Origin of the sequence: Citrobacter sp. Cpo069 (assembly GCF_030332785.1) — a bacterium.
Classification (GTDB): Bacteria; Pseudomonadota; Gammaproteobacteria; order Enterobacterales; family Enterobacteriaceae; genus Citrobacter; species Citrobacter portucalensis.
Genome location: NZ_JAOWHD010000042.1, coordinates 401863 through 459533, shown reverse-complemented (window position 1 = coordinate 459533; position 57671 = coordinate 401863). Strand labels below are relative to the sequence as shown.

Below are 57671 nucleotides of genomic sequence, written 5' to 3'. Positions count from 1 at the left end.
GACGCAGAATACTGGGCGCAGCTTGAAGCCAAAGAAAACGGCGAAGAAGAGCCTGAGGACGATTTCAACCCGCAGGATTTGCCGATTAAACTGGCAATCGTCGGCCGTCCGAACGTAGGTAAGTCCACGCTTACTAACCGTATTCTCGGCGAAGACCGCGTAGTGGTTTACGACATGCCGGGAACCACGCGTGACAGTATTTATATTCCGATGCAGCGCGATGAACGCGAATATGTGCTCATCGATACCGCGGGCGTGCGTAAGCGCGGCAAAATTACCGAAGCGGTAGAAAAATTCTCAGTAATCAAAACGCTGCAGGCAATTGAAGATGCCAACGTTGTGATGCTGGTGATTGACGCGCGTGAAGGGATTTCCGATCAGGACCTGTCGCTGCTGGGCTTTATCCTCAATAGCGGGCGCTCACTTGTTATCGTTGTGAACAAGTGGGATGGCCTGACGCAGGAAGTAAAAGAGCAGGTCAAAGAGACGCTGGACTTCCGTCTGGGCTTTATTGATTTTGCGCGCGTACACTTTATCTCAGCGCTGCACGGTAGCGGCGTGGGTAATCTGTTTGAATCGGTCCGTGAAGCATACGATAGCTCTACACGTCGCGTGAGCACCGCGATGCTGACGCGCATCATGACCATGGCAGTAGAAGATCATCAGCCGCCGCTGGTGCGTGGTCGTCGTGTGAAGCTGAAATATGCCCATGCCGGTGGTTATAACCCGCCAATCGTGGTGATTCACGGCAACCAGGTCAAAGACCTGCCGGATTCCTACAAGCGCTATCTGATGAACTATTTCCGCAAGTCTTTGGATGTAATGGGGACGCCGATCCGTATTCAGTTCAAAGAAGGGGAGAACCCGTTTGCGAACAAACGTAATACATTGACGCCGACTCAGATGCGTAAGCGTAAGCGTTTGATTAAGCACATCAAAAAAAGCAAGTAACTGTTGCTGATGCAGAAAAAAACCCGCGCTTGTCGCGGGTTTTTTTCGTCTGCCCATTGCTGATCTCCCCCTGTGTAAAGTCAATCACTATTCGTTTTTTGCCAAGTTTAAATCTAAGAAAGTAGACATTTGTCGAGTTTTCATCTTAAAGTCCGGGGGCTGGTACTAGACAAAACTAGCCTTAGGTTATCAAATGGTTAAATAACTTTTCGCCGCATGTAAAAAATCGGTCAGATACGTAACTGGCTGGCGTACATCGCGGTGTTTACACGCACGACGACATAACTTTCGGGAGAATTATGCAATCCTCTGTTAATCAAAAAGAAAGCCGAACTTTCTTCGGTCATCCTTACCCGCTCGGCTCGCTGTTCTTCACAGAGATGTGGGAGCGCTTCTCGTTTTACGGCATTCGCCCGTTACTGATCCTGTTTATGGCTGCTACCGTTTATGACGGCGGCATGGGGCTGGCGCGTGAAAATGCCTCGGCGATTGTGGGTATCTTTGCCGGTACGATGTATCTCGCCGCGCTGCCAGGTGGCTGGCTGGCGGATAACTGGCTCGGCCAACAGAAAGCGGTGTGGTACGGTTCCATTTTGATTGCGCTCGGTCACTTGTCGATCGCGCTCTCGGCCATTATGGGGAACAACCTGTTCTTTATCGGCCTGATGTTTATCGTGCTCGGTTCCGGTCTGTTTAAAACCTGTATCTCAGTGATGGTTGGCACGCTGTATAAAAAAGGCGATGCGCGTCGCGACGGCGGTTTCTCGCTGTTCTATATGGGCATCAATATGGGGTCGTTTATCGCGCCGCTGATCTCCGGCTGGCTGATTAAATCCCACGGTTGGCACTGGGGCTTTGGCATCGGTGGTATCGGGATGCTGGTGGCGTTGATCATCTTCCGCGTGTTTGCCGTTCCATCGATGAAACGTTATGACAGCGAAGTGGGTCTGGACTCAACCTGGAACAGCCCGGTAGTGAAACGTAACGGTGTGGGCGCGTGGCTGCTGGCGCTGGCCGTCGGCGTAGCTGTTATCGTTACGCTGATTGCGCAGGGCGTGATTGTGATAAATCCGGTCGCGGTTGCCAGTATGCTGGTGTATGTGATTGCCGCCTCCGTCGCGCTTTATTTTATCTACCTGTTTGTCTTTGCTGGTCTGAACCGCAAAGAGCGCGCCAGACTGCTGGTCTGCTTTATCCTGCTGGTTTCCGCCGCGTTCTTCTGGTCTGCGTTTGAGCAGAAGCCAACCTCGTTCAACCTGTTCGCTAACGACTACACTAACCGTATGATCGGCGATTTTGAAATCCCGGCGGTCTGGTTCCAGTCGATAAACGCACTGTTTATCATTCTGTTGGCACCGGTATTCAGTTGGGCGTGGCCTAAACTGGCGAGCATGAATGTTCGCCCGAGCAGCATCACCAAGTTCGTTATCGGTATTCTCTGTGCCGCTGCAGGCTTTGGTCTGATGATGCTGGCAGCGCAAAACGTTCTCAGTAACGGTGGCGCAGGCGTCTCCCCATTCTGGCTGGTGGGCAGTATCCTGATGCTGACGCTTGGTGAGTTGTGCCTGAGCCCGATCGGTCTGGCGACCATGACGCTGCTGGCTCCGGAAAGAATGCGCGGGCAGATGATGGGCCTGTGGTTCTGCGCCAGTGCGCTGGGTAACCTGGCCGCAGGTCTGATTGGTGGTCATGTGAAGGCCGACCAACTGGATATGCTGCCGGATCTCTTCGCTCGTTGCTCGATTGCATTGCTTATCTGCGCCGCGGTACTGATCGTCCTCATTGTGCCGATCCGTCGCATGCTGGAGAATACGCAAACTAAACCGGCTACTAGCGCCTGATAACACCTCGATTGTGCCGGGGCAGACGTGATGTCCCGGCCAATTCATTTACGAGGTGAGAACATGCTGTTAGGGTTTGCTGGGCTTGGCGCAGTCGTTGAAACGGCATACTTGCCCGCATTGCGTAAACTTTACGGTGATTCCCTGTGCTGTGTGGGATTTGACGTGCAACCCGCAAAACAGCCCGCTGGTGTGACACGCTGTGCATCGCTCGCTGAACTTCTTGCAACACCGCTTGATACCCTGTTTATCACCACCGCTTCTCTGCATCATCTCGATGTGCTTGAACAGGCGCTGGCCGCTCCCATCGCACGAATCGTGGTTGAAAAACCGATTGTTGCCACGCTTTCCCAAATTGAAAAACTGAAAACGCTGCTGGAGCAACCCGACGCTGCCGACCGTGTGCTGGCGCTCGACCACTGGATGGCGCGTAATGGCGCAATGCAGCTGGCATTGGGAAAACTCGGTGCGCAGTGGCAGGGCGATAACCCACAACAGGCACTTGTCTCTCACTTTTCAGACGTTGTTAAAATCGACGGTTTTTTGCAGGAGCCGAGCGGATATAACGCTACAGGAGAGCCGATCGCGCTCAACTTTGCCACTGGTGAGCCAGATACGCGTGAGCTTCGCCACCCGGACGGTGTGATTCTGGACATTGGCACACACGTACTGGCCATGCTGCGTGAAACAGTGCGTTACCTGGGCGGTAATGACAGCATGACCCTGCAGGTGAAGAGCGCTAAAGACCGTCTGGGACGTAACATCATCCAGGGTGACCTGACCACGGCTGAAGGAGAGGCGCATCTGCAAGGACTGATTAGCGGTGTACCGTTGGATATCTGGCTGAATAAATACGCGGGGCCTGCTGGCGGACAAAAAGGTCTGCGCCTTTATCTGCGTGATGGGCGTATCATCAGCTACGACCGACGGGGTGCCGACGATGTGCTCGAATTGATTGACGGTGATGTTGTGCAACGCTGGTGTCTGCCTGGTACGATTTATGCCCATTGTCTGGCGGAACATATTCTGGGGACGCAAAGTCTGTTTGAACGCAGCCCGCAGGAGGTGAGCCGCACGACGCAGCGCAGGCTGGAGGAGGTAGAACGATTACTGATCCTACAGCAACAGTTGCGTGGTTCACACTAAGCGTATCATGGTAAAATTAGCGCAGAATTGAACGCCATTTAAAGGAGTCACCATGTCGATGACCTGCCCGGATTGTCATGCAGAACTGGAACCACAAAACGGTGTGGCACACTGTGAAAACTGTAAAAAAGATATTCCGTTAGAAGCGCGCTGCCCGGAGTGCCATCAGCCACTCCAGGTGTTAAAAGCCTGCGGTGCGGTGGACTACTTCTGTCAGAATGGCCATGGTCTGATCTCGAAGAAACGTGTGGAATTTGTGCCGGTTTAATCTGGCTTTTTCTTACGCGTTTTCTTTGCCGTCGTTACGCCTTTCACTTCGCTCTCTACCCAGCCGTCTGACAGGCGGGTAGTGAGCACATCACCGGTTTTTACCTGTTTGGTCTGCTTCAGCACTTTGCCGTCGGTCGCGGTAGTGACGCTATAGCCGCGAGCGAGCGTCGAGAGAGGACTCACCGCTTCAAGGTGCGTCACCACATTACCGAAGCGTTCTCGCTGTGCGCTTAAACGCGCGCGGATATTCTCTGCCAGACGGTACTCCAGTTGCTGAATACGGGTTTGCGCCCGATAAATTCGCGGCTGTGGGTTTTGCTGGCTCAGGCGTTGACTTACGCGCTGTTGGCGCTGATTGGCCTGCTTAATCTTATTCTCAAGAGCGAAATTCATCCGCTGACGCAGCCGCTCCAGCACGGTCTGCTGACGGGCCAGACGCAGTTGCGGATGTTGCTGTTGCAAACGGTGATGAAGCTGGGTAAAGCGACGAGTACGGTTGGCGATGTAGTAGTCCATCGCCATCTCCAGACGCTGCTGGCCATGCTGAATTTGACGCAGCAGTTCCAGTTGATTGCGGCTGACAATTTCCGCAGCTGCTGATGGCGTAGGCGCCCGTAAATCTGCAATAAAATCGGCAATAGTGACATCTGTTTCGTGGCCGACGGCGCTAACCACAGGAATGTGGCTGGCAAAGATTGCCCGTGCAACGCGTTCGTCGTTAAAACTCCACAAATCTTCCAGAGAACCGCCGCCGCGCCCGACGATAAGCACATCGCACTCGCCCCGCGCGTTCGCCAGCTCAATGGCGCGAACGATCTGTCCTGGTGCATCGTCGCCCTGGACCGCGGTCGGGTAGATAATAACGGGCAGGGATGGGTCACGACGCTTCAGCACGTGGAGAATGTCGTGCAGCGCAGCCCCGGTTTTCGAGGTAATGACCCCAACGCAGTGAGCCGGAGAGGGTAGTGATTTTTTGAACTGCTGATCGAATAGCCCTTCAGCCTGCAGTTTGGCTTTGAGTTGCTCATATTTTTGCTGCAACAAGCCTTCGCCAGCTGGCTGCATGCTCTCAACAATTATCTGGTAGTCGCCACGCGGTTCGTACAACGTAATGTTAGCGCGTACCAGGACCTGCTGACCGTGCTGTGGGCGGAACGTTACCCGTCGATTGCTGTTGCGAAACATCGCGCAGCGTACCTGGGCGGTGTCATCTTTGAGCGTGAAATACCAGTGACCGGAGGACGGCTGAGTGAAATTCGAGATTTCACCGCTGATCCAAACTTGTCCCATTTCCTGCTCAAGCAGCAAACGAACCGTCTGATTTAGGCGGCTTACGGTAAAAATTGAGGTGGTCTGAGAGGATAACATGTGAGCGGGATCAAATTCTAAATCAGCAAGTTATTCAGTCGAAAGTAACATGCTCACAGAGGAGCGCAAGGTTTTTTTGCAAAAAAGTGTGGATGCAATCGGTTACGCTCTGTATAATGCCGCGGCAATATTTAATAACCTCCCAGGTGAGATATTGCCCATGCTACGTATCGCAAAAGAAGCCCTGACGTTTGACGACGTCCTCCTCGTTCCCGCTCATTCTACCGTTCTGCCGAATACTGCTGACCTCAGCACCCAGTTGACGAAAACCATTCGCCTGAACATTCCTATGCTCTCCGCAGCAATGGACACCGTGACGGAAGCGCGCCTGGCAATTGCCCTGGCCCAGGAAGGCGGCATCGGTTTTATCCACAAAAACATGTCCATCGAGCGCCAGGCTGAAGAAGTTCGCCGCGTGAAGAAACACGAATCTGGCGTGGTAACTGACCCACAGACCGTACTACCAACCACTACTCTGCGCGAAGTGAAAGAACTGACCGAGCGTAACGGCTTTGCTGGCTACCCGGTAGTGACTGAAGATAACGAACTGGTCGGCATCATCACCGGCCGTGACGTGCGTTTTGTGACTGACCTGAACCAGCCGGTTAGCGTATATATGACGCCAAAAGAGCGTCTGGTGACCGTTCGTGAAGGCGAAGCGCGCGATGTCGTTTTTGCCAAAATGCACGAAAAACGCGTTGAGAAAGCGCTGGTTGTTGATGACAGCTTCCACCTGCTCGGCATGATCACCGTAAAAGATTTCCAGAAAGCAGAACGTAAACCTAACGCCTGTAAAGACGAGCATGGTCGTCTGCGCGTTGGTGCAGCGGTAGGTGCTGGCGCAGGTAACGAAGAGCGTGTAGACGCGCTGGTTGCCGCTGGCGTAGACGTTCTGCTGATTGACTCCTCTCACGGCCACTCTGAAGGCGTTCTGCAGCGTATCCGTGAAACTCGCGCTAAATATCCTGACCTGCAGATCATCGGCGGTAACGTTGCTACGGGCGCAGGTGCTCGCGCGCTTGCTGAAGCTGGCTGCAGCGCAGTTAAAGTGGGTATCGGCCCTGGCTCCATCTGTACTACCCGTATCGTGACCGGCGTCGGTGTTCCGCAGATCACTGCCGTTTCTGATGCCGTTGAAGCGCTGGAAGGCACCGGTATTCCGGTTATCGCCGACGGCGGTATTCGTTTCTCCGGCGACATCGCTAAAGCGATTGCTGCTGGTGCTGCCGCAGTGATGGTTGGCTCCATGCTGGCGGGTACTGAAGAATCCCCGGGCGAAATCGAACTGTACCAGGGCCGTTCTTACAAATCTTACCGCGGTATGGGTTCTCTGGGCGCGATGTCCAAAGGGTCTTCTGACCGTTACTTCCAGAGCGATAACGCTGCTGACAAACTGGTCCCGGAAGGTATCGAAGGTCGCGTTGCCTATAAAGGTCGCCTGAAAGAGATCATTCACCAGCAGATGGGCGGCCTGCGCTCCTGTATGGGTCTGACCGGCTGTGGTACTATCGACGCGCTGCGAACGAAAGCAGAGTTTGTACGCATCAGCGGTGCGGGTATTCAGGAAAGTCACGTTCACGATGTGACCATCACCAAAGAGTCCCCTAACTACCGCATGGGCTCCTGATAAGTTTCCGCGCCCGGCTATATGCCGGGCGAATTTGTTTCACTTGCCTCGGAATTAGCGTCAATGACAGACAATATTCATAAACATCGCATTCTCATCCTCGATTTCGGCTCGCAGTACACTCAGTTGGTTGCACGTCGCGTACGTGAACTGGGCGTCTACTGTGAACTGTGGGCATGGGATGTTACGGAAGCACAAATTCGCGAATTCAACCCAAGCGGTATCATTCTTTCCGGTGGTCCGGAAAGTACCACCGAAGAAAACAGCCCGCGTGCGCCGGAATACGTTTTCAATGCGGGCGTGCCGGTGTTCGGCGTGTGCTACGGCATGCAGACCATGGCAATGCAGCTCGGTGGTCATGTTGAAGGTTCTAACGAACGCGAATTCGGCTATGCGCAGGTTGAAGTTCAGACCGACAGCGCGCTTGTCCGCGGTATTGAAGACTCCCTGACCGCAGACGGCAAACCGCTGCTGGACGTGTGGATGAGCCACGGCGACAAAGTGACCGCCATTCCGGAAGGTTTCGTGACCGTTGCCAGCACCGACAGCTGCCCGTTCGCTATCATGGCGCACGAAGAAAAACGCTTCTACGGCGTGCAGTTCCACCCGGAAGTTACCCATACCCGTCAGGGCATGCGCATGCTGGAGCGTTTTGTGCGCGACATCTGCCAGTGTGAAGCGCTGTGGACGCCGGCAAAAATTATCGATGACGCCGTTGCCCGCATTCGTGAGCAGGTTGGCAATGATAAAGTTATCCTCGGTCTGTCCGGCGGCGTTGACTCTTCCGTGACCGCGATGCTGCTGCACCGTGCAATCGGCAAAAACCTGACCTGCGTGTTTGTCGACAACGGTCTGCTGCGTCTCAACGAAGCTCAGCAGGTGATGGATATGTTCGGCGACCACTTTGGCCTGAACATCGTTCACGTGGAAGGCGAAAAGCGTTTCCTGGACGCGCTGAAAGGCGAGAACGACCCAGAAGCTAAACGTAAAATCATTGGCCGCGTATTCGTGGAAGTATTCGATGAAGAAGCGCTGAAGCTGGAAGACGTTAAGTGGCTGGCGCAGGGCACCATCTACCCGGACGTGATCGAATCCGCGGCATCTGCCACCGGCAAAGCGCACGTTATCAAATCTCACCACAACGTGGGCGGTTTGCCGAAAGAGATGAAGATGGGTCTGGTTGAGCCGCTGCGTGAGCTGTTCAAAGACGAAGTGCGTAAGATTGGTCTGGAGCTGGGCCTGCCGTACGACATGCTGTACCGTCACCCGTTCCCGGGACCGGGTCTGGGCGTGCGTGTGCTTGGCGAAGTGAAGAAAGAGTACTGCGACCTGCTGCGTCGCGCGGATGCTATCTTCATTGAAGAGCTGCACAAAGCTGACCTGTACAACAAGGTAAGCCAGGCGTTCACCGTGTTCCTGCCGGTTCGTTCCGTTGGTGTGATGGGCGATGGCCGCAAATACGACTGGGTTGTTTCCCTGCGTGCGGTCGAAACCATCGACTTTATGACCGCGCACTGGGCACACCTGCCGTATGACTTCTTAGGCCGCGTCTCTAACCGCATTATCAACGAAGTGAACGGTATTTCCCGCGTGGTGTATGACATCAGCGGTAAGCCGCCAGCTACGATTGAGTGGGAATAATATCCCTTTCCGTTAGCGGTTTTTGAACCGGTAATATGCAGAAAACCCTCTGTTTACAGAGGGTTTTTTATTGCACGCATTTCAGCAAATACTTCAGGCGCATGTTCTGCAGGAAAGTACGCTAATCGACCAGTTGCAGCTGAGACTGTTGCTGAGGTGCGACATGCTGAATACGCACATCCATCTGTGGATAGGGTAGGTCGATGTGGTTGGCGTCCAGCGCCTCTTTAATGTTTTCCAGCAGATCGTAATAGGTGTTCCAGTATTCGATATTGGGAACCCATACGCGCACGTAAAAATTCAACGCTGAAGCGCCCAGTTCGCCCAGACGAACGGTTACCCCACGTTGCTTATCGATGCGGCTGTCCTGCTCGATAATGTGATTAATAACTTGCTTAACCTCTGCAATCCGACTCTGATAACCCACACCAATCACCAGATCGATACGACGAAAAGGGTGACGGGAATAGTTAATGATGTTGTCAGCGATGATCTTACCGTTTGGAATCACCACTTCTTTGCTGTCCGCGGTTAGCAGGGTGGTGGAGAAGATGTGCACCTTTTCTACTGTTCCGGTGACTGCACCAATCTGCACTACTTCTCCGGCGCGAAAAGGCCGCAGGGAAACCAACAGCACGCCAGCGGCAAAGTTGGAAAGCGAGCTTTGTAACGCGAGGCCAATGGCCAGTCCGGCGGCACCGATGACGGCAATAATGGAGGATGTTTCAATACCGATGCGACCTAATGCGGCGACGACGGAAAAGGCGAGGGTAATGTAACGTACCAGCGCGGTGAAGAACTGAATGATCGTTCTGTCGACTTTACGTTTAAGCAGTAACTTTTCCAGCCCACGAGAGAGCAGACGAGCGATAAATTTACCGATAAACAATAAGATCACGGCGGCAACGATATTCCAGCCGAATTGAATGACAGCATCGCTGTGCCCGGCGATCCACTCAAGGCCGCTTCTTATTTTCGGGAATAATAAAAAACCACTCATAGTATTACCCTGTAGTATTTAAAAATGATAACAATTCAAATAACTATTTAATTTTCATGCGAAATATAAATGCTTGCGTCAGTGATATTTGCTGGTGATATTAATTAGCATTTATTTGAGCACTGTTTGTCTTTTTATGTCCGCTAAACCGGAACGTAAAAATCAGCGCGAATGGTGCGGTGAAGTGGGATGAAAAGATTGTGCATTTGTGCGAAAAATACGGCCGATTATCTGATAATTAAGCGGGAGAGGGGGGATATGTGTAAAGTTTCGTCACTCAAATCCCTTACCGGATGGTTAAATGTCAGGCGATTAGCCATCCGGTAAGGAATCTTAATGCTGGGGGTATCACAGGCGCGAGCGATCAATGTTCGTCGGTTTGTGCAGGAGCTGTCTGTTGCGGCTGAGTGGTCTGCTGAGATTCTTTTTTGTCCTGGTGGTGATGCCACGCACCAATGGCGGAGTAGACGAAGCGTCCGAAGAAGAAGAGAAAGCTGATAAGCAGTACGATCCGGATCATGCGACTGTTAAATCGGTGTCGTTTGCGTAGGCTGGTAACCTGGCTCACAAAAGGTTCCTTGTAGTGTACCCAACTGAGGGCGATACTCACATTAAGGCACACTGAGAGGGAATGGTCAATTCTTCCTTATGTAAAATTGCTTCAGTTGTTTTATCTTCTTATGTTATGGAAATTAATATTATTATTTGCATGAATAATGTATTAACGATAAAAAATAATGAAAAGAGTAATAATTGATGAATGAGGGGCATGTTTTTTGATATGTATCAAGCATCACACTTTGCTGACAACTAAAATCGATGAATCATTGTGATGTATTTTACTTTATCGTTTTAAGGTCAGGTGGGATGCCTGTCTGAATACCCCCTACAGGATGTGTGGGATTCTACTGAGCATCTATGAAACTCAATAAAAATTATATTGGTATCAGAGATAGATGGTGGGCATTACCTCTCATCTTACCTTCTTTGTTGTTGCCTATATTGAGCACTGCCACCACCTATGCCCATATTAGTACGGGGACCGTAATTCTTTTCTACCTGCCGTTAGCGCTGATGATTAGCCTGATGCTTTTTTTTGGCTGGGCGGCATTGCCAGGTATTATCATTTCCATTATCTGGTACAAATATCCGCAGGTCGGGTTATTTGAAACACTTTCAATAATTTCGCACTTTATAGTTACAATCGTGCTTAGCTGGGGAGGATATAAAGTATTTTCTCCTCGACGAAACAACGTTTCCCACGGCGATTCTCACCTGATGTTTCAGCGTATGTTCTGGCAGGTCTTCTGCCCGGCAACGCTGTTTCTGATACTCTTCCAGTTTGCTGCATTTGTGGGTGTTTATGAAAGCAAATCCGGCATGGTGGGCGTTATGCCCTTCAATACAGGCACATTGATCAACTATCAGTCCATACTCGCGGGGAATCTTGTAGGTGTGCCGCTGTGTTATTTCATCATTCGAACAATTCGCAACCCCTTGCATCTGAGAGGCTATTTTTCTCAGTTAAAGCAGCAGTTTGATACCAAAGTGACTAAAACAGAGTTTGCGGTCTGGTTGATTATATTGACTGTGCTAATGGCAATGTTGTGTATGCCGCTTAATGAACAAAGCTCAATATTTAGCACGAATTATACCTTATCACTGTTACTTCCCGTCATGTTGTGGGGGGCAATGCGTTACGGTTATAGATTTATTTCGGTGATATGGGCGGTCGTACTTATTACCGCAATTCATTATTATCAGCGCTATATGCCATGGTATTCGGGTTACGATACGCAGCTTGCCATTACCTCATCAAGTTATCTGGTTTTTTCCTTCATCGTGAATTTCATTGCTGTCCTGGCAACGCGTCAACGTTTTGTTACCCGGCGCAACCATCGCCTGGCCTTCTTTGACCCTATGGTGCATATTCCGAATTTGCGCGCTTTGAACCGGGATTTGAAAAACGCGCCATGGTCAGTGCTTTGCTTTTTGGGTGTTCCGGGCATGGAGCTGCTGGTGAAAAATTACGGCATTATGCTGCGTATCCAGTACAAGCAAAAACTGGCTCAGTGGATAACACCGTTGCTTGAACAGGATGAGCATGTCTATCAATTGTCAGGTAATGATTTAATCCTGCGTTTTAACACTGAGCTACACCAGGAACGCATTGAAGCACTGGACAGGCATATCAAGCAGTTTCGTTTTGTCTGGGACGGAATGCCTTTGCAACCGCAGGTTGGGATCAGCTTTTGCTATGTCCGTTCTCCTGTTAACCATATCTATTTGTTGCTGGGAGAGTTAAGTACCATTGCCGAATTATCGCTGGCAACCAATTCACCAGAGAATTTGCAGCGGCGTGGTGTGATGCACCTGCAACGCGACCTGAAAGATAAAGTTGCGATGATGAACCGTATTCAGCAGGCGCTGGAGAACAATCGCTTTTTCCTGAAGGCGCAGCCGATTTTTGGCGTGCGTGGCGACGTTTATCACGAAATCCTGCTGCGGCTTGAGGGGGATGACGGTGAAACTATCGCCCCTGATAGCTTCTTGCCGGTAGCCCATGAGTTTGGTTTGTCCTCCCGTATCGATCTGTGGGTGATTGAAAATACGTTGAAATTTATGGCGCAGAATCGGGAAAAAATGCCCGCCCACCGGTTTGCTATCAACTTATCACCCACCTCAGTATGTCGCGCGCGACTTCCTAATGACATCAATCAGTTACTGAATAAGTACAAGGTTGAAGCATGGCAACTTATCTTTGAAGTGACGGAAAGCAATGCCTTGACCAATGCGGAACAGGCACAGGCAACGTTGCTGCAGCTGCAATCACTGGGCTGTCAGATTGCGATTGATGATTTTGGTACTGGGTATGCCAGCTATGCGCGGCTGAAAAATGTGAATGCCGATATCCTGAAAATTGACGGTAGCTTTATTCGCAATATTGTTTCGAACAGCCTCGACTACCAAATCGTGGCCTCTATTTGCCATCTTGCGCGGATGAAAAGAATGCTGGTGGTTGCGGAGTACGTCGAAAGCGAAGAAATACGCAGTGCGGTGATTTCGCTGGGGATTGATTACATGCAGGGGTATCTGATTGGTGAGCCACTGCCGTTGAATGAAACGCTGGAAAAGCAGGTGCCAGATGAACTGACACCTGCTGAGATCTTATGCGGCGATATCGGGTGAGCTCTCTTCTTCAATTTTGAGTCGCCAGCCTGTTACGGCTTCCCAGTATTGCTGCTCTTTCTCCAGATCGAGCAGCACCAGCGCATTTTGGCTAAACCAGTCATGCGGGAAGCGTAAGGTCCAGTGGCTGTCGTCGGTTATCAGGGTCAAAGTCGGCGGTGTGGTGGTCGCCTGACGCTGATTATTCAACAGCACGCCCAGGCGCAGCAGCTGAATTAACGGCAGAAACTGTTTCTTCTTAAACAGCGTAAAGCGGGGCAAGTCGTCGAGCTTAATCGCTTTGCGATGATAACGAACTAATGTTGCCATCATCAGCTGTTGTTCCTGATTGAAACCAGGAAGATCGCTGTTTTGTAAGATATACGCAGAGTGGCGATGCAAACCGCTGTGGTTAATGTTCAGCCCAACCTCATGCAGCATTGCTGCCCAACGCAGTAACGCTTCCAGTTGGGGATTGGCCAGCTTTGGCTGCTGCGTATGCCACTGGTCGTACATTTGCATCGTCGTTTCTAGTACGCGCCGGGCCTGTTCGCTGTCAATGTTGTACTGGTTCGCCAGGCTGCTGGCGGTACGGCTGCGAACGTCCTGGTGGCGAAAACGGCCTTCCATCTCGTACAACACGCCTTCACGTAACGCACCATCAGAAAGGCGAAGTTCGCGAATAGCTAACGCGTCAAAAACGCCGCACAGAATCGCGAGTCCGGGTACAAACACTGCTTTTCTTTCTTCTGACAACCCCGGCAAGCTGAGCGCATCAAATGACGCGTGCTTCAACACTTCAGATGTCAGCTTGTCCAGACGTTCGGGGGTGATAAAACCGTCTTTTTCACCCATCTCCAGCAGCACTTCATGGGCTGCTTTAATGGTGCCCGATGCGCCCAGCGCAACGTTCCAGCCCTGAATGCGAAACTGCCAGGTTAAGGTTTCGAGCTTTTGCGCAGCCGCCATGCGGGCACGCTGGAAGTTTTCGCGGTTAATTACACCGCGCGGGAAATACATCTGGGCAAAGCTGACGCAACCCATACGGCGGCTTTCGACCAGTTTAGGCTCGAAATCTTCTCCGATCACCAGTTCTGTTGAGCCGCCGCCGATATCGATAACCAGCTTGCGACCTTTTTCCGGCTGCGTATGTTCAACGCCCATAAAGATCAATCGGGCTTCTTCGTTGCCGGAAATAATCTCAATTGGGTAGGGGATGACTTTTTCCGCTCGCTTGAGAAAATCAGTCGCATTCAGTGCCTGACGCAAAGTATGGGTTCCCACGATACATACGCTTGATGGAGGAAACCCCTGCAAACGTTCGGCGAACAGTGATAAACAGCTTAGCCCGCGCTCCATGGCCTCTTCGCTCAGCTTGTTATCTTCGCCGAGGCCATCCGCCAGATGTACGCGTTGTTTCAGTCGCCCAATAATTTGCATTGCGCCATCAACCACGCGGGCAATGACCATATGGAAACTGTTTGAACCAAGGTCGACCGCAGCAAATTCTTGCGGTCGTGGAGTCTTGTCGTGTATTGGCATATCTTTAGTCAGGTTGCTCGAGTGATTTGATGTAATCGTAAATCGCCAATTGTGACTGAACCTTACGGCGGTTTCCGCGCGGTACGTAGCGATTACTCAGTTCTTTATCAATAAAGCGGGCTTTCACCGTGTCGCTGAACAGGATATCGATAATATCCAGCACGCGTTGCTTAAGGCGCGGGTCAAGAAGTGGTGTGGCAACTTCGATACGATAGTCGATGTTTCTTGTCATCCAGTCAGCGGAGGAGAGATACACCTGCTTGTCACCCCCGTTCTCGAAGATATAGACCCGGTCATGTTCAAGATAGCGATCAACGATGCTGATAACGCGAATATTGTCGCTGATACCTTCCAGATTCGGAATCAAAGAACACATACCACGAATCAACAAATTGACCGGCACACCTGAGCTTGAGGCCGCATAGAGGCGGTCAACCAGACCTTTATCGACCAGGTTATTCAGTTTTAGCGTAATGCCGGAAGGCAGTCCTTGCTGCGCGTTGGCGATCTCTTTGTCGATCATCGCGTACAGCAGACGACGTGAGTTCTGCGGGGAAACCAGCAGATAATCGAACGTCACCGGGCGATACGGGTTCTCGATGAAGTTAAACACCCGACGCACTTCGTTGGTAATGCGCGAATCGGCAGTTAGCAACGAGTAGTCGGTATACAGGCGTGCCGTTTTTTCGTTGAAGTTCCCCGTCCCGATATGCGCATAGCGCACGACTTCATCACCTTCTTTACGCGAGATAAGGAACAGTTTGGCGTGAATTTTCAGGCCTGGCGCGGAGAAGATGACGTGAACGCCTGCTTCGGTAAGACGCTTGGCCCAATGGATGTTGGCTTCTTCATCGAAGCGGGCCTGCAATTCCACCACCACGGTGACTTTCTTACCGTTGTGCGCGGCATGGATCATTGAATCTATGATGCGTGAATCTTTTGCCACACGGTAGATGTTGATCTTTATAGCCAGCACGCTCGGGTCGAAAGAGGCCTGGCGCAGCAGTTCAAGAACGTGCTCAAAGGTGTGATAGGGGTAATACAGCAGCACGTCGCGTTCACGAACGGCGTCAAAGCCGTTACGAAACTTCTCGTTGTCGAACCAGATATGGCGCAGACGCGGCAGCGGTTTGTTCACCAGGTTAGCTTTACCAACGTTGGGGAAGTTAATAAAGTCTTTGAAGTTATGGTAACGCCCGCCGGGAACAATCGAGTCGTAGCGAGAAATCGTCAGTTTTTCACGCAGTACCTCGACCAGCGCGTTGGGCATGTCACGCTGATAGACAAAACGTACAGGTTCTGCGGTCAGACGCTGTTTCAGGCTGGATGACATCAGCTCCATCAGGCTCGATTCCATCTCGTGCACCAAATCGTATTCGGCGTCACGGGTCATTTTCATCGAATAGGCGTTCAGTGCGTCGTAATCAAAGAACCCTTTGAAAATGTCGTCAAGGCAGTAACGTAATATGTTGTCCAGCAGGATCATCGGTTTGCGACGGCGTGGGGTTTCCGGCGGCAGATTCACAAAACGAGGAACCTTGTCGGAAGGAATTTCCAGCAGCGCGTAGCGGATCGTATCGCCACGGATTATTTCTACCGCCAGATAGGTGTAGTCATCTTTCAAAAACTGGACTAAATCCGTCTCGCGGTTAATCAGGATCGGCGTGATGTGCTGGCGAAGATATTGCTTGAAGTAATGACGCAACCAGCTTTGCTGATTGACCGACAACTGGCGTTCGTTGATTAAGAAAATCTGATTGCGCGCCATTTCCAACAGCAACTCGTTGTACAGGCCGTCAAATTCCTGATCGGCTTTTAATACGCGGGCCTGGATTTTGCCTAACAAATGGCGGGAGTGAGAGTTTGAACCCTGTTCTTCGCTAATAATGATTCGGCGCTTCAGTTCGGCAAAACGAACCTTATAAAACTCGTCGAGGTTATTGGAATAGATGCCTAAGAAACGCATCCGTTCGATCAACGGGTTTGACTTATCAGCAGCTTCCTGGAGTACACGTTCGTTGAACGCTAACCAGCTGAGTTCTTTCTCGATGTATAGCTTTTCCTGACCCATTACCACTTTTACTCCGTTTCATTCACGGGACACTACCGATTTATTATGGCGAGCATTGCTCTCAGATGTCCAACTGTGCCAGAAAAATATGACAATAAACCGTCTGATAGCAAAGAGAAAGGGGGAGCGTAGATGAATACCGGTGGTATTAACCGGAAAAGGTAGTTATGCCTGTAAGCCGGATGGTGACATTCGGCTTACAGGTTGGTTTTTTTATTATTCGTCGGCGGCGTAGCCTTGTGGAGGCAAACGAACGCCATCCAGCCATGCAGCGTTATCACGCATCTTCAGGCGACCGTCGATAAACCAGCTTACCACCAGCGGGTAAATGGTATGTTCCTGAGCCTGAACCCGTGCCGTGACGTCATCTTCGCTGTCGCCTTCAAATACTGGGACTTTGGCCTGGAGAATGACCGGTCCGCCGTCCAACTCATCCGTCACGAAATGGACTGAGGTACCATGTTCTTCATCGCCGTTTTCCAGTACCTGGCGGTGCGTATGCAGGCCGGGATACTTCGGCAATAAAGACGGGTGGATATTCAGCAATCGTTCAGCATAGTGAGCGACAAACGCCGGGCTGAGGATACGCATATAACCGGCCAGCACCACGACATCGGGTGCATAGGCGTCAATCTCTTGTATCAGTTGGCGGTCGAATGCTTCGCGACTGGCAAACTGGGCGGCTTCCAGCGAGTGTGCCGGAATATTCGCTTCGCGTGCGCGCTCAAGGCCGAACGCATCGGCCTTGTTACTGAATACTGCACGTATGGTGCCATTGATTTTTTTCTGTTCGCAGGCGTCGATTATCGCCTGCAAATTACTTCCGTTGCCGGAAATGAGCACCACGATGTTTTTCATTCAATGACCACACGCTGTTCGGAATCAGAAGCTTTGATGATACCGATTTTCCATGCGTTTTCACCTTTCTCATTGAGCAAAGCAAGGGCTTTGTCCACTTCCGGAGCTGGCAGGGCGATAACCATACCTACACCGCAGTTAAAGGTGCGATACATCTCATGCTGGCTGACGTTACCCGCCGTTTGCAGCCAGTTGAAGACGGCTGGCCACTGCCATGAAGATTCGTCGATCACTGCCTGCGTGTTGTCTGGCAGAACGCGTGGAATATTTTCCCAGAAGCCGCCGCCGGTCAGGTGGGCAATGGCGTGCACATCAACCTTCTCGATCAGTTCCAGAATGGATTTCACGTAAATGCGGGTAGGGGCCAGTAAGTGATCGGCCAGCGGCTTGCCTTCAAGCTCGGTGGTTTCTGGGTCACAACCGCTGACTTCTACAATTTTACGCACCAGAGAGTAGCCGTTGGAGTGCGGGCCGCTGGAGCCGAGCGCAATCAGTACGTCACCGTCAGCCACTTTTGAACCGTCGATAATCTCTGATTTTTCGACGACGCCAACGCAGAAACCTGCCACGTCGTAATCTTCGCCGTGGTACATCCCCGGCATTTCAGCTGTTTCCCCACCGACCAGCGCACAGCCAGACTGCAGGCAGCCTTCGGCAATCCCGTTAATGACGCTGGCTGCGGTGTCCACATCCAGTTTGCCGGTTGCATAGTAGTCGAGGAAGAACAGCGGCTCAGCGCCCTGAACCACGAGGTCGTTGACGCACATTGCGACGAGGTCAATGCCGATAGTGTCGTGGCGTTTCAGATCCATCGCCAGACGCAGTTTTGTACCAACGCCATCAGTGCCGGAAACCAGTACCGGTTCACGATATTTTTGCGGCAATGCGCACAGCGCGCCGAAGCCACCCAGACCACCCATAACTTCCGGACGACGAGTTTTCTTTACTACGCCTTTGATTCGATCAACCAGAGCATTACCTGCATCAATATCAACACCGGCATCTTTGTAGCTAAGAGAGGTTTTATCGGTCACTGCCTGCTTCCCCACATGTTTACTTGCAGTAAAAGTTAAATTCGGCGCAATTCTAACAGGGAAAGCAAACGTTTGCGAGCCTGCTCTGCATCAAGTTTTATCTGCTGGTTTTTTCAGCATTTTACAATCATTTATCTATTTGTTTGAGCTGCGCCACGAAAATAAAACCGGGTACAGTCTTGTGCTTGAATCCTGTTAGCCGAATGCACAGTATCGTACTGAAACCGGTTTCTGTTTTCTGTTGCGGACCTCATCAACAGCGTTTTGCGCAGAGTCATCACGATAGGGGAAGGGTATGTCAGGATTTAAAGCAGATTTCATGTGGGGTGGTGCTGTCGCTGCTCATCAACTGGAAGGTGGCTGGCAGGAGGGCGGAAAAGGCGTCAGCGTTGCTGATGTCATGGCCGCGGGAGCGCATGGGGTGGCGCGTGAAATTACCGACGGTGTGATTGCCGGTAAAAATTACCCTAACCATGAGGCCATCGATTTTTATCATCGCTATAAAGACGACATAAAGCTGTTTGCCGAAATGGGGTTTAAATGTTTTCGCACCTCTATTGCCTGGACACGTATTTTCCCCTTAGGCGATGAAGAACAACCCAATGAAGCTGGCCTACAGTTCTATGATGACCTGTTTGACGAATGCCTGAAATACGGCATTGAGCCGGTGATTACGCTGTCGCATTTTGAGATGCCTTACCATCTGGTGACGGAGTACGGCGGCTGGCGCAACCGCAAGCTTATCGATTTCTTTGTCCGTTTTGCCAGGGTGGTATTCACTCGTTACCAGCACAAAGTGAAGTACTGGATGACGTTTAATGAGATTAACAACCAGGCAAATTATCACGAAGATTTCGCGCCCTTTACTAACTCAGGTCTGAAATACCAGCCCGGCGAGGACCGCGAGCCGGTCATGTACCAGGCGGCGCACTATGAGCTGGTGGCAAGCGCGCTGGCGGTAAAGGTTGCGCGTGAGATTAACCCGGAATTACAGATAGGGTGCATGATTGCCATGTGTCCTATCTATCCGCTGACCTGCGCGCCAGACGATATGATGATGGCGATGAATGCCATGCACCGGCGTTACTGGTTTACTGACGTCCATGTGCGCGGCAAATACCCGCGGCATCTTCTCAACTACTTTGCCCGTCGTGGCTTTGAACTGGATATCACCGAGGAAGACCGTCAGGCGCTGACCGAGGGCTGCGTTGATTACATCGGCTTTAGCTATTATATGTCTTTCGCGACCCAGGCAACGGCGGACAACCCACAACTGGATTACGATGAGTCGAAAAGCCTGGTTTCCAACCCGTACGTGCAGAAATCTGACTGGGGCTGGCAGATTGATCCGGTTGGCCTGCGTTATTCACTGAACTGGTTCTGGGATCATTATCAGCTGCCACTATTTATTGTGGAGAATGGATTTGGCGCCATTGATGTGCGCGAGGACGATGGTACAGTTAACGACCAGTACCGTATCGACTACCTTGCCGCCCACATACGTGAGATGAAAAAAGCGGTGGTGGAAGATGGCGTGGATCTGATGGGATATACCCCGTGGGGCTGCATTGATTTAGTCTCTGCCGGGACAGGGGAGATGAAAAAACGCTACGGGTTTATCTATGTCGATAAAAATAATGACGGTAGCGGGACATTAACGCGCTCACCTAAAAAATCTTTTTCGTGGTATCAAAAAGTCATCCAGACCAATGCTGAATATCTTTGAAATTCATAGCATTGACAGCAAGCCCCACCATCAGTGCGGGGCTTGTTTTATACTCATCATTCAGACGCAAATGACTTTGGTTGATCCATATCAAGCGTATGCAGTGTTGCGCCAGAGAGGAAAAGCGGTATAATCCGGCGATTTTTTTTGTGGTTGCCATTCGTCTGAGGAAAGGAGAAGAGTATGAAGATCGTGGAAGTCAAACACCCACTCGTCAAACACAAGCTGGGACTGATGCGTGAAAACGACATCAGCACTAAACGCTTTCGTGAACTCGCCTCGGAAGTTGGCAGTCTGCTGACTTATGAAGCAACCGCTGGTCTGGAAACCGAAAAGGTGACCATTGAAGGCTGGAACGGTCCAGTTGAAGTTGACCAAATCAAAGGCAAAAAAATCACCGTTGTGCCTATCCTGCGTGCGGGCCTGGGCATGATGGAAGGCGTTCTGGAAAACGTTCCGAGCGCGCGTATCAGCGTTGTTGGTATGTACCGTAACGAAGAGACGCTGGAGCCGGTTCCGTATTTCCAGAAGCTGGTTTCTAACATCGATGAGCGTATGGCGCTGATCGTTGACCCAATGCTGGCAACCGGCGGCTCTGTTATCGCCACTATCGATCTGCTGAAAAATGCAGGCTGCACCAGCATTAAAGTGCTGGTCCTGGTTGCGGCACCGGAAGGTATCGCGGCACTGGAAAAAGCGCACCCGGATGTGGAGCTGTACACCGCCTCCATCGATCAGGGACTGAACGAGCACGGATACATTATTCCGGGGCTCGGCGATGCCGGCGATAAGATTTTTGGTACTAAGTAAACGAATAAGTGAAAAGAAGCCGACTTTAAGAGTCGGCTTTTTTTTGAATAAAACAACCCAATGGCTAATAACAAACAACACTCAGAGGAAAACACTATGACGCGCCGTGCTATCGGGGTGAGTGAAAGACCGCCGCTTTTACAGACAATCCCGCTTAGTTTGCAGCACCTGTTCGCCATGTTTGGCGCAACGGTACTGGTGCCAGTCCTGTTCCACATCAACCCGGCTACCGTTCTGCTGTTTAACGGCATTGGTACGTTGCTGTATCTCTTTATTTGTAAGGGTAAAATTCCCGCATATCTGGGTTCCAGCTTTGCCTTTATTTCCCCGGTACTGCTGCTGCTGCCGTTAGGGTATGAAGTGGCGCTGGGCGGTTTCATTATGTGTGGCGTCCTGTTCTGCCTGGTTTCTTTCATTGTTAAGAAGGCAGGAACCGGCTGGCTGGATGTCATGTTCCCGCCTGCGGCGATGGGCGCAATCGTTGCCGTCATCGGTCTGGAGCTGGCTGGCGTTGCTGCGGGTATGGCGGGGTTACTGCCTGCTGAGGGGCAATTACCGGATTCAAAAACCATCATCATTTCTATGGTGACGCTGGCGGTAACGGTCTTTGGTTCCGTATTGTTCCGCGGTTTTATGGCGATTATCCCGATTCTGATCGGGGTGCTGGCCGGTTATGCGCTTTCCTTCGTGATGGGCGTTGTGGACACTACGCCGATTGCGCAGGCCCACTGGTTCGCGCTGCCGACGTTCTACACGCCGCGTTTTGAATGGGTTGCCATTCTGACCATCCTGCCAGCGGCGCTGGTGGTCATCGCCGAACACGTCGGGCATCTGGTGGTGACGGCGAATATCGTGAAAAAAGATTTGATTCGCGATCCTGGCCTGCATCGTTCTATGTTTGCCAACGGTCTGTCTACGGTAATCTCTGGTTTCTTCGGCTCTACGCCGAACACCACGTACGGCGAAAACATCGGCGTAATGGCGATCACCCGCGTTTACAGTACCTGGGTTATCGGCGGTGCGGCAATTTTCGCCATTCTGCTCTCCTGCGTGGGTAAACTGGCGGCGGCGATCCAAATCATTCCACTGCCGGTGATGGGCGGCGTATCGCTGCTGCTGTACGGTGTGATTGGCGCTTCTGGTATTCGCGTACTGATCGAGTCGAAGGTTGACTATAACAAGGCGCAGAACCTGATCCTGACCTCGGTTATTTTGATCATCGGCGTAAGTGGCGCGAAAGTTCACATCGGTGCCGCAGAGCTGAAAGGCATGGCACTGGCGACCATCGTTGGTGTCTGTCTGAGCCTGATTTTCAAAGTTATCAGCCTGCTGCGTCCGGAAGAAGTCGTGCTTGACGCGAAAGATGCAGACAGTCCGCAACAGTAAATCTCTGACCGGGCGGCAGCGCTGCCCGGTTCTATCGCGACGTATTTCTGTGTTAAACTCAACGCGATTTTATGAAATCCTGGGTTGAGGTATCTCTGAACACACCGGCACAGCTCTCTTTGCCACTTTATCTTCCTGACGACGAAACTTTCGCAAGTTTCTGGCCGGGGGATAACTCCTCTTTACTGGCTGCACTGCAAAACGTGCTGCGTCAGGAACATAGCGGGTATATTTATCTCTGGTCGCGTGAAGGCGCTGGCCGTAGTCATTTGCTGCATGCAGCCTGTGCGGAACTGTCCGCGCGCGGCGATGCGGTAGGCTACGTGCCGCTCGACAAACGCACCTGGTTCGTCCCCGAGGTGCTCGACGGGATGGAGCATTTATCGCTGGTTTGCATTGATAACATCGAATGTGTGGCCGGTGATTCGCTGTGGGAAATGGCGATCTTTGATCTCTACAACCGTATCCTGGAGTCGGGGAAAACGCGTTTGCTGATCACCGGCGATCGTCCGCCAAGACAGCTGAATCTGGGGTTGCCGGATCTCGCCTCACGCCTGGACTGGGGGCAAATCTACAAGCTACAACCGCTTTCCGATGAAGATAAGCTGCAGGCGTTGCAATTACGCGCCAGACTTCGTGGATTTGAACTGCCGGAAGATGTGGGACGTTTTCTGCTGAAGCGTCTGGATCGTGAAATGCGAACGCTGTTTATGACGTTGGATCAGTTAGATCATGCGTCGATCACCGCCCAGCGTAAGCTGACCATTCCGTTCGTAAAAGAAATTCTGAAGCTGTAAGCGCCGCAGCCGAGAAGACTGCGGCAGGTTGCAGGTTAACCGACGATTTCCAGTACCTGCTCAGGCGGGCGTCCAATTCGAGCCTGACCTTTGGCAACCACAATCGGGCGCTCCATCAGTTTCGGGTTTTCCACCATTGCCTGAATCAGCGCATCTTCACTCAGATTTTTGTCCGCCAGGTTAAGCGATTTATAGAGATCCTCTTTCTGGCGCATCAGTTCACGCGCGCTGGACATACCGAGCATTTGCAGCAGTTCGCGCAGGGTTGCTGCGTCAGCCGGCGTTTCCAGATACAACACCACTTCCGGGTCCACGCCGTTGGACTTCAGTAATTCCAGCGTTTCACGGCTCTTGGAGCAGCGTGGGTTATGGTAGATTTTAATCGCGTCTGACATGACTTCTCCTTGCATAACAATACTGCCGGATGGCGGCCAAAAGACCTTATCCGGCCTACATATTGCGTCTGACGTAGGCCGGATAAGACGCGACAGCGTCGCCATCCGGCAAGGGTTCGATAATTACATTTTCGTGTACGGTTTAAAGCGTTCTTGCAGCTGGCGTAGCTGGTCAATACGGGCATCGTATCTGGCCTGCTGCTGGCTACCCAGTTTCACCTGAGAGCTTGCGCTGCTGAGCATCGAAATAGCCTGATCCAGACGTCCCGCGAGGGCATACCCCTCCGCGCGCGCCGCCAGCTCCTGATCGCGGTTGCTCAGGTTGGCTTCTGTTTGCGCTAACAGATCCCAGCCGTTAGGGTCATCTTTATGGTTAAACGTATAGCGATTCAGGATGGTCGCCGCCTCTTTGGCTTGTCCACCCTGTAAATAGGCATTCGCCAGGTTGAGCTGCAGAACCGGGTTAGTGCGCAGGTCGCGGGCGTTTTTCAGGCGGTTAATGGCATCACTGGTTTTCTTCTGGCCGAGATCGATATCTGTTGCCAGGTCGAGATACCAGGTATTGTTAGGATCCGCCGCCAGCAGCGGTTGCAGCGCTTTACGCGCCTCGTCGTATTTACTGGCTTCCATCGCCTGCAATGCCCGGCCATACTGGGCCGCACGTTGCTCACGTACGTTGCCTTTCGACCAGCTACTCAGCAGGTCATCGGTCAACTGGTTACGACCAGAGTTGTACATGCCTAAGGTTCGTGCCTTAGCCAGATAAAAATCTTCTGACGACTGGACGACCACCGGGCGCATCTGGTTGGCGCGGTTACGGGCATCAGACAGACGGCTTTCCGGCAGGGGGTGAGTCAGCAAAATTTCCGGCGGACGCGAAGAGTAACGAGCCTGGTCGAGCAGTTTTTCCAGGAACGTTGGCATGGCCTGGGGATCGAATCCCGAGCGTTGCAGCACCTGAATACCGATGCGGTCTGCTTCCTGTTCGTTTTGCTGCGTAAAGCTGATCATTCCCTGACGTGTACCCGCCAGCGTACCGGTCAGCGCCGCCATACCCGCCTGCGGGCTGGCCATTGCTAATAAAATTGAACCTAATGCGCCAACCCACGTTAGCGGTGCGCTGCGTTTCTGATCTTCCATGGCACGCGCCAGGTGACGCTGTGTAACGTGGGAAATTTCGTGCGCCATAACCGATGCCAGCTGGCTTTCGTTGTCGGAATAGCGGAATAGTGCGGAGTGCAGGACAACGTTGCCGCCAAAGAAAGCAAAGGCGTTGATTTCATCGTTGTTAATCAAAAAGAAGGTGAAGGGCGTTTTTACCGAGTCGGCGTGCGAGACCAGACGCATCCCCAGCGCATTAATGTATTGGGTGAGCAATGGATCGTTAATTAATGGCGCACTGCCGCGCAGTTGGCGTACGTAATAATCGCCCATCTGCATTTCCTGTCCTATGGAAAGCGTACTGCCTGCCGACGTTCCCATATCAGGCAGGGTGTCCGCAGTATCAGCAAATGCGGGCGCAACCTGACCGATAGTCAGTGCGGCAATGAGGGTAGCAACCAGGTTTTTTTTCAACTGCCTGAACATAACCTCTGTCCTGTATTCTTTTTTGAGATAGCCATTTGACCGATGCTGTGAAGTATCGTTCACACTCCGCAAGCTTACGGAGTGTAACTGCGAAACCTGACGATGAACACCCAGGAAAAATGTCTTTTCACTTTGCGTAATCAGCCATAAAAAGCGAAGTCTTTTTTGTGACATTTCGATACAATTCGGGATCGCAATCCCGCTATTGGGTTCATGGAAGGGTTTTATGCTCGAAATGTTGATGCAATGGTATCGTCGCCGCTTTAGCGACCCCGAAGCCATCGCCCTGCTGATTATTCTTGTTGCCGGTTTTGGCATCCTGTTTTTCTTTAGCGGTCTTTTGGCGCCGCTGCTGGTCGCCATTGTGCTGGCGTACCTGCTTGAATGGCCGACAGTGCGGCTGGAACATATTGGGTGTTCACGGCGTTGGGCGACATCGATTGTGCTGGTGGTATTTGTCGGTATTTTACTGCTGATGGCCTTTGTGGTGATGCCCGTTGCGTGGCAGCAGGGAATTTACCTGATCCGCGACATGCCCGGCATGCTCAATAAATTGTCTGATTTTGCCGCCACCTTGCCACGACGTTACCCGGCGCTGATGGATGCGGGCATCATTGATGCGATGGCGGAAAATATGCGCTCGCGAATGCTCACCATGGGCGATTCGGTGGTGAAATATTCGCTGGCCTCACTGGTCGGTTTGCTGACGCTGGCGGTTTACCTGGTTCTCGTCCCATTGATGGTGTTCTTTCTGATCAAAGATAAAGGACAGATGCTGAACGCCGTGCGCCGGGTGCTGCCGCGTAACCGCGGGCTGGCGGGGCAGGTATGGAAAGAGATGAATCAGCAAATCACCAACTATATCCGCGGGAAGGTGCTGGAAATGGTGGTGGTCGGCGTAGCAACCTGGCTCGGCTTCCTGCTGTTTGGTCTCAACTATTCGCTGCTGCTGGCGGTGCTGGTCGGGTTCTCTGTGCTGATCCCGTATATCGGCGCTTTTGTGGTGACGATTCCGGTGGTTGGCGTGGCGCTGTTCCAGTTCGGGCTTGGCACCGAGTTCTGGAGCTGTTTTGCTGTGTACCTGATAATCCAGGCACTGGACGGCAATTTGCTGGTTCCCGTGTTGTTCTCCGAGGCGGTCAATCTGCATCCACTGGTGATTATTCTCTCCGTGGTGATTTTCGGCGGTCTGTGGGGATTCTGGGGCGTATTCTTTGCGATTCCTCTGGCGACGTTAATCAAAGCGGTAATGCATGCCTGGCCGGATGGTCAGGTCGTTGACGAACCCTAATCTGCAAGATCCGGCGATATCATGTCGCCGGATCTGAACTTGTCTGACCTCTATCCACACTTTCTGAATAATCTCTTCTGCTGTCGTTTTTCTCCGCGTTTGTCTTTAACTTGACCATCGTGATGTCTTTTAGTCACACAAGGATTAAGGCCAACAGGAGAACAAAATGGGTCACAGCACACACACGCAGCAAAAGGTGGGATGGGGCGGTTATCTCGCTTTTTTTATTACGATTATTCTTTTTTCCGGCATGTTTGCGAAAAGTACCGAATGGTGGCGGGTCTTTGACTTCACCGTCCTCAACGGTGCGTTTGGGCAGATTAATGCTGCGGGCGACACGGCAGTCTCTTTTCGTGGCACTGGGGGGATGGGGGCAAAAGACGGCTTCTTATTCGCGCTTGAACTGGCGCCTTCCGTCATTCTTTCGCTCGGGATTATTTCCGTCACCGAAGGGTTGGGTGGGTTGCGCGCGGCACAACAGCTGATGACGCCGGTCCTGCGTCCGTTACTGGGCATTCCGGGTATTTGTTCGCTGGCGTTGATTGCGAATTTGCAAAATACCGATGCCGCGGCAGGGATGACCAAAGAAATGGCGGAAGAGGGCATTATCACAGAGCAGGAACGCGCTATTTTTGCCTGCTGGCAAACCAGCGGCAGCGCGTGCATTACCAACTATTTTTCTTCTGGCGCAGCGCTGTTTACGATGGTGACCGTTCCGGTGATTACGCCGCTGGCTGTGATCCTTGTCTTCAAATTTGTGGGCGCGAACCTGTTGCGTGTATGGATCGCGCAGCTGGAAAATCGCCGTATGCAGCAGGAGGCGTGAGATGACAACACAGGTACGTAAAAACGTCATGGATATGTTTATCGATGGCGCACGGCGCGGGTTTACCATTGCAACAACCAGTCTGTTGCCTAACGTGGTGATGGCGTTTGTGATTATTCAGGCGCTGAAGGTGACAGGGCTGCTCGAGGTTGTAGGGCGGGTATGCGAGCCGGTAATGGCGCTGTGGGGGCTACCGGGGGAATCTGCCACTGTGCTGCTGGCAGCGGTGATGAGTATGGGAGGCGGTGTCGGCGTGTGCGCCAGCCTGGTTGTCGCCGGCACGCTTTCGGGACATGATGCCACGGTGTTGTTACCGGCTATCTACCTGATGGGAAATCCGGTGCAAAATGTGGGCCGTTGTCTGGGGACCGCGGGGGTTCATCCTCGTTATTATCCGCTAATTATTGCGGTATGCGTCATTAATGCGCTGCTCTCTATTTGGGTTATGCAGGTTATTGCCTGACAAGGAAGGTTATGAACTGTTCAATTCTTGATTTGACGTTGTTCCAGCAGGGACACGTGTATGCGCCGGAAGATTTAGGGCGACAGGATATACTGGTCTCCGGCAGCAAAATTGTTGCCATCGCCCCGTCAATTTCTCCTGAAGACTTTCCCGGTTGCGAGTGTATCAATCTTGACGGCGCGATTGTATGCCCAGGATTTATCGATCAACACGTCCATCTTATTGGCGGCGGTGGGGAAGCGGGGCCGCATACCCGCACGCCGGAAGTGCGCTTGTCACGGCTGGTTGAAGCTGGCGTCACGTCGGTGGTGGGTTTGCTGGGGACCGATGGCATTACCCGTCACCCGGAATCGCTGCTGGCAAAAACCCGCGCGCTGGAGTTTGAAGGCATCAGCGCATGGATGCTGACCGGGGCGTATTCTCTGCCTTCCCCGACTATCACCGGCAGTATCGATCGCGATGTGGCGCTGATTGATAAAGTTATTGGTGTGAAATGTGCGGTTTCGGACCATCGTTCTTCAGCCCCGGATACCTCGGCGCTGGCAAATATGGCGGCGCAGTCGCGCGTCGGCGGGTTGTTGGGGCGCAAACCAGGGATCAGCGTTTTCCATATGGGCGACAGCCCGCGCATGCTGGAACCGTTGTACCAGATCCTCGACTGCTGCGATGTGCCGATTACTAAACTGTTGCCGACACACGTTAACCGTGCGGAACCGTTGTTCCAGGCGGCGCTGGAGTATGCCCGTAAAGGCGGTTATATCGACATTACCAGCAGCATTGATGAGCCCGTCGACCCGGCCACGGCTATCGCCACGGCGCTGCGCCAGAACGTGCCGCTGTCGCGCATTACCCTTAGTTCGGATGGCAACGGCAGCCAGCCGGAATTTGATGAGCTTGGCAATCTCACCGGCATCGGTGTCGCGGGGTTTGAATCACTGGCTGAGACGGTGCGCCAGTTGGTGAAGGTTCATGCCATACCGCTGGAACAGGCGCTGTGTCCGCTGACGCGTACGGTCGCAGAATTTTTGGCACTGGAGCATAAAGGGCGTCTGGCGGTGGGATGCGATGCGGACATTCTGGTGCTCAACGACGCGCTGGAAGTTCATCACCTGTGGGCGAAGGGAAAAGCCGTAGTCAGGGAGCAGAAAGCGTGTGTGAAAGGGACGTTTGAGTAACCGGGCGGTCATCTGCCGGATGTCGACGCTAACGCGTCTTATCCGGCCTACGTGCGTGCATTTGTAGGCCGGATAAGGCGTTCACGCCGCCACCCGGCATTTCACGGTCAGGCGTTCTCTTTCAGCCAATTCATTACCACGTCGTGGTGGTTGCTGGTTTTGAAGTCATCAAACACATGCTCAATTTTCCCTTCGGCATCAATCAGGAAGCTGATGCGGTGGATGCCATCGTAGGTTTTGCCCATAAATGACTTCTCACCCCAGACACCGAACTGCTCGCAAACCTGATGATCTTCATCGGACAGGAGCGTGAAATTCAGGACTTCTTTCTCCGCGAATCGGGAAAGCTTCTCTGGTTTGTCGGTGCTGATCCCCAGCACTTCAACACCCGCTTTTTTTAACTCATCCATGTTATCGCGCAGGCCGCAGGCCTGTACGGTACAGCCGGGTGTCATGGCTTTCGGGTAAAAATAAACCAGAACACGCTGTCCCTGGAAGTCGGTTAAATTTACTTGTTCTCCGTCTTGATCCGGCAAGCTAAATTTCGGTGCGATATCACCGGCTTTCAGTGGGTTCATTACTTAACTCCATCCTGTTCATCATGCTGTGAGTAATTGACGACGTTAATACTGCCTTGCGCATTGAGTTCTGTACAGAGTGCTTTAAACGCATCTTCAATATTTGCCGAATCATGTGACGCAGGACTATGTGCGGTAATTTGAATAAACAACTGCGCCGCCTTTCCATTCTCAGCCGGTTGCGTGCGTGAAACCAGTTCCGCAATATTCATTTGGTGGCTGTCAAACAGAGCGGTGAAGCGTTCAATCAAATGGGGAGAATCAGGGACATCGACCTGCACCCATACCGTAGCAGGCATTGCCGGACGGGGGCGCGCGGTCGTGCGCTTCATCACAATGAGTAAATCCAGCTCTGCGCCTTTTAATGGCAGGGTTGATTCAATCAGGGTGATGGCATTCCAGGTGCCCGACAGCAACATGATAAACGTGAACTCATCACCCAGCATGGCCAGTCGGCTGTCTTCGATATTACAGCCGCAACTGCTGACATGACGCGTGATGGTGTTCACAATTCCTGGGCGATCGGCACCCAGCGCAGTAATGACCAGATAGTGTTGCGATGACGATGTCAAACCTGTTCTTCCTTTGAGCGGTGAGGTAATCATAAGGAAAGCATAAAAAAAACATGCATACAACAATCAGAACGGCTCTGGTCGCTTGCTTTTATTGTCGTACCAAACGTACCATTGAGACACTTGTTTGCACAGAGGATGGCCCATGTTCACGGGAAGTATTGTCGCGCTTGTTACGCCGATGGATGAGAAAGGTAAAGTCTGCCGGTCGAGCCTGAAAAAACTGATTGATTATCATGTCGCCAGCGGCACCTCGGCGATCGTTTCTGTTGGCACCACCGGTGAGTCCGCCACCCTGAGTCATGATGAACATGGCGATGTGGTGATGATGACGCTGGAACTGGCTGACGGGCGTATTCCGGTGATTGCCGGAACCGGCGCCAATGCGACCGCGGAAGCCATTAGTCTGACGCAGCGTTTCAACGACAGCGGTGTTGTCGGCTGCCTGACGGTGACGCCTTACTACAACCGCCCAACCCAGGAAGGTTTGTTCCAGCATTTCAAAGCCATCGCTGAGCATACTGACCTGCCGCAAATTCTGTATAATGTGCCGTCCCGTACTGGCTGCGATATGCTGCCGGAAACCGTTGGTCGTCTGGCGAAAGTTAAAAATATTATCGCTATTAAAGAGGCCACGGGGAACTTAAGTCGCGTTCACCAGATCAAAGAGCTGGTTTCGGACGACTTTATTCTGCTCAGCGGTGATGACGCGACCGGACTGGATTTTATGCAGCTCGGTGGTCATGGCGTGATTTCCGTAACGTCTAACGTTGCGGCACGTGATATGGCTGAAATGTGCAAACTGGCGGCAGCCGGGCAATTTGCCGAGGCGCGGGTGATTAACCAGCGTCTGATGCCGTTACACAACAAACTATTTGTCGAACCCAATCCTATCCCCGTGAAATGGGCGTGTAAGGAGTTGGGACTTGTGGCGACCGATACGCTACGTCTGCCGATGACGCCAATTACGGACAATGCTCGTGAAATCGTCAAAGCGGCGCTTAAGCATGCCGGTTTGCTGTAAAGTTTAGGGAGATTTGATGGCTTACTCAGTACAAAAGTCGCGCCTGGCCAAGGTTGCGGGTGTTTCGCTTGTTATGTTGCTCGCGGCCTGTAGCTCTGACTCGCGCTATAAGCGCCAGGTGAGCGGTGATGAATCCTATCTGGAGGCCGCACCGCTTGCTGAGCTTCATGCTCCAGCTGGGATGATTTTGCCGGTTATGTCGGGCGACTATAATATCCCGGTAACCAACGGCAGTGGTGCCGTGGGTAAAGCGCTGGATATTCGTCCACCGGCTCAGCCGTTAGCATTAGTCACCGGTGCTCGCACACAGATCGCGGGTGATACGTCGACATTACTGGTGGAAAACGGTCGTGGCAACACACTGTGGCCGCAGGTCGTTAGCGTCATTCAGTCTAAAAACTACACGATCACCAAACGTGATGATGCCAGCCAGACGTTGACCACCGACTGGGTTGACTGGAACCGTCTGGATGAAGACGAGCAGTACCGTGGACGTTATCAAATCTCGGTTAAACCGCAGGGCTATCAGCAAGCGGTAACGGTGAAACTGGTTAACCTCGAGCAGGCGGGTAAACCCGTAGCCGATGCGGCATCAATGCAGCGCTACAGCGCTGAGATGATGAACGTTATCTCTGCTGGTCTGGATAAAAACGCCACCGACGCCGCGAATGCCGCGCAGAACCGCTCTGCAGCCACCATGGATGTTCAGAGCGCCGCCGATGACACAGGTTTACCAATGCTGGTGGTACGTGGGCCGTTCAACGTGGTGTGGCAGCGTCTGCCGGCAGCGCTTGAGAAAGTGGGGATGAAGGTAACCGACAGCACCCGTTCTCAGGGCAGCATCGCGGTGACCTACAAACCACTGTCCGATAGCAACTGGCAGGAGTTGGGCGCAAGCGATCCGGGTCTGGTATCCGGCGACTATAAACTGCAGGTCGGTGATTTAGACAACCGCAGCAGCTTGCAGTTTATCGATCCGAAGGGGCATACCCTGACGCAAAGCCAGAACGACGCGCTGGTCGCCGTCTTCCAGGCAGCGTTCAGTAAGTAAAAATAAAGGGCTGGATAACTCCAGCCCTTTTTTTCTGATATGATACGCAAACGTGTGCGTCGGCAGAAAAACGCAATATTTATCGTTAATTCACACCCAGGAGTAATAAAGATGCAAAAGCAAGCTGAGTTGTATCGTGGTAAAGCGAAGACCGTATACAGCACGGAAAACCCGGACCTGTTGGTGCTCGAATTCCGCAATGATACGTCAGCAGGGGATGGCGCGCGCATTGAACAGTTTGACCGTAAAGGCATGGTGAACAACAAATTCAACCATTTCATTATGACTAAACTGCAAGAAGCGGGTATTCCTACCCAGATGGAGCGACTGCTTTCTGATACCGAATGTCTGGTGAAAAAACTGGAGATGGTACCGGTTGAATGTGTGGTACGTAACCGCGCGGCAGGCTCTCTGGTTAAGCGTTTAGGCGTTGAGGAAGGTATTGAGCTGAATCCGCCGCTGTTTGATCTGTTCCTGAAAAACGATGCTATGCACGATCCAATGATTAACGATTCCTATTGCGAAACTTTTGGTTGGGTGAGCAAAGAGAATCTGGCACGTATGAAAGAGCTGACCTACAAAGCTAACGACGTGCTGAAAAAGATGTTTGATGATGCTGGTCTGATTCTGGTCGACTTCAAACTTGAGTTTGGTTTGTATAAAGGTGAAGTGGTTCTGGGTGATGAATTCTCACCGGACGGTAGCCGCCTGTGGGACAAAGAAACGCTGGATAAAATGGACAAAGATCGCTTCCGCCAGAGTCTGGGCGGCCTGATCGAAGCCTATGAAGCCGTCGCGCATCGCCTGGGTGTGAAGTTAGACTAATCTTCCCCTGAGCCGGCGATCGCTCTCCGGCTCATTAACCCCACCTGATTTGATTACTATTTCTTATGGTAATCCTGTTCCGAACCGCCTACGATCATCATCATAATGAATAAAAAGTTGAGGTGATTATGCGCTGGCAAGGGCGTCGTGAAAGTGACAACGTGGAAGACAGACGAAACAGCTCTGGCGGCCCCTCTATGGGTGGGCCTGGTTTTCGTCTGCCCAGTGGTAAAGGCGGCATCATCCTGCTGATTGTAGTGCTGGTGGCGGGTTATTATGGCGTGGATCTCACCGGGCTAATGACTGGCCAGCCGGTCTCCCAACAGCAATCATCACGCTCCATCAGCCCAAACGATGATGAAGCGGCAAAATTTACCTCGGTGATTCTGGCTACAACAGAAGATACCTGGGGACAGCAGTTTGAAAAAATGGGCCGCACCTACCAACAGCCGAAGCTGGTGATGTACCGGGGCGCGACGCGTACCGGCTGCGGCGCGGGTCAGTCCGTGATGGGACCGTTTTATTGCCCGGCAGATGGTACGGTTTACATCGACCTTTCATTCTATGACGACATGAAAAACAAGCTGGGCGCCGATGGTGATTTTGCTCAGGGCTATGTTATCGCCCATGAAGTGGGTCACCACGTGCAGAAACTGCTGGGCATTGAACCTAAAGTTCGTCAGATGCAGCAGAATGCCTCACAGGCAGAAGTGAACCGTCTTTCCGTTCGAATGGAACTGCAGGCAGACTGCTTTGCCGGTGTCTGGGGCCACAGCATGCAGCAGCAGGGCGTACTGGAGTCTGGTGACCTGGAAGAGGCACTGAATGCCGCACAGGCTATTGGTGACGATCGTCTGCAACAGCAGGGACAAGGACGCGTCGTGCCGGACAGCTTTACTCACGGAACCTCTGAACAGCGTTTTACCTGGTTCAAACGCGGCTTTGACAGCGGCGATCCGGGGCAATGTAATACTTTTGGTAAAGGTATTTAAGATACTGAGGCAGGGATGTCCGATAACACGGCGCTGAGCGCGTTAACCGAACAAATGACCCACGAAGGGATCCGTCGTCTGCTGATTATCAGCGGCGAGGATAACTGGTGTCAGGAACAGGCATTAGCGCTACGTAGCACGTTACCCGGCGACTGGCTGTGGGTAGGGGAGCAAGCCCCTACCGAGCCGTGCTGTACGCCGCAGGCGCTAAAAACATTATTAGGGCGCGAGTTTCGTCATGCGGTTTTTGACGCCAGGCAAGGTTTTGACGCTGCGGCGTTTGCCGCCTTAAGCGGCACACTGCTTGCTGGCAGTTGGCTGGTTTTGCTGACCCCACCCTGGCATTCCTGGCACACGCATCCGGACGCGGATTCACTACGCTGGAGCGATTGTGCTGAACCTATCCCTACACCGCACTTTATTGAACACGTCAAACGGGTGATTTCCCGCGATAGACAGGCTCTGCACTGGCAGCAGCATCAGCCGGTTTCCTGTCCGCACTTTCCTGCTCGCGCTGCCTGGCACGCGGCAACCGGCGAACCCCAGCCAGAACAGGCGATGGTATTAAATCAATTACTGGCTATGCCTCCCGGTGTGGTTGCGGTGACGGCCGCACGGGGTCGGGGCAAGTCCGCTCTGGCAGGGCAACTCATAGCGCGGATTAATGGCACTGCGATTGTGACAGCGCCTGCCAAAGCGGCAACCGATGTGCTGGCGCAATTTGCCGGAGAGCGTTACCGTTTTATGGCCCCGGATGCGCTGTTAAGCAGTTCTGCAATCGCAGACTGGCTGATTGTGGATGAAGCCGCCGCGATCCCCGCGCCGCTGCTGCATCAACTGGTGGCGTGTTTTCCTCGTACGCTGTTAACCACTACAGTACAAGGCTACGAGGGAACGGGTCGAGGCTTCTTGCTGAAATTCTGTGCCCGCTTCCCCAATCTTCAACGCTATGAGTTGCAGCAACCGGTACGCTGGGCGCAGGGATGTCCGCTGGAGCAAATCGTCAGCGATGTGCTGGTGTTTGATGATGAAACGTTCACGCATGCCCCATTGGGGGAGCTTCACTTCTCGGCATTTGAGCAACAGTCCTGGCATGTTAATCCGGCGCTGCCGTTAGCGGTATACCAGCTGCTTTCTGGAGCGCATTATCGCACCTCGCCATTGGACCTGCGGCGGATGATGGACGCGCCTGGTCAGCATTTTCTTCAGGCATCAACCGCTGACTCAGTGGCGGGGGCTGTCTGGTTGGTCGATGAAGGGGGACTATCCGCGGAATTAAGCCAGGCCGTCTGGGCCGGGTATCGTCGACCGAGAGGGAATCTGGTTGCGCAGTCGCTGGCGGCGCACGGTGGTGACCCGTTGGCGGCGACGCTTGTCGGGCGACGGGTCAGTCGAATTGCGGTTCATCCTGCTCGCCAGCGAGAAGGTATCGGACAGCAGTTGATTATGCAGGCCCTGCGTTATTCCATGCAGTGTGATTATCTGTCCGTCAGCTTTGGTTATACGGCTGAACTATGGCGTTTCTGGCAACGCTGCGGTTTTGTGCTGGTGCGAATGGGAAATCATCGGGAAGCCAGCAGCGGCTGTTATACCGCCATGGCGTTACTTCCCATTAGCGAAGCGGGGAAACGCCTTGCCGAGCGGGAGCACCAGCATTTGCGCCGTGATGCGGAAATCCTTGCGCGATGGAACGGTGAGAGCATTCCGCTGGTCCCGCTGAAAGAGACTACGCTTAATGAGGATGACTGGGCTGAGCTGGCTGGGTTTGCCTTCGCGCATCGGCCATTATTGACGTCGCTAGGCTGTCTGAGTCGTCTGCTTGAGCACAGTGAGTTACCTCTTCCGGCCTTGCGCGGACGCATCCAGGCTAAACGTAGCGACGCCGAATTGTGCCAACAGCTCAAGATTTCTGGTCGTAAAGCGTTGCTGGTCATTCAGCGCGCCGAAGCGGCACAGGCATTAAATCAGCTGGATGCAGAGCGTGAACAGCGGCTACATAATCGCATTATGCAATGGCAATTTTTTCACTAACTTCTTCAATTTCCTGGCATGGTCATTGCGGTTAAGCGGCGTAGAATGATTCTCATCAGTTAAGGAGATCGCCATGAAACATGACCATTTTGTTGTTCAAAGTCCCGATAAACCCGCTCAACAGCTACTGCTGCTGTTTCATGGCGTCGGCGATAACCCGGTTGCCATGGGCGAAATCGGCTCCTGGTTTGCGCCGCTGTTTCCGGATGCGCTAATCGTTAGCATTGGTGGAGCAGAGCCTTACGGAACGACGTCCGGACGTCAGTGGTTTTCGGTGCAGGGCGTAACAGAAGAGAATCGTCAGGAACGTGTTGACGCCATTATGCCGGTGTTTATCGAAACCGTGCGCTACTGGCAGAAGCAAAGCGGCGTTTCGCCGCAGGCAACCGCGCTGATTGGTTTTTCTCAGGGTTCAATTATGTCACTTGAGAGCATCAAAGCTGAGCCGGGGCTGGCATCGCGGGTCATCGCCTTCAATGGCCGCTATGCCACCTTGCCAGAGGCTGCAACCACCGCGACGACGGTGCATTTGATTCACGGTGGCGAAGACCGGGTAATTGAGTTATCTCATGCCGTTGCCGCGCAGGAAGCGTTAATTCGCGCCGGTGGGGATGTGACGCTGGATATCGTCGAAAATCTGGGGCACGCCATTGATGAACGCAGCATGCAGTTTGCGCTCGATCATCTGCGTTTTACCGTACCGAAGCACTACTTTGATGAAGCGCTGAGCGGCGGTAAGCCTCACGATGATGATGTGATTGCCATGATCTGATTGATCACCGTAGGCCGGATAAAACGCGAAGCGTTGCCATCCGGCACGTAATGCCCGGTGGCGCTAACGCTTACCGGGCCTACGGGAATTATCTGCCTACTAATTATTTCTTCGGTTGGTCCTTATTCGGCCAATCGTCGTCGTCATCCCATTTATCGTTAAAGTCACGATGCGGGGGAAGCTCCGGCTTGTTGGCAAGAAATTTCTTGTGATCGACGCGCTTGAGATCTTTAATCACGTTCAGCAGCACGCCTACCAGAAACACCAACACCAGAATCCACCAATATTTTGCCAGCCAGTCCATGCTCATTTCCTCTTACAGGAACACTCATCAGGCGACGAGTTGCTCCATGATACGTTGATACATACGGGCAAGCAGCTGCAGGTCGGCGGCATTAACACATTCATTAATTTTATGAATAGTGGCGTTGACCGGCCCAAGTTCTACTACCTGCGCCCCCATGCGGGCAATAAAACGCCCGTCGGACGTCCCGCCTGTAGTCAGTAACTGCGGTTTAATCTCATTATAGTGCTCAATGGCGTTCACCACTGCATCCACCAGTTTACCGCGTTCGGTCAGGAACGGCTGACCGGAAAGCCACCAGTCGACGGTATAACGCAGCTGATGTTTCTCCAGCAGCGCGTGAACCCGTGCTTTAATCATCTCATCGGTCAGCTCAGTGCTGAAACGGAAGTTGAACTGGATAAACAGTTCTCCAGGGATAACGTTGTTGCTTCCGGTTCCAGCCTGAATATTGGCAATCTGCATGCTGGTCGCCGGGAAGAATTCGTTACCCTGATCCCACTCGATCGCCACCAGTTCGTTGAGCATGGGGGCCGCGCGGTGTACCGGGTTATCGGCCAGATGCGGATAGGCTACGTGGCCCTGCACGCCGTGAATGGTCAGGTTGCAGGTCAGTGAACCACGACGTCCATTTTTCACCACGTCGCCAACGATTTCCGTGCTGGATGGCTCACCCACCAGGCAATAATCCAGTCGTTCATTACGCGCCATCAGCGCTTCAACCACCTTCACGGTGCCGTTTTTGGCGCTGGCTTCTTCGTCAGACGTTATCAAAAAGGCCAGACGACCCTGATGGTTTGGATGCTGGGCGACAAAACGTTCTGCGGCCACGACCATCGCCGCCAGTGAACCCTTCATATCGGCAGCGCCACGCCCGAACAACATGCCATCGCGAATGGTCGGTTCGAACGGTGGATTGATCCAGCGATCGACATCGCCGGCAGGCACTACGTCGGTGTGACCGGCAAATGCCAGGGTCTCACCTTTACCGCGCCATGCCCAAAAATTCTGTGTGTCACCAAAGTCCATTCGCTCAACGGTAAAACCTACCGCACGCAGGCGTTCAATCATTAACGCCTGGCACCCGGCATCATCCGGGCTCAGGGAAGGACGGCGAATAAGCTGCTGTGTCAGCTCAATGACCGGGCACGACATAGACTACACCTCATTAAAAAACAGAGTATAACTGGATTCACTGAAACCAAGCAGCATAGGCTTACCCGGCGCGCAGAGCAATGGGCGTTTGATAATTGCTGGCATTTCAATCATCAACGCGGCGGCGGAAGCCGCATCGGTGATTTGACTGCGCGTGGATTCATCGAGTTTACGCCAGGTGGTTCCACGCGTATTGAGCAGCGCCTCCCAACCTAATTCGCTGATAAAGGACTGTAATAGCGTGTTGTCCAGACCGTCGACGCGATAATCATGAAAGCGGTAGTCAATACCTTGAGCCTCCAACCAGCGTCTGGCTTTTTTAATCGTGTCGCAATTCTTAATGCCGTAAAGGGTGATCATTTGAATCCTTATTGACGTAACTTGAATATTTATTCTTTTATTCTGTGGCAATGAATAATACATATTGTCATTCAATCGTTATAGAAAAATATAACATTGTTGAACAACAGTGAATAATGATTCCTGAAAGCTCCAAAAAATACCGTATAACTAAAAATCAGAATCTGCCTGTTTGCATCAGACTGTTTTTCCATCAGAATTGCAAAAGTAGTAGATGATGTATGAATATTTCAAAATATTGCAGTAAGTCACATAAAATTTATGGGTATAGCGCATAGTGATCACATAAACCCCAAACACTGGAGGAATCAATCGCAACCATCGGTTAAATTGCCTTCTTTTAATGATGATGATTTCGTAGAATGCCCATAATAATAAGAGAGGTTGTTATGATTGAACGTGAACTGGGGAACTGGAAAGACTTTATCGAAGTGATGCTTCGTAAATAATTTTCTGGAAGAAATTCATATCCTGTAAAGGATAAAAAAAGGCGACTCAACGTAAGTCGCCTTTTTTGTGTCCGATTATTCTGGGCGTGGCTTCAATGGGAAGCGTCTGCGCACCAGCACAAAGAACAGGGGAACGAAGTAAATCGCCAGAATAGTGGCTGAAATCATCCCGCCCATTACGCCTGTCCCCACCGCATGTTGACCGCCAGAACCAGCGCCACTGCTGATGGTCATCGGCAGCACCCCGAAGATAAACGCCAGTGACGTCATCAGAATTGGGCGTAAACGTTGGCGACAAGCATGGAGCGTGGCGTCGAGCAGATCGTGTCCTTTCTCGTTCATCTCATTGGCGAATTCAACAATCAATATTGCGTTCTTCGCCGATAGCCCGATCACGGTAAGTAACCCGACCTGGAAATAAACATCGTTTTCCAGGCCGCGCATCCAGGTCGCCAGTAGCGCGCCAATAACCCCCAATGGCACGACCAGCATGACGGAGAAGGGTACCGACCAGCTTTCGTACAGTGCCGCCAGACACAGGAACACGACCAGCAAAGAAATGGCGTACAGGGCAGGGGCCTGAGAGCCCGATAGCCGTTCCTGATAAGACATCGCAGTCCATTCGAGGCCAAACCCTGTCGGTAACTGGCGCACCAGCGATTCCATCACGTCCATTGCCGTACCGGTACTGACGCCCGGCGCAGCTTCGCCGACAATCTCGACCGCGGAGTAGCCGTTATAGCGTTCCAGACGTGGAGAACCCGTTTCCCAGCGTGAAGTCGCAAAGGCCGAAAAAGGCACCATGCCACCGCTGTTGTTGCGGACGTACCACAAGTTAATGTCGTCCGGGAGCATGCGATATTTTGCTGCCGCCTGCACGTAAACCTTCTTCACGCGGCCCCGGTCCATAAAGTCATTGACGTAGCTGGAACCCCAGGCCGTTTGCAATGTGTCGTTGATGTCGTCGATGGAAACGCCCAGCGCCTGGGCTTTGCGCTGATCGATATCAATTTGCAACTGCGGGCTGTCGTCCAGACCGTTATGACGAACGCGGGTCAGGGACGTGTCTTTCCCGGCCAGCTCAATGAGTTTGTCGCGCGCGGCCATTAACGCATCATGGCCCGCACCGGCGTGATCCTGCAGCTCCATATCGAAACCGGCAGAGCTTCCGAGGCCGCTGATAGCCGGAGGGCTGCTGGCGAAGACGCGGGCTTCTTTAATCTTATTAAAGGCTTTGGTCGCACGTTCGATGATGGCGAAAGAGGTTCCGGTAGTGGTGTCGCGCTCATCCCAGTCTTTTAAGCGGACAAACATACGCGCCACGTTTTGACCGTTCCCGCCAGGGCCAGAACCGACCGTGGAAAAGACTGACATAATGTTGTCTTTCTCATGGGTGAAGTAATACTTCTCCACTTCCTCAACCACTTTCAATGTTTGCTGCTGTGTGGAGCCGCTGGGCAGCTGTACCGAGGTGGTAAACATGCCGCGGTCTTCCAGCGGCAGGAAGGAGGTTGGCAGGCGCAGGAACAGGAAAACCATTCCACCGAGCAGCAGGCCGTAGATCAGTATCCAGCGCAGGCTGCGGTGCAGAATTCTGGCAACGCCTTTTTCGTAGCGCTCGGCGTTGCGATTAAACATCCGGTTAAACCAGCCGAAGAAACCGGTTTGTCCGTGATGCTCGCCCTTATGCAGTGGTTTGAGCAGGGTGGCGCACAGAGCGGGGGTCAGGATCATCGCCACCAGAACAGACAGCACCATGGCGGAGACGATAGTAATCGAGAACTGGCGGTAAATGGCCCCGGTAGTGCCGCCGAAGAAGGCCATCGGGATAAACACCGCTGACAGCACCATGGCGATACCGACCAGCGCACCCTGGATTTGCCCCATCGATTTCCGTGTCGCTTCCCGCGGTGAGAGTCCTTCCTCACTCATAATACGCTCGACGTTTTCCACCACCACAATGGCGTCATCGACCAGCAGACCGATCGCCAGCACCATCGCAAACATCGTCAAGGTGTTTACGCTATAGCCAAAGGCGTAAAGCACGGAGAAGGTACCCATCAGGACGACGGGAACGGCGATGGTGGGAATCAGCGTGGCGCGGAAGTTTTGCAGGAACAGGTACATCACGAGGAATACCAGTGCAATAGCTTCCAGCAGGGTTTTTACCACGTCGATGATTGAGGCTTTGACAAAGGAGGTGGTTTCATAAGCCACCTTATATTCCAGCCCATGCGGAAAATATTGTGACAGCTCGTTCAGACGGTTAATGACCAGCGTTGCTGTCGCCATTTCATTGGCGCCTGAAGCCAGCTTCACGCCCAGGCCGGAGGCAGGATTTCCATTAAAGCGGCTGAGGTAATCATACTTTTCAGCGCCCATTTCGACCGTTGCCACATCGCCCAGTTTAACTTCTGAACCATCCTGGTTGACGCGTAGCGTAATGGCGCGGAATTCATCCGGAGTCTGCAGTAGCGACTGGGCGTTGATCGTCGCGTTCAGCGCCTGCTTGTCCACCGAAGGCGTGCCGCCAAGTTGTCCGACGGCAATCTGTGCATTCTGTGACTCGATAGCGTCGGTCACATCTTTAGCGGTCATCTGGAAACTGTTCAGTTTGGCCGGGTCAAGCCAGATACGCATGGAGTACTGTGAGCCGTAAGCGTCAATATCCCCCACGCCGTTAATACGGCTGAGCGGATCCTGAATGTTACTGGCGACATAGTCGGCGATGTCCTGCTTATCCATTGAGCCATCGGTGGAGACAAAGGCGATAGTCAGAATATTGGTGTCCCCGGTCTTACGCACCGTGACCCCCTGATCCTGTACCGCCTGCGGCAGTTTACGCATTGCCGATTGCAGCTGGTTTTGCACCTGCTGGACGGCCTCGTCAGGATCGGTTCCGGCAACGAAGCTCAACGTAACCGTAGCCTGACCTGTCCCGCTGCTCTGCGATGACATGTACATCAGGTTATCGAGACCGGTCATGTTCTGCTCGATAACCTGGGTGACGGTGTTTTCCAGAGTCTGAGCCGAAGCGCCAGGATAGTTGGCGGTGACCCGCACGTTTGGCGGTGCCAGATCGGGATATTGCTCAACGGGCAGTGAAAAAATAGCCAGGGCTCCTGTCAGGCACAACAGGATAGCTAACACCCAGGCAAAAATGGGGCGATCGATGAAAAAATTCGCCATTAAAAGAGGACCTCGTGTTTCTGCGTATCGTTATGGGTATGGCTTGCTTCACTTTAGCGGCAAGGTACGGGTCAAACGTGGAGAAAAAAAGAAGATAATGTAAATTATCATGCCCGTTTACAGCATACCTTTCGTGCCAACGCCGTCAGGCCTGGATCCAGACCCGACGGCGCTTTGCGGTTCTTTACGTTAGCTCACTGTCTGATTCAGCCGAACGGAAACTGATGCTCACCAACGTTCCCCCTCCGGAAGGTTGAGAGAAGGTCAACGTGCCGCTCAGTCTTTCCGCCCGCTCACGCATAATATTGAGTCCATAGTGCCCTGCAGGCTCATGCGGCTCGCCAATGCCGATGCCGTTATCGCGGATATAAACCGTGTGGTTGCCGTCCGGAGCCGTTACGCAGCTGACGGCAATTTCGCTCGCACTGGCATGCTTAATGGCGTTCAGCACCGCTTCGCGGATGATCTGCAACAGGTGCACCTGCATTTGCGCATCCAACGCCAGCGTGGGTAACCGACAGTCGAGTGTGAGTTTAGCTGAGGTTTGATTTTGCAGCGTTTCCAGCATTTCATGCAGGGCGGAGGGTAAGTCTGCCTGCTGTAAGGTCAGACGGAAGGTGGTGAGCAGTTCGCGTAGCTGACGGTAGGCATCGTTCAGCGCCTGGGAGAAATCCGCCATAATGCTTTGCGCCGGGGCGTTATCCTCCGGGATTGAACGTTTAAGCAACGTGAGCTGAATGCGTAAATAAGAGAGCACCTGCGCCAGCGAGTCGTGCAGCTCGCGTGCAATCGTCGCTCGCTCCTCCATTAACAACAGCTGCTGAAAATGTTTTTGCGCCTGGTTGAAGTACAACCCGCGTCCCAGCATCGAGGAGACGCTGTTGAGCAGCGGAGTAGAAGCATTGACGTTTGGACTTTGCCAGTGCAGTTCGCCGTAGACGGTTTCCTGCATGGTGACAGGCAGGATCTGCATCGGTAGCTCGAGGCTTTTAGTCCCTTCGCTAATCCGCCAGTTATCACCGACGGTGAGTTCAAGGAAATACGCGGCGTCATGTTCGCGGACGATCTGTAAAATATGGCGGAAGCAGTGCACGTCAATCTGGCTGGTATTTAACGCCTGGGAGCACTGATACAACACCTCCAGACGGCGATTGGCTTCGTGCAGATCGTGAGTTTTCTCGGCCACAGACGCTTCCAGCGAACGATACAGCTTGTGTAATTCACTCGACATCTGGCTAAACGTTTTGCCCAGCAATCCCAGTTCATTAGGCAAACCGGTATCCAGCGGTGGGATATCAAATTGACCGTGTTCAATTTGCTGACTGGCCATCACCAGTTTATTCAGCGGACGCACCACCTGCTGGCGAATGCGCCGCAGGGTAAAGAAGACGAGGGTGAATATGCCGATCCCGCCCGCCAGCGAGATGCCAAATACCAGCATTACTTTACGCTCGGCATAATGCTGCAACGCCAGCACGAAGAGATCGATCTGATCGACGTAGTTGTTGATGTTGGCCTGGTACCATTTTAAATCGCCGTCGATCAGGCGGGCGTTCATTTCCAGCCAGTTAGCATGCAGACGTCCATAGCGGCTTTTTACCGCTTGTGGCACATACCACGCGTTCAGATTCTGTAATGCTGGCGAGTTTAGCGCCTGCTGGAAAAGCTGGCGGTGGGCGTTAAGCTGCGGGCTCTGGCTTTGTAGATCGTAACCCAGACGGTAGCTTTGCATGCGCAATGAGCCTGCAACGTTGATGGCTTCCGCATCTCGCAAGCTGCTGGTCAGCGTGAGCAGCGCAATACCCGTTGAGAGAATCGACAGCATCACTATGTAGAAAAAAGCTTTAGCCAGACTGGCCGAGACCGGACGCTTTACCGTCACTTGTGCATCCTCACACAATACACGTCGCGCCTGAAAACAGCGTGAACGATGCGGTGTATTTGATAAATGTTAATAAAACGCCATGAAACTGGATGGTAACTGAAACACAATTTCATATGCGATGAAATAAATTGATCTGCCACAGGTTCTGGATAAATAGTTGTGCTTCCTGGGCAAATGAACATTGCCGCTTCCTTCCGTGTCGGTTAATAACACTCTTATAAAGAATAAGGTTTTTGCAACCAAAAAAGAAGGAAGCCATGAATCGTTTTATTATGGTCAATAGCCAGCAGTGCCTGGGATGCCATGCCTGTGAGGTCGCCTGCGTCATGGCTCACAATGGCGAACAGCATGTCCTGAGCCAACGGCATTTTCAGCCCCGAATTACCGTCATTAAGCATCAGCAGCAGCGCAGCGCGGTGACCTGCCACCACTGCGAAGATGCACCCTGCGCCAGAAGTTGCCCAAACGGGGCAATTAGCCATGATAACGACAGCGTTCAGGTGAACCCGCAAAAGTGTATTGGCTGTAAATCGTGCGTTGTAGCCTGTCCTTTCGGCACGATGCAGATCGTACTCACTCCCGTCGCCAAAGGGAAGGTGAAAGCTACCGCGCACAAATGCGATCTGTGTCAGGGGCGTGAACAGGGACCCGCCTGCGTAGAGAACTGTCCGGCGCAGGCGTTACAGCTGGTGACGGAAAATTCGCTTACCGGTCTGTCAAAAGCGCGCAGGCTGCGTACCGCAAGTCTGGAAAGCCAGCCATGGCATGCCAGCACTACCGATTTTGTTCCACATGTCATCACTAAACGTGAGCAAATGCAGGCGACGCCTGCGCGCGGGGAGCCGGATAAACTGGCGATTGAGGCCCGGAAAACCAGCTTTGAAGAGATCTATCTGCCGTTTCGTACGGCGCAGGCGGAGCGCGAGGCCTCTCGCTGCCTGAAATGCGGCGACCACAGTATTTGCGAATGGACCTGTCCACTGCATAACCACATTCCGCAGTGGATTGAACTGGTCAAAGCCGGGAATATCGACGCGGCGGTTGAGCTTTCTCACCAGACCAACTGCCTGCCGGAGGTGACCGGACGCGTATGCCCGCAGGATCGACTCTGCGAAGGGGCATGCACGGTGCGTAGCGAGCATGGCGCAGTCACCATCGGTAATATTGAGCGTTACATCTCCGATCGGGCGCTGAGTAAAGGATGGCGACCGGACTTAAGCCATGTGCAGAAAGTGGACAAGCGTGTTGCCATCATCGGTGCGGGTCCTGCGGGTCTGGCCTGTGCGGATGTGCTGGCGCGCAGCGGTATCAGCGCCACCGTCTACGATCGCCATCCCGAAATTGGCGGTTTGCTGACGTTTGGTATTCCGGCCTTCAAGCTGGACAAATCGCTGCTGGCGCGCCGCCGTGAAATCTTCAGCGCCATGGGTATTCATTTTGAACTTAACTGTGAAGTGGGTAAGGATGTCGCGCTTGAAAAGCTGCTGGAGGATTACGATGCCGTGTTCGTGGGCGTAGGAACCTATCGTTCCATGAAGGCGGACCTGCCAAATGAAGACGCGCCAGGCGTGTATGATGCGCTGCCGTTCCTGATTGCCAACACCAAGCAGGTGATGGGGCTGGAGGAACTGCCTGAAGAACCGTTTATCGACACCGCCGGACTAAACGTGGTTGTGCTGGGCGGAGGCGATACGGCAATGGACTGTGTGCGAACCGCCCTGCGTCATGGCGCAAGCCAGGTGACCTGCGCCTATCGTCGTGATGAAGCCAACATGCCCGGCTCGAAAAAAGAGGTGAAGAACGCCCGGGAAGAGGGGGCAAATTTCGAGTTTAATGTTCAGCCGGTTGAGCTGGTGTTGCATGCCGATGGGCGAGTCAGCGGTGTGCGTTTCTTACGTACTCAACTTGGCGAACCTGATGCGCAGGGCCGTCGCCGCCCGGTTCCCATTGCCGGGAGTGAGTTTGTGATGCCCGCAGATGCGGTGATTATGGCGTTTGGTTTTCACCCACACGGCATGCCGTGGCTGGAGTCGCATGGCGTTAAGGTCGATAACTGGGGGCGCATTGCCGCCGATGTTGAAAGTGCATACCGTTATCAAACCAGTAACCCGAAAATCTTTGCCGGTGGTGACGCGGTACGCGGTGCAGACCTGGTGGTTACGGCTATGGCGGAAGGGCGGCACGCCGCCCAGGGGATCGTCGACTGGCTGGGCGTAAAATCAGTCAAATCTCATTAATCGGCGAGTAGGCCGGATAAAACGCGTTAGCGTTGCCATCCGGCGATGTGCCGCATGAATGCCTGATGGCGCTTTGCTTATCAGGCCTACATTGTTCCAAGACAAACCCGGTTTCACGGCGTAGTATTATTTCTCACTTCTTGCTGTGGAGCCGGTATGTCGCAAAAAATTACCCTCATCAAAGATAAAGTCCTTTCCGATAACTACTTCGTCCTGCGCAATATCACTTATGACCTGACCCGTAAGAATGGAGAGGTGATCCGTCACAAACGTGAGGTTTACGATCGTGGCAACGGTGCCACAATCCTGCTGTATAACCCGGAGAAGAAAACGGTGGTGCTCATCCGCCAGTTTCGCGTTGCGACATGGGTCAACGGTAACGAAGACGGTCAACTGATTGAAACCTGCGCCGGGCTGCTGGATAACGACGAACCGGAAGCATGTATTCGAAAAGAGGCGATTGAAGAGACCGGCTTTGAAGTGGGTGAAGTACGTAAACTGTTTGAGCTATACATGTCGCCGGGCGGTGTGACGGAAATAATCCACTTCTTCATCGCGCAATACCGTGACAGTCAGCGGACAAACGCGGGTGGCGGCGTGGAAGATGAAGATATTGAAGTTCTGGAACTGCCGTTCACACAGGCGCTGGAAATGATCAAAACGGGTGAGATCCGTGACGGTAAAACGGTGCTATTGCTGAACTATTTGCAGTCATCGCATCTCATGGACTAATGCGCGGGATTTATATTTCTTTACAAATTTACGGCCAATCCGACGATTCTTATTGAGCCACATCAGTCGCGCAAGGAAGATACCGCTTAGGCTGTGTGTTTTGACTTCGGGGTTGTACCGTCCATGCGCTATCGCGTTATTCTCCTTTTCCTGCTCGGGTTGCTACCCGCCCGATTGCTGTGGGCTGCGCCCGCGCAACAGGCATTTTCTGACTGGCAGGTAACGTGTAATAACCAAAATTTTTGCGTGGCGCGTAATACCGGAGAGCACCACGGCCTGGTCATGACCTTGAGCCGCAGCGCCGGGGCACATACCGACGCCGTGTTGCGTATTGAGCTGGGCGGGCTGGAATCGTCCAGCGTCAAAGAGAGCGATATTGCGCCGCGTCTGCTGTTGGATGGTGCGCCACTCTCGCTGAGCGGCGAGCACTGGCGCATAACTCCCTGGCAGCTGACGACCGATGATCCCGCCACCATCAGCGCATTTTTACAAACCGTACAGGACGCGAAGGCACTTACCCTGCAAAAAGGTGCGCAAAACCTTTCGCTGGTCGGGCTAAAAGCCGCATTGTTGTTTATCGACGCCCAGCAAAAACGGGTGGGGAGCGAAACCGCATGGATTGAAAAAGGTGACGAGCCTCCGCTCAGCGTACCTCCGGCCCCCGCGCTGAAAGGTGTAGCGGTCATTAATCCAACGCCAACGCCTCTCTCACAGCAGGAGCGCGGTGAACTGCTGGACTATGGTAACTGGCGGATCAACGGTATTCGTTGCTCTATCGATCCGCTGCGTCGCGAGATGCGCGTCACGGCCCTAACAGATGATAAAGCGCTGCTGATGATTGGCTGTGAGGCCGGGGCGTATAACACCATCGATCTGGCGTGGGTGGTTTCACGTACGACTCCGTTGACTTCACGCGCGGTACGGTTAAGCCTGCCGTTTAAAACGGATGCAGAAAGTCGCGATATGGAGCTGACCAACGCTACGTTTGACGAGAAGTCGCGGGAGCTGGTCACCCTCGCTAAAGGACGAGGGTTGGCAGATTGCGGTATCCAGACCCGCTGGCGCTACGACGGTCAACGTTTTCGCCTGGTGCGCTATGCCCAGGAGCCAAGCTGCGATAACTGGCATGGGCCAGATGCCTGGCCCACACTGTGGATCACGCGTTAAGCACCTTGTGCGCTTTGTCGACGATGTTATCTACCGTAAAGCCGAAGAACGGGAACAGTTTGTCCGCTGGAGCCGACTCTCCATAACCCGTCATCCCAACAATTGCCCCTTTCAGCCCGACATATTTGTACCAGTAGTCAGCAATTCCTGCTTCTACCGCCACGCGAGCGCTGACGTTTGCTGGCAGGACCGATTCCCGGTACGCCTCATCCTGGGCGTCAAAGATATCGGTTGAGGGCAGAGAAACCACTCGCACGTTACGACCTTCGCCGGTCAGTTTTTCCGCTGCCAGCAGCGTGATTTCCATTTCTGAACCGGTAGCAATCAAAATAACATCCGGCTTACCGCCGCCATCCTTCAGCACATAGCCGCCGCGGGCAATTTGCTGCACCTGCTCTGGCGTGCGCTCAACCTGTGCCAGATTCTGCCGCGAGAGGATCAGCGCCGTTGGCCCGTCATGACGTTCGACTGCCAGCTTCCAGCCTACTGCCGCCTCCACCTGATCGCACGGTCGCCAGGTACTGAAATTAGGCGTCAGGCGCAGGCTGGCGAGCTGTTCAACGGCCTGGTGCGTAGGACCATCTTCCCCTAGACCAATTGAGTCGTGGGTATAAACCATGATTTGTCGGGCCTTCATCAGCGCCGCCATACGCGCGGCATTTCGGGCATATTCGACAAACATCAGGAACGTGGCGGTGTACGGTACGAAGCCCCCGTGATGGGCGATACCGTTGGCAATCGCGGTCATGCCAAATTCCCGCACGCCGTAGTGGATGTAGTTTCCTGCATGATCCTCTTTAAGAGAGGAGGAGCCTTTCCAGATGGTCAGGTTGCTGGGGGCCAAATCCGCCGATCCGCCAAGCAGCTCTGGCAGTATAGGCCCGTAGGCGTTAAGGGTATTTTGCGAGGCCTTACGGGTGGCGATTTTGGCCGGATTGGCCTGCAGCTCGGTAATATATTTCTGGGTTGTTGCCTCCCACTCTTTCGGCAGCCCACCGCTCATCCGGCGAGAAAACTCTGCCGCCAGTTCCGGGTAGGCTTGTTGGTAAGCTGCGAATTTCTCCTTCCAGCCCTGTTGCGCTTTTTCGCCTTTCTCGCGTGCGTCCCACGCCCGGTAAATCTCTTTGGGGATCTCAAAAGCAGGATGATGCCACCCCAGCTTCTGCCGGGTCAGTGCCACCTCTTCTTCGCCCAGCGCAGCGCCGTGCGCTTCCTCTTTCCCTGCTTTATTTGGTGAGCCAAAACCAATCACCGTGCGGCAGATAATCAGCGATGGTTTATCGGTAACAGCCTGCGCTTCCTGAATGGCTTTTTTCACCGCCTCTGGGTCATGACCGTCAATGTCGTGTACCACATGCCAGTGATAAGCCTCAAAGCGTTTTGCAGTATCGTCGGTAAACCAGCCGTCGGTTTCACCATCAATCGAGATGCCGTTGTGATCGTAGAAGCCAATGAGTTTGCCAAGCCCCAGCGTGCCCGCCAGCGAACAAGCCTCGTGTGAAATACCCTCCATCAGACAGCCGTCGCCCATAAAGACCCAGGTAAAGTGGTTAACAATCTCATGGTCCGGCTGGTTAAACTGCGCTGCCAGCGTACGCTCGGCAATGGCCATGCCGACGGCGTTGGCTAAACCCTGACCCAGCGGTCCTGTCGTGGTTTCCACGCCCGGCGTGTAGCCAATTTCCGGGTGCCCTGGCGTCTTCGAATGGAGCTGACGGAAGTTCTTTAATTCTTCGATCGGCAGGTCGTAACCGGAAAGATGCAACAGGCTGTAAAGCAGCATTGAGGCGTGGCCGTTGGACAGAATAAACCGGTCACGATCGTACCAGGTGGGGTCGGTCGGGTTATGGCGTAGAAAATCGTTCCACAGAACTTCGGCGATATCGGCCATCCCCATTGGTGCTCCAGGGTGGCCGGAGTTAGCTTTTTGGACGGCATCCATACTTAGCGCACGAATGGCATTGGCAAGCTCTTTACGGGTCATAGGAAATACTCCTTGAAAAGTAAAGTGTTAGATGCGTGTTGTGATTCACACTTTTGGGAAAATTGCGGGCGTTGTCAGCAAAAAGCATAGCAGACAGGCATGGTATTGCTGGATTAAGCAGGTAACATGGTTGTTATAAATTGATAACAAATTCTTTCTTTGAATGGTGAGAGTTTGGGGACCTTCAAAGTTTGTACCGTTGACTGAGGTGATAATGTGCGGCTCAGTAGAATGGTTACCCGCGCCACTTTTTTGATAGATACGTGAAAGGAACAACAAGATGGATGACCAGTTAAAACAAAGCGCCCTCGATTTCCACGAATTTCCGGTACCCGGTAAAATCCAGGTTTCTCCGACCAAGCCTCTGGCAACGCAGCGCGACCTGGCGCTGGCCTACTCGCCGGGCGTGGCTGCACCGTGTCTTGAAATTGAAAAGGATCCGCTGGCAGCCTACAAATACACCGCGCGCGGCAACCTGGTTGCGGTTATTTCCAACGGCACAGCGGTGCTGGGCCTTGGCAACATTGGCGCGTTGGCCGGCAAACCGGTGATGGAAGGTAAAGGCGTTCTGTTTAAGAAATTCGCCGGGATCGACGTGTTCGACATTGAAGTCGATGAACTCGATCCGGATAAGTTTATCAATGTGGTTGCGGCCCTGGAGCCCACGTTTGGCGGTATCAACCTCGAAGATATTAAAGCGCCAGAGTGCTTCTACATTGAGCAAAAACTGCGCGAGCGCATGAATATTCCGGTCTTCCACGATGATCAGCACGGTACGGCAATCATCAGTACTGCCGCTATTCTGAACGGTCTGCGGGTGGTTGAGAAAAATATCTCTGACGTGCGCATGGTGGTGTCTGGTGCAGGTGCGGCGGCGATTGCCTGTATGAACCTGCTGGTAGCGCTGGGTATGCAGAAACACAATATTGTGGTCTGTGACTCCAAAGGTGTGATTTACAAAGACCGCGAACCGAACATGGCGGAAACCAAAGCGGCTTATGCGGTGGTGGATGACGGTAAGCGTACGCTAGATGATGTCATTGACGGCGCAGATATTTTCCTCGGCTGCTCGGGCCCGAAAGTGCTGACGCAGGAAATGGTTAAGAAGATGGCGCGTGCGCCAATGATTCTGGCACTCGCCAACCCGGAGCCGGAAATCCTGCCGCCGCTGGCAAAAGAGGTGCGTTCCGACGCTATCATCTGTACCGGTCGTTCAGACTACCCGAACCAGGTTAACAACGTCCTGTGCTTCCCGTTCATCTTCCGCGGTGCGCTGGACGTTGGTGCGACGGCCATCAACGAACAGATGAAACTGGCGGCGGTGCACGCGATTGCTGAGCTGGCGCATGCTGAGCAGAGTGAAGTGGTGGCCTCTGCTTATGGCGATCAGGACCTGAGCTTCGGCCCGGAATACATCATTCCGAAACCGTTCGACCCGCGTCTGATCGTCAAAATCGCCCCCGCGGTGGCGAAAGCGGCGATGGACTCCGGCGTGGCAACGCGTCCGATTGCCGACTTTGACGCTTACATCGATAAGCTGACTGAATTCGTCTACAAAACCAACCTGTTCATGAAGCCGATTTTCTCCCTGGCACGCAAAGCGCCGAAGCGCGTGGTGCTGACCGAAGGGGAAGAAGCGCGCGTACTGCACGCTACCCAGGAGCTGATCACGTTAGGGCTGGCAAAACCGATCCTGATCGGTCGTCCTAGCGTGATCGAGATGCGCATCCAGAAACTGGGTCTGCAGATCAAAGCGGGCGTCGATTTTGAAATCGTCAACAATGAGTCCGATCCGCGCTTTAAAGAGTACTGGAGCGAGTACTACCAGATTATGAAGCGTCGTGGGATTACCCAGGAGCAGGCGCAGCGTGCGGTGATCGCCAACACTACGGTGATCGGCGCAATCATGGTACAGCGCGGCGAAGCGGATGCGATGATCTGCGGTACGATTGGCGACTACCATGAACACTTCAGCGTGGTAAAAGAGGTGTTTGGTCATCGCGACGGCGTGCATACTGCCGGGGCGATGAACGCCTTGCTGCTGCCAAGCGGTAACACCTTTATCGCCGATACCTACGTCAACGACGATCCTACGCCTGAGCAACTGGCGGAAATCGCCGTGATGGCGGCAGAGACCGTGCGTCGCTTTGGTATCGAACCGAAGGTGGCGTTGCTGTCGCACTCCAACTTTGGTTCCTCTAACTGTCCGTCGGCCAGCAAAATGCGCGACGCGCTGGAGCTGATTAAGGCGCGCGCGCCAGAGTTGATGATTGACGGCGAAATGCACGGCGACGCCGCGCTGGTGGAAAGCATCCGTAATGACCGCATGCCGGACAGTCCGTTGAAAGGCTCAGCGAATATTCTGGTGATGCCGAATATGGAAGCTGCCCGTATTAGTTACAACTTACTACGCGTTTCCAGTTCTGAAGGCGTAACGGTTGGCCCGGTGCTGATGGGGGTTGCGAAACCGGTTCACGTATTAACGCCGATCGCCTCTGTTCGTCGTATCGTTAATATGGTGGCGCTGGCGGTTGTAGAAGCCCAAACGCAGCCGCTGTAATTTCACTTTAATTTATTTCCGGCGCGGCTTTCTCCCGCGCCTTTTTATTTTCCCTTTCTTAGTGATCTACTTCACCTTTTAAACCTGGTTGCCGAATTTTGTTATTTACTCTGACAAAAAATTGCCACGATGAGGGCAGTTTTAGCGGAGGCGGTGAGCAATGGAAAAAGAACGCATTATTCAGGAATTTGTGCCGGGGAAACAGGTCACGCTGGCGCATCTCATTGCGCACCCCGGCGAGGAATTAGCGAAAAAGATCGGCGTACCCGAAGCGGGCGCTATCGGCATCATGACGCTGACGCCAGGCGAAACCGCGATGATTGCCGGTGACTTAGCCATGAAGGCGGCGGATGTACATATCGGTTTTCTCGATAGATTCAGCGGCGCACTGGTGATCTACGGTTCGGTAGGCGCAGTAGAAGAAGCGTTATTACAGACGGTAAGTGGTCTGGGTCGATTATTAAATTTCACTTTGTGCAACCTGACAAAAAGTTAATCAGAGGCGGCGATGAAACGTATTGCATTTGTCGGTACGGTGGGGGCGGGGAAAACAACGCTCTTTAATGCGCTACAGGGGAATTATTCCCTCGCCAGAAAAACACAGGCCGTGGAGTTTAATGAAAATGGCGATATCGATACGCCAGGGGAATATTTTAGCCATCCGCGCTGGTATCACGCCTTAATTACCACGCTGCAGGATGTCGATACGTTGATTTATATACACGCGGCAAATGATAAAGAAAGTCGCTTACCTGCCGGGCTGTTGGATATCGGCGCCAGTAAACGACAAATCGCCGTTATCAGTAAAACGGACATGCCGGATGCCGACGTCGCCGCAACGCGACAACTACTTCGCGGGATGGGGTTTCAGGAGCCGATTTTTGAGCTCAATAGCCATGACCCGCGCAGCGTGCAGCACCTGGTGGATTATCTGACTGAGCTCAGCCAAAAGGAGGAAAGGGCAGGTGAAAAAACTCATCACAGCTAACGATATTCGTGCGGCCCACGCACGCGGCGAACAGGAAATGTCTGTTGTTCTGCGCGCCAGCATCATCACCCCGGAGGCGCGCGAAGTTGCGGAGCTGCTGGGTGTTACCATCAGTGAATGCGATGAATCCGCGCCAACTGCTGCTGTACCGGCGGCGGTTGATGATGGCAAAACGGAAAGCCAGCGCATTCGCGAAACCATCATTGCGCAGTTACCGGAAGGGCAGTTTACCGAAAGCCTGGTCGCCCAGCTGATGGACAAAGTTATGAAGGAGAAGCAGTCGCTGGAGCAGGGCGGAATGCAGCCGAGTTTTAGCTCGGTAACCGGCAAAGGCGGCGTCAAAGTCATCGACGGCAGCAGCGTGAGGTTTGGTCGTTTTGACGGCGCGCAGCCGCACTGCGTGGGCTTAACCGATCTGGTGACCGACCAGGACGGTAGCAGCATGGCCGCCGGGTTCATGCAGTGGGATAACGCTTTTTTCCCATGGACGCTGAACTACGACGAAATCGACATGATTCTGGAAGGCGAGCTGCACGTTCGCCACGAAGGCGAAACCATGATTGCAAAAGCCGGGGACGTCATGTTTATCCCGAAAGGTTCCAGCATCGAATTTGGTACGCCATCGACGGTGAAGTTTCTGTATGTGGCCTGGCCTGCGAACTGGCAGTCCTGCTAAGGCGGATGTATGAAGGATTTCATTACCGAAGCATGGCTCAGAGCGAATCATACGCTCAGCGAAGGGGCTGAAATTCATCTCCCCGCTGACGCTCGCCTGACGCCGTCTGCCCGGGAATTACTGGAAAGCCGACATCTGCGTATTAAGTTTATCGACGAGCAGGGCAGCCTGTTTATTGATGACGAAGAACAGCAGCCGCAGCCGGTGCATGGATTAACCAGCAGCGATACGCATCCACAGGCCAGCTGCGAACTGTGCCATCAACCGGTGGCGAAGAAACCGGACACCCTGACGCATCTGACGGCGGACAAGATGGTCGCCAAAAGTGACCCTCGGCTGGGATTTCGCGCCGCGCTGGACAGCACCATCGCCCTGGCTGTGTGGTTGCAGATTGAGATGGCAGAACCGTGGCAGCCGTGGCTGGCGGATATCCGCTCGCGCCTGGGCAATATTATGCGCGCTGACGCCATGGATGAGCCGCTGGCAGCACAAGCTGTCGTGGGTTTAAGTGACGAAGATTTACACCGTCTTTCGCATCAACCGCTGCGCTATCTGGACCACGACCATCTGGTGCCTGAAGCCAGCCACGGACGTGATTGCGCGCTGCTTAATCTGCTGCGTACCAAAGTCCGTGAAACGGAGACGGTGGCGGCCCAGGTGTTCATCACTCGCAGTTTTGAGGTTATGCGACCGGACATTATGCAGGCGCTCAACCGCCTTTCCAGTACGGTCTACGTGATGATGATTCTGAGCGTTGCGAAGCATCCGTTGACGGTTAACCAAATTCAACAGCGACTGGGGGAGAAGCAATGATCATTGAACGTGCTCGTCAACTCGCCCAACGCTCACCGGCACGGGTGGTGTTCCCGGATGCGCTGGATGTCCGGGTGCTGAAGGCGGCGAATTACCTGCATCAGCACGGTCTGGCACATCCCATTCTCGTCGCCAGTCCGTTTGCGCTGCGCCAGTTTGCCCTCAGCCACCGGGTGGCAATGGATGGCATTCAGGTTATCGATCCGCAAAGCAATCAGCCAATGCGCGAAGAGTTTGCGCTGCGCTGGCTGGCTCGCGCGGGAGATAAAACGCCTGCGGATGCGCTGGAAAAACTCAACGATCCGCTGATGTTCGCCGCTGCAATGGTCAGCGCGGGTAAAGCTGACGTCTGTATTGCGGGCAATCTCTCATCAACAGCGAACGTGCTGCGTGCCGGATTACGCATTATCGGGCTACAGCCTGGCTGTAAAACGCTGTCGTCAATTTTCCTGATGCTGCCGCAGTACCTTGGTCCGTCATTAGGTTTTGCCGATTGCAGCGTCGTGCCGCAGCCCACCGCTGCACAGTTGGCGGATATTGCGATTGCCAGCGCGCAGACATGGCAGGCGATCACTGGTGAAGAGCCGCGCGTGGCTATGCTGTCGTTTTCAAGTAATGGCAGTGCTCGCCATCCTAACGTCGCTAACGTGCAGCAGGCGACCGAGATCGTTCGTGAGCGTGCCCCGCAGCTTACCGTGGACGGAGAACTGCAATTTGATGCCGCCTTTGTTCCGGATGTCGCAGCGCAAAAAGCGCCCGCCAGTCCGTTAAAGGGCAATGCCAATGTGATGGTCTTCCCATCGCTCGAGGCAGGCAATATTGGCTACAAAATCGCTCAGCGTCTGGGAGGGTATCGTGCAGTAGGTCCGTTGATTCAAGGGCTTGCCGCACCGCTTCATGATCTCTCTCGTGGCTGTAGCGTACAGGAAATTATCGAACTGGCGTTGGTGGCAGCAGTGCCGCGCCAGACTGACGTGAGTCGTGAAAACGCCTCACAAACACTGGTTGTTTAGGTCCCGTTCTGGACCCCTTAATGAGAGGAAAACACAATGGAAGCATTAGGAATGATTGAAACCCGGGGCCTGGTTGCACTGATTGAGGCTTCTGACGCAATGGTTAAAGCGGCACGGGTGAAACTGGTTGGCGTGAAGCAGATCGGTGGCGGTCTGGTCACTGCCATGGTCCGTGGCGACGTAGCGGCATGTAAAGCTGCAACGGACGCAGGTGCTGCGGCAGCACAGCGTATTGGCGAGCTGGTTTCAGTACACGTGATCCCACGTCCGCACGGCGATCTGGAAGAAGTGTTCCCGATCAGCTTTAAAGGCGACAGCAACGACATGTAAGTCGTCCATGTGACGCCACAGACTTCATTGCTGGCGTCACCCTCTCTCCTTTTCACATTACCTTCTGCGGAGGGTAGGGGGAGGTTTTACCTGAAATATGCCACGGAGGCGCGTATGAAACTGGCAATCGTTACAGGACAAATTGTTTGTACCGTACGCCATCAGGGGCTCGCGCACGACAAGTTGCTGATGGTGGAAATGATTGACGCCCAGGGAAATCCCGACGGGCAATGTGCTGTTGCTATCGACAGCATCGGGGCGGGAACCGGAGAGTGGGTGCTGCTGGTCAGCGGAAGCTCCGCCCGTCAGGCGCACCGGAATGAATCATCGCCTGTCGATCTGTGCGTGATTGGCATTGTCGATGAAGTGGTGGCAGGTGGTCAGGTGATCTTCCATAAATAAGGCAGAAAATCATGAATCAACAGGATATTGAACAGGTCGTGAAAGCGGTACTGCTGAAAATGAAAGACAGCAGCCAACCCGTCAGTGCCGTTCAAGAAATGGGCGTTTTTGCCTCCCTGGATGACGCAGTGGCGGCAGCAAAACTAGCCCAGCAGGGGTTGAAAAGCGTCGCCATGCGCCAACTGGCTATCACGGCCCTACGTGAGGCGGGCGAAAAGCACGCCAGAGAATTAGCGGAACTTGCCGTCACTGAAACCGGCATGGGACGCGTCGAAGATAAATTTGCCAAAAACGTGGCGCAGGCGCGCGGCACGCCGGGTGTGGAATGCCTGTCTCCACAGGTTCTGACCGGCGATAACGGTCTGACGCTGATTGAAAACGCACCGTGGGGCGTGGTGGCCTCGGTTACCCCATCCACCAACCCGGCCGCGACCGTCATTAACAACGCCATCAGCCTGATTGCCGCTGGTAACAGCGTGGTCTTCGCACCGCATCCGGCGGCGAAAAAAGTTTCTCAGCGCGCCATCACCCTGCTTAACCAGGCGGTGGTCGCCGCAGGCGGTCCGGCAAACCTGCTGGTTACCGTTGCCAACCCGGATATCGAAACCG

At 53.2% G+C, this 57671-nt stretch carries 51 protein-coding genes (2 of these 51 only partly in view); 34 read left to right on the top strand and 17 right to left on the bottom strand.

Going from position 1 to position 57671, the window contains the following annotated elements; translation table 11 throughout:
- From der to OGY08_RS06635, 4 genes are all read left to right on the top strand, one after another.
- Positions 1 to 951, top strand: partial view of a ribosome biogenesis GTPase Der gene (gene der / locus OGY08_RS06650; protein WP_003835168.1) — the 3' portion only. 522 nt of this gene lie to the left of the window's left edge; 951 of the gene's 1473 nt are visible here — the last part of the coding sequence; its start codon lies off the left edge, out of view; the stop codon is at positions 949 to 951.
- A 299-nt stretch (positions 952 to 1250) separates the two neighbouring features.
- Positions 1251 to 2792: a peptide MFS transporter gene (locus OGY08_RS06645; protein ID WP_071446839.1), complete on the top strand. Its 1542-nt coding sequence runs from the start codon at positions 1251 to 1253 to the stop codon at positions 2790 to 2792.
- 63 nt (positions 2793 to 2855) lie between these two features.
- Positions 2856 to 3938, top strand: a complete 1083-nt coding sequence (locus OGY08_RS06640) for a Gfo/Idh/MocA family oxidoreductase (protein WP_125363494.1) — start codon at positions 2856 to 2858, stop codon at positions 3936 to 3938.
- A 52-nt stretch (positions 3939 to 3990) separates the two neighbouring features.
- Positions 3991 to 4206, top strand: a complete 216-nt coding sequence (locus OGY08_RS06635) for a zinc ribbon domain-containing protein (RefSeq protein WP_003835160.1) — start codon at positions 3991 to 3993, stop codon at positions 4204 to 4206.
- Here the strand turns inward: OGY08_RS06635 and xseA are convergent.
- Positions 4203 to 5576, bottom strand: coding sequence for an exodeoxyribonuclease VII large subunit (gene xseA, locus OGY08_RS06630; protein WP_048215788.1), 1374 nt, complete (start codon positions 5574 to 5576; stop codon positions 4203 to 4205). The two genes, OGY08_RS06635 and xseA, sit on opposite strands and share 4 nt — an antisense overlap.
- A gap of 160 nt (positions 5577 to 5736) precedes the next feature.
- Here xseA and guaB point away from each other — a divergent pair, with 160 nt between their 5' ends.
- On the top strand, positions 5737 to 7203 hold the full coding sequence (gene guaB, locus OGY08_RS06625) for an IMP dehydrogenase (RefSeq protein ID WP_003037756.1): 1467 nt from the start codon (positions 5737 to 5739) through the stop codon (positions 7201 to 7203).
- 63 nt (positions 7204 to 7266) lie between these two features.
- Positions 7267 to 8844: a glutamine-hydrolyzing GMP synthase gene (gene guaA, locus OGY08_RS06620; protein WP_008785448.1), complete on the top strand. Its 1578-nt coding sequence runs from the start codon at positions 7267 to 7269 to the stop codon at positions 8842 to 8844.
- A gap of 121 nt (positions 8845 to 8965) precedes the next feature.
- Here the strand turns inward: guaA and mscS are convergent, their stop codons facing one another.
- Both mscS and OGY08_RS06610 read right to left on the bottom strand, forming a co-directional pair.
- Entirely contained in the window at positions 8966 to 9844 is an 879-nt protein-coding gene (mscS, locus tag OGY08_RS06615) for a small-conductance mechanosensitive channel MscS (RefSeq protein WP_032944199.1), read from the bottom strand.
- 364 nt (positions 9845 to 10208) lie between these two features.
- Positions 10209 to 10412 carry a YfgG family protein gene (locus OGY08_RS06610; protein ID WP_008785446.1) on the bottom strand — a complete coding sequence of 68 codons (204 nt, stop codon included), beginning with the start codon at positions 10410 to 10412 and terminating at the stop codon, positions 10209 to 10211.
- A gap of 350 nt (positions 10413 to 10762) precedes the next feature.
- On the opposite strand from OGY08_RS06610, the gene OGY08_RS06605 reads away from it, so the two are divergent.
- Positions 10763 to 13033, top strand: a complete 2271-nt coding sequence (locus OGY08_RS06605) for a bifunctional diguanylate cyclase/phosphodiesterase (protein ID WP_125363141.1) — start codon at positions 10763 to 10765, stop codon at positions 13031 to 13033.
- Here OGY08_RS06605 and ppx read toward each other — a convergent pair.
- The 4 genes from ppx to purM all read right to left on the bottom strand — a co-directional run bounded on the left by ppx (position 13013) and on the right by purM (position 18517).
- Positions 13013 to 14554, bottom strand: a complete 1542-nt coding sequence (ppx, locus tag OGY08_RS06600; protein ID WP_032944195.1) for an exopolyphosphatase — start codon at positions 14552 to 14554, stop codon at positions 13013 to 13015. The two genes, OGY08_RS06605 and ppx, sit on opposite strands and share 21 nt — an antisense overlap.
- Positions 14555 to 14558: 4 nt before the next feature.
- A complete protein-coding gene (ppk1, locus tag OGY08_RS06595) occupies positions 14559 to 16625 on the bottom strand; it encodes a polyphosphate kinase 1 (RefSeq protein WP_032944192.1) in 2067 nt (688 codons plus the stop codon).
- Positions 16626 to 16841: 216 nt separating this feature from the next.
- Positions 16842 to 17483 (bottom strand): phosphoribosylglycinamide formyltransferase, encoded by a 642-nt coding sequence (gene purN, locus OGY08_RS06590; protein ID WP_008785442.1) that lies wholly within the window; start codon positions 17481 to 17483, stop codon positions 16842 to 16844.
- Entirely contained in the window at positions 17480 to 18517 is a 1038-nt protein-coding gene (gene purM / locus OGY08_RS06585) for a phosphoribosylformylglycinamidine cyclo-ligase (RefSeq protein ID WP_020996702.1), read from the bottom strand. Before purM ends, purN begins: the two co-directional genes overlap by 4 nt.
- Before the next feature lie 295 nt (positions 18518 to 18812).
- Here purM and OGY08_RS06580 point away from each other — a divergent pair, with 295 nt between their 5' ends.
- From OGY08_RS06580 to OGY08_RS06565, 4 genes are all read left to right on the top strand, one after another.
- Positions 18813 to 20243 (top strand): 6-phospho-beta-glucosidase, encoded by a 1431-nt coding sequence (locus OGY08_RS06580; RefSeq protein WP_057066941.1) that lies wholly within the window; start codon positions 18813 to 18815, stop codon positions 20241 to 20243.
- A gap of 183 nt (positions 20244 to 20426) precedes the next feature.
- The gene (gene upp / locus OGY08_RS06575) at positions 20427 to 21053 is read left to right on the top strand and encodes a uracil phosphoribosyltransferase (RefSeq protein WP_003835110.1); all 627 of its coding nucleotides are present in this window, start codon (positions 20427 to 20429) and stop codon (positions 21051 to 21053) included.
- A gap of 96 nt (positions 21054 to 21149) precedes the next feature.
- Entirely contained in the window at positions 21150 to 22439 is a 1290-nt protein-coding gene (gene uraA / locus OGY08_RS06570) for a uracil permease (protein ID WP_003835107.1), read from the top strand.
- Between the two features lie 95 nt (positions 22440 to 22534).
- On the top strand, positions 22535 to 23236 hold the full coding sequence (locus tag OGY08_RS06565; protein ID WP_211924219.1) for a DnaA inactivator Hda: 702 nt from the start codon (positions 22535 to 22537) through the stop codon (positions 23234 to 23236).
- A 35-nt stretch (positions 23237 to 23271) separates the two neighbouring features.
- Here OGY08_RS06565 and arsC read toward each other — a convergent pair whose 3' ends face one another.
- Positions 23272 to 23631 carry an arsenate reductase (glutaredoxin) gene (gene arsC / locus OGY08_RS06560; RefSeq protein ID WP_003037937.1) on the bottom strand — a complete coding sequence of 120 codons (360 nt, stop codon included), beginning with the start codon at positions 23629 to 23631 and terminating at the stop codon, positions 23272 to 23274.
- Between the two features lie 123 nt (positions 23632 to 23754).
- Entirely contained in the window at positions 23755 to 25218 is a 1464-nt protein-coding gene (gene bepA / locus OGY08_RS06555) for a beta-barrel assembly-enhancing protease (protein WP_125363143.1), read from the bottom strand.
- Between the two features lie 226 nt (positions 25219 to 25444).
- Between bepA and OGY08_RS06550 the strand changes: the two genes are divergently transcribed.
- The 4 genes from OGY08_RS06550 to iadA all read left to right on the top strand — a co-directional run bounded on the left by OGY08_RS06550 (position 25445) and on the right by iadA (position 28973).
- A complete protein-coding gene (locus tag OGY08_RS06550; RefSeq protein WP_003037941.1) occupies positions 25445 to 26509 on the top strand; it encodes an AI-2E family transporter in 1065 nt (354 codons plus the stop codon).
- A gap of 166 nt (positions 26510 to 26675) precedes the next feature.
- On the top strand, positions 26676 to 27335 hold the full coding sequence (locus tag OGY08_RS06545) for a nucleoside recognition domain-containing protein (protein WP_032944189.1): 660 nt from the start codon (positions 26676 to 26678) through the stop codon (positions 27333 to 27335).
- Between the two features lies 1 nt (position 27336).
- A complete protein-coding gene (locus tag OGY08_RS06540; RefSeq protein ID WP_003835099.1) occupies positions 27337 to 27798 on the top strand; it encodes a YjiG family protein in 462 nt (153 codons plus the stop codon).
- An 11-nt stretch (positions 27799 to 27809) separates the two neighbouring features.
- Positions 27810 to 28973 carry a beta-aspartyl-peptidase gene (gene iadA / locus OGY08_RS06535; RefSeq protein WP_008785436.1) on the top strand — a complete coding sequence of 388 codons (1164 nt, stop codon included), beginning with the start codon at positions 27810 to 27812 and terminating at the stop codon, positions 28971 to 28973.
- 107 nt (positions 28974 to 29080) lie between these two features.
- Here the strand turns inward: iadA and bcp are convergent, their stop codons facing one another.
- Positions 29081 to 29551, bottom strand: a complete 471-nt coding sequence (gene bcp / locus OGY08_RS06530) for a thioredoxin-dependent thiol peroxidase (RefSeq protein WP_003835095.1) — start codon at positions 29549 to 29551, stop codon at positions 29081 to 29083.
- Positions 29551 to 30123 (bottom strand): glycine cleavage system transcriptional repressor, encoded by a 573-nt coding sequence (locus tag OGY08_RS06525; RefSeq protein WP_003037954.1) that lies wholly within the window; start codon positions 30121 to 30123, stop codon positions 29551 to 29553. Before OGY08_RS06525 ends, bcp begins: the two co-directional genes overlap by 1 nt.
- A 145-nt stretch (positions 30124 to 30268) precedes the next feature.
- Between OGY08_RS06525 and dapA the strand changes: the two genes are divergently transcribed.
- From dapA to ypfH, 6 genes are all read left to right on the top strand, one after another.
- Positions 30269 to 31147 (top strand): 4-hydroxy-tetrahydrodipicolinate synthase, encoded by an 879-nt coding sequence (gene dapA, locus OGY08_RS06520; RefSeq protein ID WP_003037957.1) that lies wholly within the window; start codon positions 30269 to 30271, stop codon positions 31145 to 31147.
- A 16-nt stretch (positions 31148 to 31163) separates the two neighbouring features.
- Positions 31164 to 32198 (top strand): outer membrane protein assembly factor BamC, encoded by a 1035-nt coding sequence (bamC, locus tag OGY08_RS06515; protein ID WP_003835088.1) that lies wholly within the window; start codon positions 31164 to 31166, stop codon positions 32196 to 32198.
- A gap of 111 nt (positions 32199 to 32309) precedes the next feature.
- Positions 32310 to 33023 (top strand): phosphoribosylaminoimidazolesuccinocarboxamide synthase, encoded by a 714-nt coding sequence (gene purC / locus OGY08_RS06510; protein ID WP_003835086.1) that lies wholly within the window; start codon positions 32310 to 32312, stop codon positions 33021 to 33023.
- Between the two features lie 128 nt (positions 33024 to 33151).
- Entirely contained in the window at positions 33152 to 34015 is an 864-nt protein-coding gene (ypfJ, locus tag OGY08_RS06505; protein ID WP_032944186.1) for a KPN_02809 family neutral zinc metallopeptidase, read from the top strand.
- A gap of 15 nt (positions 34016 to 34030) precedes the next feature.
- Positions 34031 to 36046, top strand: coding sequence for a tRNA(Met) cytidine acetyltransferase TmcA (locus tag OGY08_RS06500; protein ID WP_125363145.1), 2016 nt, complete (start codon positions 34031 to 34033; stop codon positions 36044 to 36046).
- Positions 36047 to 36119: 73 nt separating this feature from the next.
- Entirely contained in the window at positions 36120 to 36818 is a 699-nt protein-coding gene (ypfH, locus tag OGY08_RS06495; RefSeq protein ID WP_057066931.1) for an esterase, read from the top strand.
- A 103-nt stretch (positions 36819 to 36921) separates the two neighbouring features.
- Here ypfH and OGY08_RS06490 read toward each other — a convergent pair whose 3' ends face one another.
- The 3 genes from OGY08_RS06490 to OGY08_RS06480 are packed head-to-tail and all read right to left on the bottom strand — an operon-like array spanning position 36922 to position 38637.
- Positions 36922 to 37122 (bottom strand): YpfN family protein, encoded by a 201-nt coding sequence (locus OGY08_RS06490; protein ID WP_003835080.1) that lies wholly within the window; start codon positions 37120 to 37122, stop codon positions 36922 to 36924.
- A gap of 27 nt (positions 37123 to 37149) precedes the next feature.
- Positions 37150 to 38277, bottom strand: coding sequence for a succinyl-diaminopimelate desuccinylase (gene dapE, locus OGY08_RS06485; RefSeq protein WP_003037976.1), 1128 nt, complete (start codon positions 38275 to 38277; stop codon positions 37150 to 37152).
- A 3-nt stretch (positions 38278 to 38280) separates the two neighbouring features.
- On the bottom strand, positions 38281 to 38637 hold the full coding sequence (locus OGY08_RS06480; RefSeq protein WP_003835078.1) for an ArsC family reductase: 357 nt from the start codon (positions 38635 to 38637) through the stop codon (positions 38281 to 38283).
- Between the two features lie 389 nt (positions 38638 to 39026).
- Here OGY08_RS06480 and ypfM point away from each other — a divergent pair, with 389 nt between their 5' ends.
- On the top strand, positions 39027 to 39086 hold the full coding sequence (gene ypfM / locus OGY08_RS06475; RefSeq protein WP_001386977.1) for a protein YpfM: 60 nt from the start codon (positions 39027 to 39029) through the stop codon (positions 39084 to 39086).
- Positions 39087 to 39161: 75 nt separating this feature from the next.
- Here the strand turns inward: ypfM and acrD are convergent, their stop codons facing one another.
- A complete protein-coding gene (gene acrD, locus OGY08_RS06470) occupies positions 39162 to 42275 on the bottom strand; it encodes a multidrug efflux RND transporter permease AcrD (protein ID WP_008785430.1) in 3114 nt (1037 codons plus the stop codon).
- A 184-nt stretch (positions 42276 to 42459) separates the two neighbouring features.
- Positions 42460 to 44157: a nitrate/nitrite two-component system sensor histidine kinase NarQ gene (gene narQ / locus OGY08_RS06465; protein ID WP_032944178.1), complete on the bottom strand. Its 1698-nt coding sequence runs from the start codon at positions 44155 to 44157 to the stop codon at positions 42460 to 42462.
- 260 nt (positions 44158 to 44417) lie between these two features.
- Here narQ and aegA point away from each other — a divergent pair, with 260 nt between their 5' ends.
- From aegA to OGY08_RS06450, 3 genes are all read left to right on the top strand, one after another.
- Positions 44418 to 46397, top strand: coding sequence for a formate-dependent uric acid utilization protein AegA (gene aegA, locus OGY08_RS06460; RefSeq protein WP_071446825.1), 1980 nt, complete (start codon positions 44418 to 44420; stop codon positions 46395 to 46397).
- Between the two features lie 156 nt (positions 46398 to 46553).
- Complete coding sequence (nudK, locus tag OGY08_RS06455) at positions 46554 to 47129, top strand: GDP-mannose pyrophosphatase NudK (protein ID WP_008785426.1); 576 nt, start codon at positions 46554 to 46556, stop codon at positions 47127 to 47129.
- 123 nt (positions 47130 to 47252) lie between these two features.
- Positions 47253 to 48296, top strand: a complete 1044-nt coding sequence (locus OGY08_RS06450; RefSeq protein ID WP_071446858.1) for a DUF1176 domain-containing protein — start codon at positions 47253 to 47255, stop codon at positions 48294 to 48296.
- Here OGY08_RS06450 and tkt read toward each other — a convergent pair.
- Positions 48286 to 50280 carry a transketolase gene (gene tkt / locus OGY08_RS06445; RefSeq protein WP_003835065.1) on the bottom strand — a complete coding sequence of 665 codons (1995 nt, stop codon included), beginning with the start codon at positions 50278 to 50280 and terminating at the stop codon, positions 48286 to 48288. The two genes, OGY08_RS06450 and tkt, sit on opposite strands and share 11 nt — an antisense overlap.
- A gap of 280 nt (positions 50281 to 50560) precedes the next feature.
- Between tkt and maeB the strand changes: the two genes are divergently transcribed.
- From maeB to OGY08_RS06400, 9 genes are all read left to right on the top strand, one after another.
- On the top strand, positions 50561 to 52840 hold the full coding sequence (gene maeB / locus OGY08_RS06440) for an NADP-dependent oxaloacetate-decarboxylating malate dehydrogenase (RefSeq protein WP_071446824.1): 2280 nt from the start codon (positions 50561 to 50563) through the stop codon (positions 52838 to 52840).
- Between the two features lie 160 nt (positions 52841 to 53000).
- On the top strand, positions 53001 to 53336 hold the full coding sequence (gene eutS / locus OGY08_RS06435) for an ethanolamine utilization microcompartment protein EutS (RefSeq protein WP_003037995.1): 336 nt from the start codon (positions 53001 to 53003) through the stop codon (positions 53334 to 53336).
- Positions 53337 to 53348: 12 nt separating this feature from the next.
- Complete coding sequence (gene eutP, locus OGY08_RS06430) at positions 53349 to 53828, top strand: ethanolamine utilization acetate kinase EutP (protein ID WP_003037998.1); 480 nt, start codon at positions 53349 to 53351, stop codon at positions 53826 to 53828.
- Entirely contained in the window at positions 53806 to 54504 is a 699-nt protein-coding gene (gene eutQ / locus OGY08_RS06425; RefSeq protein WP_071446823.1) for an ethanolamine utilization acetate kinase EutQ, read from the top strand. The genes eutP and eutQ overlap by 23 nt, the downstream gene beginning before the upstream one ends.
- A gap of 9 nt (positions 54505 to 54513) precedes the next feature.
- Positions 54514 to 55317, top strand: coding sequence for an ethanolamine utilization cob(I)yrinic acid a,c-diamide adenosyltransferase EutT (gene eutT / locus OGY08_RS06420; protein WP_003835057.1), 804 nt, complete (start codon positions 54514 to 54516; stop codon positions 55315 to 55317).
- Complete coding sequence (gene pta, locus OGY08_RS06415) at positions 55314 to 56330, top strand: phosphate acetyltransferase (RefSeq protein ID WP_032944169.1); 1017 nt, start codon at positions 55314 to 55316, stop codon at positions 56328 to 56330. The genes eutT and pta overlap by 4 nt, the downstream gene beginning before the upstream one ends.
- A 36-nt stretch (positions 56331 to 56366) precedes the next feature.
- Complete coding sequence (gene eutM / locus OGY08_RS06410) at positions 56367 to 56660, top strand: ethanolamine utilization microcompartment protein EutM (RefSeq protein ID WP_003835054.1); 294 nt, start codon at positions 56367 to 56369, stop codon at positions 56658 to 56660.
- Positions 56661 to 56774: 114 nt separating this feature from the next.
- On the top strand, positions 56775 to 57062 hold the full coding sequence (eutN, locus tag OGY08_RS06405) for an ethanolamine utilization microcompartment protein EutN (RefSeq protein WP_003038011.1): 288 nt from the start codon (positions 56775 to 56777) through the stop codon (positions 57060 to 57062).
- Positions 57063 to 57073: 11 nt separating this feature from the next.
- Positions 57074 to 57671 carry the start of an aldehyde dehydrogenase family protein gene (locus OGY08_RS06400; RefSeq protein WP_003835050.1) on the top strand. It continues 806 nt past the right edge of the window, so 598 of the gene's 1404 nt are visible here — the first part of the coding sequence; its start codon is at positions 57074 to 57076; the stop codon falls past the right edge of the window.

Bases quoted from the DNA above. Each gene is read 5' to 3' on its own strand.
- guaA (WP_008785448.1), top strand. From the start codon at position 7,267: ATGACAGACAATATTCATAAACATCGCATTCTCATCCTCGATTTCGGC.
- acrD (WP_008785430.1), bottom strand. From the start codon at position 42,275: ATGGCGAATTTTTTCATCGATCGCCCCATTTTTGCCTGGGTGTTAGCT.
- ppx (WP_032944195.1), bottom strand. From the start codon at position 14,554: ATGCCAATACACGACAAGACTCCACGACCGCAAGAATTTGCTGCGGTC.
- upp (WP_003835110.1), top strand. From the start codon at position 20,427: ATGAAGATCGTGGAAGTCAAACACCCACTCGTCAAACACAAGCTGGGA.
- OGY08_RS06500 (WP_125363145.1), top strand. From the start codon at position 34,031: ATGTCCGATAACACGGCGCTGAGCGCGTTAACCGAACAAATGACCCAC.
- OGY08_RS06645 (WP_071446839.1), top strand. From the start codon at position 1,251: ATGCAATCCTCTGTTAATCAAAAAGAAAGCCGAACTTTCTTCGGTCAT.
- maeB (WP_071446824.1), top strand. From the start codon at position 50,561: ATGGATGACCAGTTAAAACAAAGCGCCCTCGATTTCCACGAATTTCCG.
- xseA (WP_048215788.1), bottom strand. From the start codon at position 5,576: ATGTTATCCTCTCAGACCACCTCAATTTTTACCGTAAGCCGCCTAAAT.
- purN (WP_008785442.1), bottom strand. From the start codon at position 17,483: ATGAAAAACATCGTGGTGCTCATTTCCGGCAACGGAAGTAATTTGCAG.
- dapE (WP_003037976.1), bottom strand. From the start codon at position 38,277: ATGTCGTGCCCGGTCATTGAGCTGACACAGCAGCTTATTCGCCGTCCT.
- OGY08_RS06490 (WP_003835080.1), bottom strand. From the start codon at position 37,122: ATGGACTGGCTGGCAAAATATTGGTGGATTCTGGTGTTGGTGTTTCTG.
- ppk1 (WP_032944192.1), bottom strand. From the start codon at position 16,625: ATGGGTCAGGAAAAGCTATACATCGAGAAAGAACTCAGCTGGTTAGCG.
- OGY08_RS06450 (WP_071446858.1), top strand. From the start codon at position 47,253: ATGCGCTATCGCGTTATTCTCCTTTTCCTGCTCGGGTTGCTACCCGCC.
- mscS (WP_032944199.1), bottom strand. From the start codon at position 9,844: ATGAGTGGTTTTTTATTATTCCCGAAAATAAGAAGCGGCCTTGAGTGG.
- OGY08_RS06640 (WP_125363494.1), top strand. From the start codon at position 2,856: ATGCTGTTAGGGTTTGCTGGGCTTGGCGCAGTCGTTGAAACGGCATAC.
- arsC (WP_003037937.1), bottom strand. From the start codon at position 23,631: ATGTCAGACGCGATTAAAATCTACCATAACCCACGCTGCTCCAAGAGC.
- OGY08_RS06580 (WP_057066941.1), top strand. From the start codon at position 18,813: ATGTCAGGATTTAAAGCAGATTTCATGTGGGGTGGTGCTGTCGCTGCT.
- OGY08_RS06545 (WP_032944189.1), top strand. From the start codon at position 26,676: ATGGGTCACAGCACACACACGCAGCAAAAGGTGGGATGGGGCGGTTAT.
- dapA (WP_003037957.1), top strand. From the start codon at position 30,269: ATGTTCACGGGAAGTATTGTCGCGCTTGTTACGCCGATGGATGAGAAA.
- iadA (WP_008785436.1), top strand. From the start codon at position 27,810: ATGAACTGTTCAATTCTTGATTTGACGTTGTTCCAGCAGGGACACGTG.
- tkt (WP_003835065.1), bottom strand. From the start codon at position 50,280: ATGACCCGTAAAGAGCTTGCCAATGCCATTCGTGCGCTAAGTATGGAT.
- bamC (WP_003835088.1), top strand. From the start codon at position 31,164: ATGGCTTACTCAGTACAAAAGTCGCGCCTGGCCAAGGTTGCGGGTGTT.
- ypfH (WP_057066931.1), top strand. From the start codon at position 36,120: ATGAAACATGACCATTTTGTTGTTCAAAGTCCCGATAAACCCGCTCAA.
- eutT (WP_003835057.1), top strand. From the start codon at position 54,514: ATGAAGGATTTCATTACCGAAGCATGGCTCAGAGCGAATCATACGCTC.
- OGY08_RS06540 (WP_003835099.1), top strand. From the start codon at position 27,337: ATGACAACACAGGTACGTAAAAACGTCATGGATATGTTTATCGATGGC.
- eutP (WP_003037998.1), top strand. From the start codon at position 53,349: ATGAAACGTATTGCATTTGTCGGTACGGTGGGGGCGGGGAAAACAACG.
- bepA (WP_125363143.1), bottom strand. From the start codon at position 25,218: ATGTTCAGGCAGTTGAAAAAAAACCTGGTTGCTACCCTCATTGCCGCA.
- ypfJ (WP_032944186.1), top strand. From the start codon at position 33,152: ATGCGCTGGCAAGGGCGTCGTGAAAGTGACAACGTGGAAGACAGACGA.
- OGY08_RS06550 (WP_003037941.1), top strand. From the start codon at position 25,445: ATGCTCGAAATGTTGATGCAATGGTATCGTCGCCGCTTTAGCGACCCC.
- uraA (WP_003835107.1), top strand. From the start codon at position 21,150: ATGACGCGCCGTGCTATCGGGGTGAGTGAAAGACCGCCGCTTTTACAG.
- eutN (WP_003038011.1), top strand. From the start codon at position 56,775: ATGAAACTGGCAATCGTTACAGGACAAATTGTTTGTACCGTACGCCAT.
- bcp (WP_003835095.1), bottom strand. From the start codon at position 29,551: ATGAACCCACTGAAAGCCGGTGATATCGCACCGAAATTTAGCTTGCCG.
- OGY08_RS06605 (WP_125363141.1), top strand. From the start codon at position 10,763: ATGAAACTCAATAAAAATTATATTGGTATCAGAGATAGATGGTGGGCA.
- pta (WP_032944169.1), top strand. From the start codon at position 55,314: ATGATCATTGAACGTGCTCGTCAACTCGCCCAACGCTCACCGGCACGG.
- OGY08_RS06635 (WP_003835160.1), top strand. From the start codon at position 3,991: ATGTCGATGACCTGCCCGGATTGTCATGCAGAACTGGAACCACAAAAC.
- purC (WP_003835086.1), top strand. From the start codon at position 32,310: ATGCAAAAGCAAGCTGAGTTGTATCGTGGTAAAGCGAAGACCGTATAC.
- nudK (WP_008785426.1), top strand. From the start codon at position 46,554: ATGTCGCAAAAAATTACCCTCATCAAAGATAAAGTCCTTTCCGATAAC.
- guaB (WP_003037756.1), top strand. From the start codon at position 5,737: ATGCTACGTATCGCAAAAGAAGCCCTGACGTTTGACGACGTCCTCCTC.
- eutM (WP_003835054.1), top strand. From the start codon at position 56,367: ATGGAAGCATTAGGAATGATTGAAACCCGGGGCCTGGTTGCACTGATT.
- eutS (WP_003037995.1), top strand. From the start codon at position 53,001: ATGGAAAAAGAACGCATTATTCAGGAATTTGTGCCGGGGAAACAGGTC.
- aegA (WP_071446825.1), top strand. From the start codon at position 44,418: ATGAATCGTTTTATTATGGTCAATAGCCAGCAGTGCCTGGGATGCCAT.
- OGY08_RS06480 (WP_003835078.1), bottom strand. From the start codon at position 38,637: ATGATCACCCTTTACGGCATTAAGAATTGCGACACGATTAAAAAAGCC.